The following is a 56,182-nucleotide window of genomic DNA, read 5'->3' as shown; positions in this document are numbered from 1 at the left end:
ATGCCTCAGTGACCAAACGCCGCGCCCAGGGCCATAAACAAAAACCCCCTGGCACTTTCATGCCAGGGGGTTTTGGACTGAATCCAGAAGGGTTCAGTCGGGCATCTAAAATTACTGCGGGCGTGGCAGCTTGTCGATTGGACCGCAGCCGCCGATAACTTTAGAGATAGAAACCGAAGGGTGGAACAGGTAGTCGTAGGAGCAATTCTTTTGCTGGTTGTAGACCTGACCGGTGCAGCCCGACAGCAGTGCAACACCCGAAACGACTGCTACTGCAACGGTAGCTTTGAACAGCTTTTTCATACAAAGTCCTTTAAATAATGATACGCCAGCATACTGATGGCGCGCGGATCCTAACCCATTTCCATATACCGTTCAAACTATTGGATCCGATCCGCCATTATAAAAACACCCCGCCACCTGTAGGAGCGGGCTTGCCCGCGGTGAGGCCATCCCGGCGAAAACAACACCATTCCTACACCGCTTAATCAGAATTTCCCGATAGCTTGTAGTCCATTTCCCAAACAGACTCCGTGCGCCCTCAAGCCGTTGCCACTGCCGAGAACTGTCCCTAGTCTCAGCCGGTCGCTGCCAAATCAGCGACCGGCTTTGACAGGCCTAACAGATCTCGGAACACGTGCACCGTTTATGGCGGCTGTACGCGGGGCACCTTGTGTGCGCCGGGTTCTCTGGGATCCTCGGTCTGTCAACCCGTGTACAGCTGCCACCCTCTTGTTTGACAGCAGGTCTGTAGCAGCCCCACTGATCCCAGAGGTGCATATGCTAAAGATTGTCCCTGACCCACCGCTCTACTCAAGCGACTCCTCCCTCGAAGACATCCTTATTCAAACCTCCGAATACTTGCTCTGCGCACTAACCGTCGCTCAACAAACAGTGCTGCTGCACACCCTGCCAGCTGGCCAATTCATGACCCTTGCGGCGATACATGAAATCGAAAATGCCCGCAGCCTGGTGGAAGTTGCGTTGAGCCGCGTCAACTTGCGGCACTGACAGGATTATTCAAATCAAGGAGAGAGAGAATGACCAAGGATAAAGAACCCCTTGCAACCACGCATGGCATAGCGGGTTTCGGTGATAGCGGCGACATCAATAATCCAGAACCACTGTTTCGAGTGGTCGCCGGCCATGCCGTGAACTATGCGCTGGAACAATCAACAACGCTGATAAGTTGCGCGCACATGCTCAGCGATCTCGCTATCAATCAGGATCTGAAAAACGCGCCGACTTTGATGACAGCAGTGCATTATCTTTCGGGTATGGCCAAAGCCTTGTCGCAGGAAGTCTCGCTAGCGGCAGAACCATCGTCCGGCAACGCAGCTCGCTGAATGGACAAAAAAGCCCCTGACTTCATCGCTGAACTCAGGGGCTTTACATCGCTCGACGTTAGCCAACTTCGACAAACCGCCGTCGCCTGATGAACAACCCGACACCCAGGGACACAGCAAAGACTGACCACAACCCCAGGTCAGCCCCCATCACTTGGATCTGACCTGCAGTAATGCAGCCAATCGCACCAGCCACCAGTAACGTCACCCCTAGCCACTTGCGCAGTAAATAGGGCTTCAGAAACTGATCAAGCAGGAAGAACAGCACCAGGGCGATGACCAGTTGAGTAATGTCGGACATGTACGCCTCCCTCAAGCCTTGATAATCAGCGACGTGCCCGAGCGCTGTGGACCAATCCCGCCATTGACCTGCGCCTCAATGCTGACCAGTACGTCGCCAGCATGGTAGGTGGGCAGGATTTTATTGGCATAAAGACGTACTCCCGCCCCTAACGGAACACCCACATAGGGAGTGGCGACAGTACTGGTGGCGCTAGTGAACGCACTCGCTGCAATGTTGGCAACGGTGGTGCGCTGCGCGTTCAGCACGTCGCCCTGCTGCCGGGTCAGCGGCTTGGAAATGCCGATCATCATCAGGCACGGCAGGTTCTTGGCCTGCATCTTGTCGTAGACCTCAACGACCTTGCTGCTGACTTCGTAATGGGCGCTTTTCGCTTCGCCAAAATGCAGCTCGCGCAGGCGTGGGCGGTCGCTGTCGGAGAGAGTGATCTGCGAGACGTTGAAGACGATCCCGTGATTACCCATGTATTGAAAAGTCCCATCGAACTTCATTTGCACGCATCCCTTCGAGGCAAAGGAGGCGATTCTCTACAAGGCGCGGATGAGGTGCAATGATTGCAGCATGCCAGCACGCGACATCGATTGATCAGATGTTTTCACACGAGAAAAACGCCAGTGATAAGTCCCTGACCCCTCGTCGTGACGCGTTCCAGCAAGTGTACTTGAGGAGAACCTACATTCGTGGGGTATCGCTTTAAGGCGTTTAACAGTGGGCACCGCAAGGGATCGTTATCGCTTTTGACTCAAATAGCTTCGAACCTGTAATAGATAACGGCATAATGCCATCAGCGACTTGGAGTCGCCCAAACTAGGTATCGATTGATAAAGGACTCATATGCACGCTCGAATTAAGCTTTTCGCGGCCGCCGTTGGCTTTGCCATCCTCACCGGGTGCGCGTCTGTACCGATGGAGTCACCAGAGGCCGACGCAGCGCTAAAGACATTTGCCTCACCTCCCGCTGACCAAGCTGGGCTGTACATCTACCGTGACAGTTTTGCAGGCCAGGGCTTGAAGAAAACTGTCACGCTGGATGGCAAGACTATCGGTGAGACCGCGAACCGGGTGTACTTCCATCGCTTGATCACACCTGGCCTGCACAAGATCGGTACTGAATCAGAGTTCAGTGACAATGTGATCGATTTGGTAGCGGCTGCTGGCAAGAATTACTACGTGCGTCAGTCGATCAAGGTTGGCGTGTTTGTAGGTGGAGCAAAGCTTGAAATTGTTCCTGAGGACATCGGTCAAGCGCACCTGCAAAAGTGCACTCTAGCTGCATCCCAATAATTTCGTGACGTAATCCTGCGTACCTAACGCAATAAGTACGCAGGACGAGAAAAGAGCATGGGCCCTTAAGCCCATTACTGATGAGTACGTACTTTCACAAGATAAGGAGTGGGAAGCATCGATTGGAATGGAATCGAATTGTCTGAGTTTCTCCAATCGGCACCGACGTCGCCATTGTCCTTTTGGATCTCATGCTGATCCTGAGAAAAGACCTACCCCTAGTGGATTCATCCTAAAATCTCAACCGATCCCCTACTGCGTCCTGTGCTCTCTCCGAGCATGCCAGCAGAGGAAGTGATGTATAGCTTAAATCCAGAAACGAAAAAGCCCCGCAGACATTAATCTGCGGGGCTCCTCGATGTATGGCGGAGAGATAGGGATTTGAACCCTAGGTACTGTTGCCAGTACAACGGATTTCGAATCCGTCCCGTTCGACCACTCCGGCATCTCTCCAGTGGCGCGCATGATACCAGCGATTTCGCGAAAGGCAAACCTTTATTTGAAAAAAATTCGCGTGGTATCAAACGCTTGCGTCAATGCGGGCCTTACAGCGGCACGCCCAGGCGCTTGGCAACTTCTTCGTAGGCTTCGATCACGTCGCCCAGACCCTGGCGGAAGCGGTCCTTGTCCATCTTCTTGCGGGTTTCTTTGTCCCACAGGCGGCAGCCGTCAGGGCTGAACTCGTCGCCCAGGACGATCTGGCCGTGGAATACGCCGAACTCCAGCTTGAAGTCGACCAGCAGCAGGCCGGCGTCATCGAACAGCTTGTTCAGCACTTCGTTGACCTTCAGCGACAGCTTCTTCATCTCCACCAGTTGCTCGGCGGTGCCCCAGCCGAACGCAACCACGTGGGATTCGTTGATGAACGGGTCGCCCTTCTCGTCGTTCTTGAGGAACAGTTCGAAGGTCGAGGGCTCGAGCTTGAGGCCTTCCTCGACGCCCAGGCGCTTGACCAGGCTGCCGGCGGCGTAGTTACGCACGACGCATTCGACCGGGATCATGTCGAGCTTCTTCACCAGGCACTCGTTGTCGCCCAGCAGTTTGTCGAACTGGGTCGGCACGCCGGCTTCTTCAAGCTTTTGCATGATGAAGGCGTTGAACTTGTTGTTCACCATGCCTTTGCGATCGAGCTGTTCGATGCGCTTGCCGTCGAACGCCGAGGTGTCGTTACGGAACAGCAGGATCAAGCGGTCGGCGTCGTCGGTCTTGTAAACCGATTTGGCCTTGCCGCGGTAGAGTTCTTCGCGTTTTTCCATGATTGGGCTCCGCTTGCTTGAGTAGTTGGGCTAGGCGATTTCGCGCCAGTCGAGCCCGTGTTCCTGATTCGCCACCTGGAGCCAGTCCGGGTCGCACCCCAAGGTGTCGACGAAGCACTGACGGGCCAGTTGTGGCAGGTTGTTCTTGCTGCTCAGATGCGCCAGCACCAGGTGCTGCAGGTGCTGCCATCCCAGCTCGGCCACCAGGTTGGCGGCCTGGTGGTTGTTCAAATGTCCTTGGTTGCCACCGACCCGCAATTTCAAGAAATGCGGGTAATGGCCGCGGGCAAGCAGGTCGCGGCAGTGGTTGGCCTCGATCAACAGTGCATCCAGGCCCTGGTAGCGCTCCAGCAGGCGTGCATCGTAGCAGCCCAGGTCAGTCAGCATGCCGAAGCGCCGACGACCGTCGCTGATCACGTACTGCAACGGCTCGTAGGCATCATGCTCGACCCGCGCCGCGCTGACCTGCAAGGCGCCAATGCCGAGGGTGTCGCCACAACCGAGAAAACCGGCCACCTCCACCGGCTTGCGCAAACCGCGCAAGGTGCCCTGGCTGAGGTAGACCGGTACATTGTAGCGCCGTGACAGCAAGCCTACGCCATGCACATGATCGGCATGCTCGTGGGTGACCAATACCGCGCTCAGTTGCGCTGCCTTGACCCCGAGCAGCGCCAGGCGCCGCTCGGTTTCGCGCAGGGAGAACCCGCAATCGACCAGGATGAACGTGTCACCACTGGCGATCAGCGTGCCGTTTCCCTGGCTGCCGCTTCCCAGTACCGCGAAGCGCACTTAACCCAGGTGATCCTGAATGGCGCTCAGCACGCGGCGGGCGACATCGGCCGGGGCCACGGTGTTGATGTTCTTCTCGACGGTAACCTGCACGCTCTCGCCGACCTTGCTCAGGCGCACCTGATAACGCTCGGCGCGTTCTTCACGCTCTTCCTTGGTCGGCTCGCTGCCGAACAGGCGGCTGAAGAAGCCTGGCTGGTTCTGCTTGTCGTCAGGTTTTTCGGACAAGTTGATGTAGTACAGGCCCAGGCTGCGGTTGATGTCTTCGACGCGCCACTCACCCTGCTCCAGGGCGCGACCTACGCCAGACCAGGCGCGGTCGAGGTCAGAACCCAGGTACAGCACCGGGTTGCCGCTGCCGTCTTCGCTCAGGCTGACGCGGCTTGGTGCGTCGAAATCACGTGCGGCCAACAGCGAGACCGAACCACCCTTCTCGGCGCTGCGGTTCATGCTGGCGAGCATTTCGTCGACCAGCAGGGCATCGACAGCGGTGTTGGTGGAGCTGGACGGGAACTCGGTCTCGGCAGTGCTGCCGGCCGGGCGCTCGGCGCTGACCACATACACCTCGGAGGTGTTGCGCTGCACACCAGGCTCCATGCGTACCCGCACCCGTACTTCGCTGTCGCTGCTGCTGGCGGAGCTGGCCAGGCGCTGGCCAAGCGATGCCGAGAGCTCATCGAAACGCTGCCAGGTGGTGGTGAATTCGCCGGTCTGCGGGCGCTCTTCGGCGATACGGAAGCCGTTGTCCTCGAAGAACTGGTGAGTCACCGGCCAGACTTCGGCTGGCGAGCGCTGGGCCAGTACCCAACGGCTGCTGCCGCTGCGCTGCAGGCTGAAGTCGCTGATATCGGCACCGGACGTCAGCGGTTGCGGACGCGGTACTTCGTACTCGCCGGTGGCGGTGTCGTCAGCCACGTTACGCGGGATCGGCAACAGCGGATCGAGGCGCTTGACGTTGGCAGCGTCCGGCGGCAGCTGCATTGGCGCGGTCGGTTGCGCCTGCAGGTAATCGCTGCCGCGGTCGCGGAAATAACCCTCGTCGCCCCACAGCCACCCGCAACCGCTGGTGCTGGAAATGATCAGGGCAAGGGCGGAAAGACCAGCCAGTCGCTTCATGCGGTGTACTTCCTCGATTAAACCAGTACGCCGGACTGGCGCAAGGCAGTACGGACTTTTTCGTGACAACCTTCGCTCAGCCAGGTCAGCGGCAGGCGAATACCTTGTTGCATCAGGCCCATTTCCACGAGCGCGTACTTCACCGGAATCGGGTTGGCTTCGCAGAACAGGTCTTTGTGCAGCGGCATGAGTTTTTGGTTGATCGCGCGGGCCTTCTCGGCATTGCCCTCAAGGGCGGCCTCGCACAGATCGGCCATTTCGCGCGGGGCGACGTTGGCGGTAACGGAGATGTTGCCTTTGCCACCCAACAAGATCAGCTCGACCGCAGTCGGATCATCGCCGGACAGGACGATGAAGTCTTTGCTGACGCCATCGATGATGGCCTTGGCGCGGTCCAGGTCGCCAGTGGCTTCCTTGATACCGATGATGTTGGGCACGGTCGACAGGCGGATCACCGTCTCGGCCTGCATGTCGCAGGAGGTGCGGCCGGGTACGTTATAGAGGATCTGCGGAATGTCGACGGCTTCGGCGATGTGCTTGAAGTGCTGGTACAAGCCTTCCTGGGTCGGCTTGTTGTAGTACGGTACCACCAGCAGGCAGGCGTCGGCGCCAGCGTTCTTGGCGTTCTGGGTCAGGTGCACGGCTTCGGAGGTGGAGTTGGCCCCGGTACCGGCGATGACCGGGATGCGCTTAGCGACCCGCTTGACCACGAACTCGATGACCTGAATGTGCTCTTCGACACTCAGGGTCGCCGACTCACCGGTGGTGCCGACAGCGACGATTGCATGCGTGCCTTTTTCCAGGTGGAAGTCTACAAGTTTGCCGAGGCTGTCCCAATCAAGACGCCCTTGTGCATCCATGGGTGTGACCAATGCCACCATACTGCCCGCAATCATGTAACTGCTCCTGCCGGAAAAAGAGAGCGGTAATGGTACTGGCGCCATCGGCCTTGCACAAGCGAAGCTGGCGGGCGGAGCATTCCCCTCGGCGCTGCTTTTCGCTACCCTTGATCCTTTGATCGGTGCAGCGCGGCCCGTCGGGCCGTCGACAGTGCTCCCCACGTGCGTCCATGAGCGCCTTCACCGGCCTGGGACCCTGCGCAAAAGGAAGCTAGCCCCCGTCCTGCCCCGACCGCTCATCGCTTTAGGAATGCTGCATGTCCACCCCCACAGTCCGCGAACAATTCCTTGTCATCAGTGCCTTGGGCCCCAACCCGATGGAGCTGGCCAACGTCCTTAGCCGCGCCGCGTTCGACAATCGTTGCGCGGTGGTCACCTCGCGTCTGTCCCGTCATGGCGAGACCAGCGCGCTGGTGCTGCAGGTCGGCGGTAGCTGGGACGCCCTGGCGCGCCTTGAAGCCATTTTGCCGGGCCTGGGCAAGAAGCACGGCCTGACCCTGGATGTGGTGCGCAGCGCCGACCAGGAAGTGCGCCCGCAGGCCCTGCCTTATGTGGCCTATGTCAGCGCCGCCTATCGCCCGGACATCATCAATGAGCTGTGCCAGTTCTTCCTCGACCACCGCGTCGAGCTCGAAGCGATGACCTGCGACACCTACCTGGCGCCGCAGACTGGCAGCAACATGCTCAACGCCCAGTTCACCGTGATCCTGCCGGCCGGCACCCAGATCAGCTGGCTGCGCGATCAGTTCCTGGACTTTGCCGACGCCCTGAACCTGGATGCGCTGATCGAACCGTGGCGCCCACAGAACCCGATGTAAGGAAACTCCCATGGCCGTAGCACTCGACCAACCCGTTGCCGACTTCCAGGCCCAGGCCACCAGTGGCCAGACCGTCAGTCTTGCTGAGCTGAAAGGCAAGCAGGTGGTGTTGTACTTCTATCCCAAGGACAGCACCCCAGGCTGCACCACCGAGGGCCAGGGCTTTCGCGACCAGCACGCGGCGTTCCAGGCTGCCAACACGGTGGTGTTTGGCGTGTCGCGTGATGGCATCAAGTCGCACGAGAACTTCAAGGCCAAGCAGGGCTTCACCTTTGAACTGATCAGCGACAAGGACGAGGCGCTGTGCCAGCTGTTCGATGTGATCAAGCTGAAGAAGCTGTACGGCAAGGAATACCTGGGCGTGGATCGCAGCACCTTCCTGATCGACAAGGATGGCGTGTTGCGTCAGGAGTGGCGTGGAGTGAAGGTGCCGGGGCATGTAGATGCCGTGCTGGCCGCGGCTCAGAACCTGAACAAGGCTTGAGATCGACTGGGGCCGCAAAGCGGCCCCAATTCTTTACAGCAACGGCGCCACCGCTGGCTCCTGCCTGGGCCAGGCATCCAGCACCGCCTTGAACAAGGTCGCCAGCGGGATGGCAAAGAAGATCCCCCAGAACCCCCAAAGCCCGCCAAACAGCAACACCGCACAGATGATCGCCACCGGGTGCAAGCTCACCGCCTCGGAGAACAGCAGCGGCACCAGCACGTTGCCATCCAGCGCCTGGATAATTGCGTACACCGCCATCAGGTAGATGAACTGGTCGCCCCAGCCCCACTGGAACAGCGCGATCAAGGTCACCGGCACGGTCACCACCACCGCCCCTACGTACGGCACCACCACCGACAGCCCCACCAATAACGCCAGCAGCGCCGCATAGTTGAGCCCCAGGCTGATGAAGGCGATGTAGGTGGCAATCCCGCAGATCAGGATTTCGATGCCCTTGCCGCGAATATAGTTGGCGATCTGCCGGTTCATCTCATCGCCCACCCGGGTCAGCAGGGTGCGCTCACGCGGCAGATAGCCGCTGACCCAGCGCGCGATCAACTCGCGGTCCTTGAGGAAGAAGAACACCAGGATCGGCACCAGCACCAGGTAGATCATCGCGTTGACCAGCAGCGGCAGGCTCGACAGCGAGAAGGTCAGCGCCCATTGGCCGAACTTGCCGATCTCGTCCCGCACCGACTCGATGGCGCGCAGCACTTGCTCATCAGATACCAGGTGCGGATAGCGCTCCGGCAGCAGCAACAGCAACGACTGCCACTTGCCGAGCATGCCCGGCAACTCGTTGAACAGGGTGATCAACTGGTGCCAGAGCAGCGGCACCAGCACCAGCAGGAACACCCCAAGGGCACCCATGAACAAGGCGAAGACCAGCCCCACGGCATACCGACTAGGGACTTTCAGCCGCTCCAGGGCATTGACCAGCCCCTGCATCAGAAACGCCAGGACCAAACCCGCCAGCACCGGGGCGAGCATGCCGCCGAGGGTCAATACCGCCGTGAAGGCCAGGACCAGCAGGACCGCCAGCACCACCGCTTCTTCGTCGGAGAAGTAGCGCTGCATCCAGTCGCGAAGCACTTTGAACATTGACGATCCTTGGGAGAAAAACTCAGGCCTTGCGCAGCCAGTAGGTATAGATGCCGGACTCGGCTGTTTCATGCAGCAGGGTATGACCGGACAAGCGGGCAAAAGTGCTGAAGTCGCGCTGCGAACCGGCATCGGTGGCGATCACCTTGAGCACCGCGCCACTGGCCAGGCGATTGAGTTCCATCTTGGCCTTGAGCAGCGGCAATGGGCAGTTCAGACCACTGGCGTCGAGTTCGGCGTCGCAGGTCAGGCTATCGATCATTCGCGGGGCTCCTGGCGAGGGCAACAGTGCATGGCAGACAAGACTCGTAGGATACCGCCACTGGTCGCCAAGGTGTGAGCCAGCTACAGTACGGACTTTGATCCGACGCGAGCTTCGTGCATGAATCTACTGCGCCCCACCCTGCTGACGCTGGCCTGCCTGCTGGCCCTGCCCGGCCATGCTGACGACCTGCCGTCACTGGGCGATGCCAGTTCCGCGATCGTTTCCCCACAGCAGGAGCATGAGCTGGGCCGCGCCTGGCTCAGCTTGCTGCGCGGCAACGTCAGGCAGCTGAACGACCCGCAGCTCAAGGACTACGTCGAAACCAGCGTGTACAAGCTGGCCGAGACCAGCCAGCTGCAAGACCGGCGCCTGGAATTCATCCTGATCGACAGCCGTGAGCTCAACGCGTTTGCCGCCCCCGGCGGGATCGTCGGGGTCAACGGCGGGCTGTTCCTCAATGCCCAGAGCGAAGGTGAATACGCCTCGGTACTGGCGCACGAACTGGCGCACTTGTCGCAACGCCACTTCGCCCGTGGAGTCGAGGCGCAACAGCGCATGCAACTGCCGATGATGGCCGCGCTGCTGGCCGGTATCGTCCTGGCTGCGGGCGGTGGTGGTGACGCCGGCATTGGCTTGATCGCCGGCACCCAGGCGGCGGCAATCCAGGAGCAACGGCGCTTCTCCCGGCAGAACGAACAGGAAGCCGACCGCATCGGCATCCAGAACCTGGAAAAAGCCGGCTATGACCCGCGCACCATGCCGAGCATGTTCGAGCGCCTGGCCCGTCAGTATCGCTACGGTGCCAAGCCGCCGGAGTTCCTGCTGACTCACCCGGTGACCGAGTCGCGTATCGCCGACACCCGCAACCGTGCCGAGCAGATGCCCAAAGGCGGCGTTGAAGACAGCCTGCGCTACCAGTTGATCCGCGCCCGCGTCGCCTTGACCTATGAGGAAACACCGGGGCTGGCAGCCAAGCGCTTCCGTGACCAGCTCGACCAGAACCCTAACCTGGATGCTGCACGCTATGGCCTGGCCCTGGCGCAGATCAAGGGTGGGCGGCTCAACGAAGCGCGCGAGAACCTCAAGCCGTTGCTGGCAAAGGCGCCCAACGACATCACCTACAACCTGGCCCAGGTTGACCTGGACATCACCAACAATCGCCTGGCCGATGCGCAGCAGCGCATTGAAAAGTTGCGCGGGCTGTATCCGAACAACTATCCCCTGCAGCAGGCGCGGGCTGATTTGCTGATCAAGCAGAGCAAGCCGGCTGAAGCGGAGAAAGTGCTGGATGATCTGGTCAAGAAGCGTCCTGATGACCCGGATGTTTGGTACGAGGTGGCTGAGGTGCGTGGGCTGTCGGGCAATACCATTGGCTTGCATCGGGCACGCGCCGAGTACTTCACCTTGGTGGGCGACTTTGATCAGGCGGTGCAGCAGCTTGATTTCGCCAAGCGCCGGGCGGGGAGCAACTTCCCGCTGGCGTCACAGATCGATGCCCGGCAGCGGCAGATCCTGGAGCAGCAGCGGATGGTCAAGGACATGATGCGCTAAGGCTCTACACCCCATCGCGGGGCAAGCCCGCTCCCACGCCAACCCAGTATCGTAGGGTGAGCGTGGGAGCGGGCTTGCCCCGCGATTGCTTACTGAAGACCTCAGGCGTTACCCGATAGCTTCAACCGCGCTGCCTGGGTGAAATCGAGCATCCGGTTGAGCGGCTTGATCGCTCGCGGAATCAACGCCGGATCAACGAAGATCTCGTTAGTGCCCTTCTGCAGGCAATCAAGCGTACGCTCCAGGGTGTTCATCGCCATCCACGGACAATGTGCACAGCTACGGCACGCGGCACCATTGCCCGCCGTCGGCGCGGCAACGAACTCCTTGTCCGGGCACAGCTGCTGCATCTTGTAGAAGATGCCGCTGTCGGTCGCGACGATGAAGGTCTTGTTCGGCAAGGTCTGCGCGGCCTTGATCAGCTGGCTGGTGGAGCCCACCGCATCGGCCAGGTCGATCACCGACTCGGGCGACTCCGGGTGCACCAGGATCGCCGCATCGGGATACAGCGCCTTCATGTCGGCCAGCTGGCGCGACTTGAATTCTTCGTGAACGATGCACGCGCCATCCCACAGCAGCATGTCGGCGCCGGTTTTTTTCTGGATGTAGCGGCCCAGGTGCTGGTCCGGGCCCCAGATGATGGTTTCGCCGTTGTCCATCAAGGTCTCGACGATTTCCAGCGCGCAGCTGGAAGTCACGACCCAGTCGGCCCGCGCTTTGACCGCTGCCGAGGTGTTGGCATAGACCACCACGGTACGCTCGGGGTGCTTGTCGCAGAACGCCGAGAACTCCTCCACCGGGCAGCCCAGGTCGAGCGAGCAGGTCGCTTCGAGGGTTGGCATCAGGATGCGTTTTTCCGGGGTGAGGATCTTGGCGGTCTCGCCCATGAAGCGCACGCCGGCGACGATCACCGTGTCGGCGGGGTGATTCTTGCCGAAACGGGCCATTTCCAGGGAGTCGGACACACAGCCGCCGGTCTCTTCGGCCAGCGCCTGGATCACCGGATCACAGTAGAAATGGGCGACCAGAACGGCGTTCTGGGCCTTGAGTTCGGCGGCGATGGCCGCACGGTACTCGGCCTCCTGCGCGGGGGTCAGGGGGTTGGGCTGCTTGGCATCAAGGTGGGCTTGAACCAACAGGCGTTCGGAAATCTGGGTCATGATCGCTGGACCTGCGGGCGCGCGTGCGCGTCAGTCGAGTGTATCACCCGGCCCTGGCAGATCGGCTAGTGGTGCCGGACGGCAGGCACGCCGTCGCGGCCCTCTGCGGGCGCGGATTATTATCGCGCCGAAGGCTACAGACAATCAGGTCAATGCAAAAGCGATTTTTGTGACAGTCAATCGGCGTCCACTGGCAACGCGCTCTGCCAGCTGCTCTGGCCTCTTCGCGGGCAAGCCCGCTCCCACAGGGGCCGCGTCGACCGATCGGTCAACGCTATTGCTGTGGGAACAGGTTTACTCAGGCTTCAGCCTTGCGGCGACAGCGCGGCCAGATGCGCACCGAGGATCATCGCGAACTCCTCGACCGTCATCTTCTTACCGTTGAAGTCGACCATGCCATCGGCATAGTGCAGGCTGGACACCACATCATTGCCCTGCACAGTGGCCATGCCGCTTTGCAGCGCCATCATGCCGACCATCTCGCCTGCCTGGCTCGATTGCTGGGCAATCGCTTGGGCGTCGGTCTGCCCTTCGAGCAGCGCCTGCAGCGTTGCCAGGTCGCCGATCATCGGCTTGGACAACGACAGCTGACTCTTCAACTGGCTGACCAGCTGCTTGCCTAGTTGATCAGGCGGCAAGTCGAACGAGCTCGGGTTGGCGAAATCCAGCGCCAGGCTGAAACGGCTCTCGCCATTGGCCGTCTTGAACGACAGTTGTTCCAGCGCCAGCTTCGGCTTGGCGGCGAGGATCTTTTGCAAGTCGGCCTGCACCTTGACCTTCTCTTCTTCGGTCATGTCGAAGGTCGGGAATGGCTGGCCGGCCGCCTGGGCTTGCTGCATTTCTTGCACTTCAGGCAGCTTGGTCTGGTACCACTCGGCCAACGACTGGAATGCCGGAATGTCGAGCGACTTGACCGTTACCACCATCTGCCCACTGCCAACCGCACGGCCGGCATAGCTGATGTCGTTGACCTTGTACTCGATACGGCCACCCATGGTGTCCGGGCCTTCGGCGCTGTACAGGTTGTTTTGCTCCAGCCCCTTGAGCAGCAGCACGTCTTGCTTAGGCCCCAGGGTCGCCTGGGCTTGTGCCAGGGCCAGGTCAAGGTTACCGACATACACCAGGTCATGGCCGGTGCTCGCCAGGTCGCCACCGATCTTCAGGCCTTCGAACTTGAAGGTAGCGGGCGGATGATCATCACCGACCAGTTTCATTTCCAGGCGCTCGGCAGTGCCGTGGATCTTCACCGCCTTGCCTTGCTCATCGCCGCTGAGCTGCAACTGCATACCGGAGAAGTCCAGGGTGTTGCCGTTGTCTTCGTTGAGCTTGAGCGGCGCCAGGTGGATATCGCTGTCGATAGTACCGGTGTAGCCGAGGCTGACCTGGCCGGTCACTGGCGACTGGTCGCCGGCGGCGGCAAACCAGGCGGCGGTAAAATCGTCTTTTTCCAGGGTGCTGTTGCTGGTGGCCAGGACCGGCATCAACTTGAATGCCTTGACCCGCGACCAGGGAAACGGGCCGTGCTCGATCTGGTCGACGATACCCACGTCAAAACTCAGTGGCGCGCCCTCGCCCAGCCACACATCCTTGGCCTTGAGCCGGTAATGCGCAGTGCTGGTAAAGAAGTGCTGCTCCAACGAGGCCAGCTCAAGGGTCATGCTACCGCCTGTGCCGGCCACGGCCTTCTTCAGTTCTTGGTTAGCACGGCTGACGGAACTGTCCAACTGGGCAGGCAGTTGCTTGCCGGTGTACCAGGCGCCAGCGGTGACTGCGACGGCGATGGCGACCGCCAGGCCGGAAAGGATGCCTACTGATTTCTTCATGAATTGAACCGATTGCTGTCCATAGGGGGTAGTGAGCGACTCGCTTGACGAAAATCGCGCGCGCTAAGATTACACTGTAAGGCCGCGTCTGGCCGGACAATTTGGCCATGCAAATGGCGTCTGGGCATGACAGCATTCGCCCGCCATCACTGGGCAAAGGTGCGGTAACTATCTACCGCGTCCGGCTTGCCCACCCAGCACACGCTCAACGTCCCTAGTCGTTATTCAGGAAGACCGACGTGAGCTACCAGCCGACTTTTCCAGAGTACCCTGCACTGGGTGAGCCCTTCTCGCCCGAACCTGCTACCCAGCCCGACACCTCGTTCAGCCGCGGCCAACACGCTTTGCTATCGATTATTCCTGCCACGCCCGAACAGGATGAAGATGTGCTGCTGTCGATCAAGCAAGTATTCGACCGGGAACAGGTGAGTCTAGAGACACCCCAGGACTACGCCGACCAGCAGATTCGCAAATACCTTGAGCAGCAAGGCATAGACGATGATCCAGAAGATTTGATCCTGGCCACGCTTTACCTGCACTTGGTTAACATCACCCCAGGCCCATGGCAGGCACAGGTGGCCCATGCCATGACCCTGCCGCAAGCATTGATCGGCAACTGGCAGCAACGGGGTAGTGGCTCATGGTCAGATCACCTCGGCTACCCCATGACCTGGAGCAAGAACGGCTATGCGGTTAGCACACTGGTAAACCTCAGCGACGGCCAATTGGCCGATTCGCGCTCATACGATGGCGTGTACCGGCGTACCTCGCCGCAGGTTTACGACGCCTCGAACCAGGTAGACCTGGACCCAAGAGCGTTTCTCGAATTCGTTTGGAATGCACAGCTGCAAGCGCATTTTCTGACCCACCTCAACCGTTTTTGGACTGAGCACGAAAGCGACTATCACCTGATGCTCAAGGGCAATGTGGTCCACGCCGCGCTGCTGCAACGTGACGAGGGCTCGCTGAGCGCCGAGCATTCGGCACTGGTGCTCAAGAGCATGATGCTTCACCCCGATACCAGCTGGGAAAACACCTCCTATCGCTATTTTGCCGAAAATCCGATTTCAATTAATCATACGATCGCTGAACTACGCATCTATGGCTATGCCGCGTCAGACATCATGGTATTCGGTGACAAGCGCAAAGCCGATGTGGTGCTGTACATCCCCGGTAATTCCTCGCCCCTGCAGGGTTTCACCAATACCCATGAGCTGCGCATATGGCTGCAGCAGCAATGCCGTGACCCCCACAAGCGCGCTTCGCTGGCCAGCCACTTCAGCTCTGCGGATAGGCTCGATGGCGCGTTTCTCAGCGGTGTGGATACTGCTCTTCGAGGCGTGGCTGCCTATCCGCGCATACTCGACCAGGCCACTGGGCTGTGGGTGCCGGACAAAATCATCAGCGTTGGCCCAGCCCTGTATCCGTATCCCTTCACCTCTATGCGCAGGCAGATCAAGCAACGTTTCTACGCCGATGCCAGACACGACATCGCCACTCAAAGCGAGTACTACCGCAAGCAGCTGGCGCAAGGCCTGGAGGTGACGGTCAATGTCATCGGCGCGATTGCCCTGGCGCTGCCGGAGCTGGCACCGGTAGTCGCGGTACTCGGCACTGGCCTGCTGGCGGTGGGCGTGGGCGAGATCAGCGCAGCCAAGAATGAGCAGGAAACGGTCGAAGGCATCGGTCGAGTGGCGTTCGGACTGCTCAATGCGCTGCCGCTGATCGGTGAAGCGTCACAGCTTGCCAGGTCCAAGGTACTGCTCAGCGAAGAACAGCTGGCTGCGACAGAGGCCGTAGAGCGCGCCCAGCAGCGTCAGGCCGAAAGCGCACAGCAGGTAGCTCCTGAAGCTGCACCGCTCGCTAATTGGCCTTTGATCGACGAGCTAAAAGTGCTGCGCCCCCAACTCGACAGCCTGCAACCGGAACTGCGCAACCGACTCACCCAGCTCAAAGCGTCCTCCACGATACGCGTCACAGGCGGCGGCAAAGGCACCTTCCTGGACAACGGCAAACTGTATGTCAACATCCGCCATGATGTGTATCGGGTCGAGTGGCTGGAGCACGAGCAGCAGCTGCGGATTCGCTCGGCAGACGATCCACGCGAGTGGGGGCCGTTCCTGAAGGCGACCGAAGACGGCTACTGGGACATCGAGTTGCGCTTCGGGCTGCGCGGCGGCAACACCTCTTTCACCACGATCAGCAGCCCGCCCCTGCCTACGCGGGTCGTTGAGGGCATACAACGTCAGCCTCTGATACCGAGAGTGGAGGTCACGGTGCCGTTGGATGACATCATCGAGGAGCACACTCGTTTTTACGTGCGCATGAAAATCCAGTTACCCGGCGAAGCGGACATCATTGAGGATGAGGTCCCAGTCTACTACGACGCCGATGCTGCTACCTGGCGCACCTTTAAAGGTGATTACGCATGGCGAGAAGAGCCGTTGTTGCAAACGAAGGTCCGCTGGAAAACGGGAACGGCTAGAGACTTCGAGCGCGTGCGCCACCGGCTCCCGGTAGAAAACCACTTCATCGAGTACCGATTCCCTGACCTGCCTCAGCTACCGCAGCAAACCACGCCGGTTAAGAACGAGATACACATGATCTGGGTCGGTGAAAACAAGCTTCCCGACAAATTGAGCTGGAACATCAAGGAGAACGCCGATAACGCAAACTATCGTTTCATTCTCCATGTAGACGGCGGCGCACCTACGCTTGCCGCTATACGCCAGTCCCTCGAAGCAACCAGCGTTGAAGTCCGCAGCCTGCACGATCAAGCGTTCTTCACGCAGTTCATCAACAGCTCCGAAGGCGACGGTTTCAACTACTTCCGCAGTCCTGACAGCCCGGCAGGTAACCTGGCGGCGGCCGCGGACTTCCTGCGCTATAGGCTGATTTACGAATATGGCGGGATCTATATGGATGTCGATGACAAGCTTGTCTCGGTCATTGCCAAAGAGCTGCCGGCGGCGCCGCACGATGTATTGCTGGGTAATCGTTTTCGAATGCCCTGGAACGGAAATAAGCTGATTGGCAACGCCCATTTCGCCAGCCACGCAAACAACCCGGTACTGAAAAAAATCCTGGAGACTGCGAATCATCGGTTCCGTCTATTATCCGAGGCATTCAAGACAACCCCCCGCATCAAGACAGCTGAAGCGCTTCTCCAGTCTATGAGCACGATTTCTGAAGTGTGTGGCCCAAGAGTGCTGAATGACGTGCTACTTGCACACCGGCCTGACTATGCGAGGCTGATGGAGTACATCAAGGCCGATGCCCGGATAATCTCCAGAGAATATGAACGCTGGTGCGACGCCGCCTTGGACCACTACTTCCCCTTCAGGCTTGACGGCCCTGTGCCGATTAAGGCCGGCAACGCACACACCTGGGAAAACAGCTGACACCTAGAGCGTATGTGAGTCGCCTGGCTGCGCAGATGCTAGGCGACCCGCGTGAACGTTTTTCTTTACACAAAATACCAACTCACCCCAAAAATTTCGTTAAAAATGGTCAAAAAGACCCTTTTATATCGATATCAATCTGCTTCAGAAGTCGGTCGTCATGTTTAACTTGACACCTCCTGCCCCCCCGTTGATTATTTTTACCGCCTCGCAATACCCGCCTCCCATCACAGGAGGCGTCACGCCGCTCCAACATAAAAGGTGAACAATATGGAGCTCATCCGCTTGACCTTGCCGTGCCCGCACGCCGCGTCCGCTGTCCATGCCCAGGAGCCCCGCCAGCATGCAGCATGACCAGAGCGCCTCGGCAAACAGCCAGTTTCGCAAGTCCCTGCGCCTTTGGCAGGTCGTGATCATTGGCCTGGCGTACCTCACGCCAATGACCGTATTCGACACCTTCGGCATCGTCTCCGGGATCACCGCCGGGCACGTGCCCAGTGCCTATATTCTGGCGCTGCTCGGCGTGCTGTTCACCGCCGTGAGTTACGGCACCCTGGTGCGGCGCTTCCCACAGTCTGGTTCGGCTTACACCTACACCCAGCGGGCGATCAATCCACACGTGGGTTTTCTGGTGGGTTGGTCGTCTTTGCTCGACTACCTGCTGCTGCCGATGGTCAATGCGCTGCTGGCCAAGCTCTACCTCTCGGCGATGTTCCCCGAAGTCCCGCAATGGATCTGGGTGGCCGGCTTCGTCACCCTGATCAGCCTGATCAATATGCGCAGCATCAACCTGGTGGCGCACTTCAACGCCCTGTTCGTGGCGGTGCAAGTGGTGATCATCGCGGTGTTCATCTACCTCTGCGTGCGCGGCCTGGACCACGGCGAGGGCATGGGCACCGCCTGGAGCCTGGCGCCGTTCGCGGATGCGCAGACCCAGTTCAGCGCACTGGCTGCCGGGGCGACGATCTTGTGCTTCTCGTTCCTGGGCTTCGATGCGGTGACCTGCCTGTCTGAAGAAACCCGCGACCCGTGCAAGACCATCCCACGGGCGATCTTCCTCACCGCACTGATTGGCGGTGCGGTGTTTATCCTGGTGTCGTACTTCATCCAGGCGTACTTCCCGACCATGCAGCGCTTCCACGACCAGCAAGCGGCCCTGCCGGAGATCGCCCTGTACGTGGGCGGCAAGCTGTTCCAGTCGGTGTTCATCGCCTGCACGGTAATCAATACCATCGCCTCGGGGCTGGCCTCGCAGACCAGCGTGTCGCGCCTGCTGTATGTGATGGGTCGCGACAAAGTGATCCCCAGCGGGGTGTTCGCCCGCCTCCATTCGCGCTACCAGACCCCGGTACTGAACATTGCGGTGGTCGGCTTGATCGCGCTGTCGGCGATCTTCTTCGACCTGGTGACCGCCACCTCGGTGATCAACTTTGGCGCGTTGGTGGCCTTCAGCTTCGTCAACCTGTCGGTGATCAACCATTGTTACCTGCGCGAGAAACGCAACAAGGGCCTGGCCAACCACCTCAAGTACCTGGTCCTGCCGACCATAGGTTTTTGCATCATCGTCTCGCTGTGGCTGGACCTCAACGAACACTCGTTACTGTTCGGTGGCGCCTGGGCGCTGGCCGGGTTGATCTACCTCGGCTGGCTGACCAAAGCCTTCCGGGTAGCACCGCCAAACTGCATCGCTGAATGACCACCCTGCGACGCCCGCCTGATCGCGGGCGTTGCCCTTTTCTCGACAAGGAATGCTGCCATGCTGCTGCGCCGCCTCTCCATCCAGTGGAAGATCACCCTGCTCGCCGGCCTGTGCCTGCTGGTGATCGTCGCCCTGCTGGTGGCCACTTCGCTGACCCAGGCCCGACGCGGCGCGGCGCAGGTCTTCACGGCCAACACCGAATTGCTCGATCACAGCGCGCGCCTGCGCCTGCAAGCCCACGCTGAAACCCAAGCGCTGCGCATCCAGCGCTACTTCATGGATGCTTATCAATACGGCAATGGCTTTGCCCGCCTGGTGCAGGTGCTCAAGCAGCGTGGTGACGCCGATCTGCGCGCCGAGCTGACCACTCAGGCCCGCGCCGCCTTGGCCGGCAACCCAGACCTGATCGGTCTGTACCTGGTATTCGCGCCCAATGCGCTCGACCAGCGCGACGCCAGCTTCGTCAATCACGATGCCCAGGGCAGCAACGACAGCGGCCGCTTCTCGCTGTACTGGTCGCAGCCACGCCCCGGCACCCTGGAGTCAGAGGCCATGCCCGAATCGATGCTGGCCGACACCAGCGTCGGCGCCAATGGCTCGCCCTACAACCGCTGGCTGACCTGCCCGCAGGAAACCGCCAAGGCCTGCGTGCTCGATCCGTATTTCGATGAGGTCAATGGCCGCCAGGTACTGATGACCAGCATTGCCCTGCCCTTGCTGGAAAACGGCAAGGTGGTCGGCGTGGTTGGCCTGGATATCGGCTTGGACAACTTGCAGCAACTGAGCCTGGCGGGACGTCAGGAATTGTTCGACGGCCAGGGCCAGGTCAGCATCGTCAGCCCGGTCGGGTTGCTCGCCGGACACAGCCGCGACAGTGCCCAGCTGAGCAAGACCCTGGAACAGACCTTTGGCCCGCAGGCGCACGAATTGCTCGCCAGCATGCGCGCAGGCCAACCAGTACAGCGCCTGGATGAGGGCCAGATGCGCATCTCCCACCCGTTCGCTCCGATCCCCGGCGCTGCGCCCTGGCAGGTGCTGCTGGAGCTGCCCGAAGCGGTGTTGCAAGCCCCGGCGATTGCCCTCAACCAACGCCTGGACGCACGCAACCAAGCCGCCAATGTCACCAGCCTGGTGATAGGTCTGGTGGCTGCGGTGCTAGGCCTGCTGCTGGTCTGGCTGACCGCCTGCGGCGTGACCCGGCCGATTCTCGCCGTGGCCGAGCGCCTGCGCGACATCGCCAGTGGCGAAGGCGACCTGACCCGCCGCCTGGACTATGCCCGCCAGGACGAGCTGGGCCAATTGACCGGTTGGTTCAACCGCTTCCTGGACAAGCTGCAACCGGTGATTGCCCAGGTCAAAGGCTCGCTACACGAAGCACGCGATACTGCCGATCAGTCCGCAGCCATCGCCAGTCAGACCAGCAACGGCATGCAGCAACAGCAACGCGAGATCGAACAGGTGGCCACCGCCGCCAACGAGATGAGCGCCACCGCCCAGGACGTCGCCCACAACGCAGCGCAGGCCGCGCAAGCGGCGCGCGGCGCTGATCAGGCCAGCCGTGAAGGCTTGCAGCGGATCTCCGGCACCCGCCAAACCATCGTCCGTCTGGCCAGCGATATGGACGCCGCCATGGACGAGGCGCGCGCACTGGAGAGCCGCAGCGAGCAGATCGGCTCAGTGCTTGAGGTGATTCGCGCGATAGCCGAACAGACCAACCTGTTGGCCCTGAACGCCGCCATCGAAGCCGCCCGCGCCGGCGAAGCTGGACGCGGCTTTGCCGTGGTGGCCGATGAAGTACGCAACCTGGCCCAGCGCACCCAAGTGTCGGTGGAAGAGATTCGCCAGGTGATCGAAGGCCTGCAACAGGGTACTCGCGATGTGGTCGGGGCCATGCACGAGGGCCAGCGCCAGGCTCAGGACAGTGCCAGCCAGATGGAACAGGCCTTGCCTGCACTGCAGCGAATCGGTGAGGCTGTGGCGGTGATCACCGACATGAACCTGCAGATTGCCTCGGCTGCCGAGGAGCAGAGCGCAGTGGCGGAAGAGGTCAACCGCAACGTGGCGGGGATTCGTGATGTCACCGAGTCGCTGTCGGGCCAAGCCGATGAGTCGGCGCGGATCAGCCAGGCGTTGAACCGGCTGGCCAATCAGCAGCAAGCATTGATGGAACAGTTCCGCGTCTAGTCAGTGGCGGCCCGATCGCGGGGCAAGCCCGCTCCCACGCTCCCCCTGCCAAGGGGCTGCCATGCCTTGGCATCGTGGGAGCGGGCTTGCCCCGCGATCGGGCTGCCACTGACATCCACAGCATTAGCGCCTTAAAAGAGTTTTAGTTATGGAAACACCAAGCAAACCGGCATTCTTCGACATCACCAGCGAGCAAGGCCTGCTGCGCACCTCGATTGCCGTCACCCTGTTCATCGCCACCATCGGCATCGCCTTCGGCCTGGCCTCGGGTTCGTTCTCGATCGTCTTCGATGGCGTCTACTCGCTGGTCGACGCCAGCATGAGCGGCTTGTCGCTGGTGGTGGTCAAGCTGATCACCGCCCACGTCACCAGCAAACAAATGTCGCGCAAGCTGCGCGAGCGCTTCACCATGGGCTTCTGGCACCTGGAACCGATGGTACTGGCGCTCAATGGCATCCTGCTCAGTGGCGTTGCGGTCTATGCACTGATCAACGCCGTGAGCAGCCTGCTCGAAGGCGGGCGCCATCTGGAGTTCGGTATTGCCTTGATCTACGCAGTGCTGACGGTGATCGCCTGTATCACCATCGCCGTGGTCGAAGCGCGGGCCAACCGCACACTCAACTCAGACTTCGTGCGCATGGACGTCAAGGGCTGGGTGATGTCGGCCAGCATCACTGCCGCGCTGTTGATCGCCTTCTGCGTCGGCTTCGCCATCCAGGGCACTGAGTGGCAATGGATTTCGCCCTACATCGACCCGGCCGTGCTGGCCCTGGTGTGCCTGGTGATCATCCCGTTGCCGCTATCGGTGGTGCGCCAGGCCATGGCCGAGATCTTCCTGGTGACGCCAAGCGATCTGAAGCAACACGTCGACAACGTGGCCCAGGCGTTCGTCGCCAAGCACGGCTTGCAGTCGTACCGCGCCTATGTGGCCAAGGTCGGACGCTCGCGGGAGATCGAGCTGTACTTCATCGTGCCCACGACAATGGCCGCCAGAACCATCAGCGAGTGGGATGCCCTGCGCAACGAGATCGGCGATGCGGTCGGCGGCGAAGGGCCGGATCGCTGGATCACGGTCGTGTTCACTGGCGATCCGGAATGGGCCGAATAGCCGTGCTCATTGCTGGCCCAGTTGACCAAGGTCGGCCGCCAGTTGCAGCCGGGCGGTGTACCAGTCGACCACCGCGGCAACCCGCCGCTGCTGCGCCGAGGCCAGATCGTTCTGGGCGTTGAGTAGCTCGATGATACTGCCGACCCCGGCCTTGTAGCGCCCCAGCGCAACCTGATGCGACTGGCTGGCGCTGCCGACCAGGCGGCGACTGATGGCCAGCGCGCGGGTTCGTGCATCGAGGGTCTGCCGGCTTCTCCATACACTTAAGGCAATCGCGCGCTCAGCCTGCTGCAAGTCCTGCTCGCGAGCGCCTGCTTCGTACTCGGCGGCGCGCGCCCGGCGCCGGGCGAGAAAGCCATCGAAGATCGGCACCGTTACTTGCAAGCCGACACTCCAGGTCTCGATCTGCTGGCGCGAGGCCACCTGCTCGACGGGCGTGTCGTCATGTCGGTAGCTGCTGTACAGGGCGATCCGCGGGCGGCCCTCGGCCCTTTCCGCTTCTGCCCTGGCCAAGGTTGAAGACCATTCAGCGCGCGCCCTTTCAACCGACGGGTGAGTCAGGCGGGCCTGCTCCATCAAGGCATCGACACTGAGCATGAACGCCTCCTCCTGCCCTTCAGGGTCGTTGAGCACCTCCAGCCGCAGCGGCGCTGAGGGCGACAGGTTCAGGGCACTGGCCAGCGCGCCCTGGGCGGCCGCCAGATCACCCTCGGCCAATACCCGCTCCAGCTGCGCCTGCTCGAAGGTGGTCTGCGCCTGCAAGCGGTCGGCCTGCTCGCCTGCGCCGGCCTGGTGCTTGGCAGTGGTGACCTTGAGGCTATCGGCAGCCAGCGATTCGATGCTGCGACGTGCCTCCAGCAGCGCGCCAGTGGCCTGCACTTGATAGAACGCCTTGCTGGTGTTGAGCACCACCTCCTGGATTTTCTCTACGCGGCTGCTGCTGGCGGCGTTGAGCAACTGGCGGGCGCTTTCGACCTTGGCCTTGCGCAGGCCGAAGTCATACAGCACCCAGCTCAGGTCCAGGCCATAGCTGCTGGTGCGGGCATCGAGGGTCGAATTGGCCTCGGAAAAGCCGTCGTAGCGGGTCTTGCGGTTGGCCCGGCCGCTACGGGCTACACCTTGCACCGTCGGCCAGTACGCCGAACGCTCGGCATCCATGCTGGCCTGGCTGCTCAGCTGCGTGCGCCAGGCCGCGTCCACCTCGGGGTCGGCGCACAAGGCCATGGCCACTGCCTGCGACAGGGCCAGCGCCTGCCCAGCGCGCAGCGGCTCGGGGCAGGCCTGCACCGCCGCCGCTGCAGCCCCTGACACACTCAGCAAGGCCAGCACGCCCAGTAGCGCCCAGCGCCGATTCATGGGCTGCTGTCGGGCATCGGCCCGACGTGAGCAATGCGCCCGTTGTGCAACGCCAGCACCCGTTGCGCCGAGCGAATGGTCTCGGGCCGGTGGGCGACGATCACCCGGGTGATGTTCAGCGACTGCAAAGCCTGGTTGACTGCCGCCTCGCGGTGAATATCGAGGTGGCTGGTGGCCTCGTCGAGAAACAGCAGCTTCGGCCGCCGATACAGTGCGCGAGCCAGCAGGATGCGCTGCTTCTGCCCGCCAGAAAGCACCGTGCCCATATCACCGACCAGGGTGTTGTAGGCCATTGGCATGCGGGCGATGTCATCGTGTACTGCCGCCAGGCGTGCGCACTGCTCGACCCAGGCCTGGTCAGTATCGCTGGCGAAGAAACTGATGTTGTCGCCAACGGAGCCGGCAAACAGCACATCGTCCTGCAGCACCGTGCTGCTGATCTGGCGCAGGCGCTCGAGGTTGTTGGCGTCGATCGGCTCGTCGTCGAGCAACACCTGGCCTTCGACCGGTGGCAGGATGCCAAGCATGACGTTGAGCAAGGTGGTCTTGCCGCATCCCGACGGGCCGACAATCGCCACTGACTCACCAGGTTCGATCGTCAGCGAGACGTCGTCGAGCACCCAGGGTTCATAGTCGGAATAGCGAAACCTGAGCTTGCGCACTTGCAGGCGCGGCACGCGCGCGCAGGCCGCGCTATCGGCGGGCAGCGGCGTTGGCCTGCGCTCGGCGCTTTGCAATACGATATCGGCCAGCCGCTCGCCATGCAGACGCAGCATCAGCACATCGACCAGCTTGTCGATCAGGCCCGCCACGCGGCCATTGAACTGGTCCTTGTAAGCGTTGAAGGCGATCAGCATACCGGCGCTGAATGCGCCGTCGATCACCTGCTTGGCGCCCAGCCAGATCACCAGCAGGGTCACACTGCCGAACAGCAAACCGTTGAACGCGCGGTACAACAGCTGGAGTTTCTGCGGGCGCAATCCGGCGTTGATCTCGTCGACCAGCAAGCCGCCCCAGACCGTGGCACGCTGCTCTTGATGGGCGAACAGCTTGATCGTGCGCACCCCGCGCAAGGTCTCGAGAAAGTAGCTCTGCTGCTTGGCAGCGCGCACCAGCTCATCTTCACTGGCGCGGCGCAGCGGGCCGAACCAGGCCCAGCGCGCCAGTGCGTAGAGCAGCATGGCGGTGACGGCGATCAGCGCCAATGGCGGGCTGTAGAGAAACATCAGCACCAGCGTGACCACGGTCATCACGCCGTCGAGCAGCGCCTCGATGAACGAGGTGGTGAGGGTGCGCTGGATGGCCTTGAGCGAGCCGAAGCGGGAGATGATATCGCCCAGGTGACGGCGCTCGAAAAACGCCACGGGCAGGCGCACCAGGTGGCTGAACACATTGATCTGCCATTGCGCGCCGAGCAAGGTGCCCAGGTACATCAGTGCCCAGGAGCGTGCTAGCGACAGCGCCTGCTGGGCCACCAGCAACAGGCCAAAGCCGATGGCCAGTACCGCCAGCAGGTCCAGGTCGGCACTGACCAGCACCTTGTCGATCACCGTCTGCAAGAAAAACGGCGCGAGGATCATGCACAGCTCCAGCGCCGCCCCAAGCAGCAGGATGTGCCCGAGCACGCCACCAAAACCTTGCACCCGCCCAAGCAGACGGCGCAGTGGCAGCGGGGTTTTCGCCTGGCCTGGCTGGAAATCGGTTTCCGGCCATAGTTCCAAGGCGATACCCGTGAACGCCTCGGACACTTCCTGGCGGGTCAATCGACACAGGCCGCGGGCTGGGTCGTGAAGGGTCACGCCACGCGGGCCGACCTCCTTGAGCACCACGAAGTGATTGAAGTTCCAGTGCAGGATGCAGGGCAGCTTGAGTTGATCGAGCGCATCGAGTTCCAGGCGTAGCGGCCGAGTGGCCATCCCCAGCTGGCCGGCCATGGCCATCAGCTGCTTGAGGGTGGCGCCCTTCATCGAGGGCGAGAGCTTTTGCCGCAGGGAATACAGGTCGTGGACCTGGCCATGGTAGGCGGCGATCATCGCCAGGCAGGCCTGGCCGCATTCCGCCGCCTCGACCTGCAGAATCACCGGCAGCTTGCGACCCACGCCAAAGGTCAGGGATTGGGCAATGCTCACAGTCGTTTTCCTATGCCGCGCAGCGGTTCGAGCAGCCATTCATAGAGCGGCAGGTTTTCCAGCATGATGTCTGCGTCCAGCTGCATCCCTGAGCGCAGGCGCTCTTCCCGCCCGCGAGCAAACAGGCTTTGTCGCTCCAAGGTGACCCTGACCCGATACAGCGGTCCCTGCTCGCGCAGCTCGTCGGACACGGCGCCGACGGTCATGATCTCCTCGGCTGGCAGTGCGCTGCGCGACACCGAGGCGACCGTGCCGCGGGCCAGGCCAAAATGCTGATAGGGGTAGGCCTGGTAACGCAGCATCACTGAATGACCTGGCCGCACGAACCCCGCCGAGCGGCTTGGCACATAGAGTTCGGCATACAGTTGGCTGTGCTGTGGCACCAGGCTGAACAATGGCCGACTGACATCGGCGCGGGCGCCATTGACCACGCCGATGGCGGTAACCTCGCCGGCGGCCGGTGCGGTAATGACGATCTGCCGCTTGACCTCACTCTCCAACAGGCTGCTTTCGCTTTCCAGCAGACGCCGCTCGAGGTCGGCCAATTGCTTGGTCTGGTTGAACGGCAGCTCGGCCAGTTCAGCGCGCAAGGCGGCACTGTCGTTGCGCAAGGCCAGCAAGGAACGGTTGAGCTCTTCTGCGCGCAGGCGTACTTCCAATACCGCGTCCTGCTTGGCCTGGAGCAAGTCACGGGACACGAAGTCCTGGCGTTGCAGCTCGGCATAGCGCTCGGCGATGCCTTGCGCCAGGGTCAGGCGCTGGCCGGTCAGGGCGATTTGTGCGCTGACCTTGTCCTGCTCGCTCTGCAGCATCGCCAGACGTCGCTGCTTGCCCTCGCGCTCCTGCTGATGGAGCACACGGGTCTCGGCGATTTCATCGGTCAGGCTGCGGGTGCGCCGCTGGATCAGCCGACTGATGGCGACCTGATTGGCACCGGCCTCGCCGTTGTGGGTGTCACTGATCAGCGCCAGCAATGCGGCGCCCGCTTCCACCTGCTGGCCCTCGACCACCGCCAGGTCCTGGACCACGCCAACCTGCGGCGCGAACACCTTGATCAGCCCGGCCTCCGGCACCAACACCCCAGTAACCGCTTCGCGCCGGGTGTAGCTGGCAAAGCTGATGAACAAGGCCAAGACGATGCAGAACAGCAGCGCACACACCCCTGCCATGCGCAACGAGGGCGGCGAGACCAGCATGACGCTGCCCAGATCCTTGTCCCTGCCTGCTTGCAGAGCTTCCTTTCGAAATAGCATTCCCTGACCACGATCCTGGCGAACCCAAAAGTCGACCTCGCGACAAGACGCAACTACGAGGCCCTGCCAGCCTAAACAAGGCGGCGCCAGTCGACACTAGTACAGGTGGGCTATTGCCGGGGGACTCAAAGCAGGTGCAAGCCATCGCAGAACACGGTGTGGCGCTGTGACATTAGGTCACCCGGGCTATTGCTGCACAGGCACTCGCCAGACACATTATTTCAGCAAGTCCTGGTGCAACAGGACTTCCATCAGACGGAACAACATGATCGAGAACGAGGAAGCTCTCAGATGAATACTGCACAGACTGAAATGCGTACGTTGGATGTCGAGGAACTGGATCAGGTCAGCGGGGGGCTGTCGGCCTTCGGTTACTACGTCAATGCCGACGTGGTGAACTACGGTGATGGCGACAAGTTGCACGTGAGTTGGGGCAAGGAGGGCGGCAGTTACAACTTCAAAGAATTCGATCTGAACTGCCAGTAAGGCGCGACAACGAAAAAGCCCGCTTCCGTAACCGGAAGCGGGCTCTTTCTTACTGCATATGGTGGGTCGTGTAGGATTCGAACCTACGACCAATTGGTTAAAAGCCAACTGCTCTACCAACTGAGCTAACGACCCGTTGGATGGCGCGTATAATACTGATTTCTAACGAGAAATCAACACCCCATCACATGTTTTTTCAAAAATACGGGGTTGGATCCTCGACACCAGCAGCCTTGAAGCCATCAGCCCGCAGGCGGCAGCTGTCGCACTTGCGGCACGCGCGGCCCTGGTCATCAGCCTGGTAGCAAGAAACCGTCAGGCTGTAGTCGACACCACGCGCGACGCCAGCCTGGATGATCTGCGCCTTGCTCATGTTCTGCAGCGGCGCCTGGATGCGGAAGCCCTGCCCTTCTACCCCGGCCTTGGTCGCCAGGTTAGCCATGCGCTCGAACGCTTCGACGAACTCAGGACGGCAATCGGGATAACCGGAATAGTCCACCGCATTGACGCCGATGAAGATGTCGCGCGCCTCGAGCACTTCCGCCCAGCCCAGCGCCAGGGACAGGAACACGGTGTTACGCGCTGGCACGTAGGTCACCGGGATGCCCTCACCTGGCGTCTCAGGCACATCGATGCTGCTGTCGGTCAGGGCCGAACCACCAATACCGTTGAGGTTCAGGCCGATCACCTTGTGCTCCACCACTCCCAGGTCACGGGCGACACGCGCCGCTGCATCGAGCTCGGCGCGGTGACGTTGGCCATAGTCAAAGCTCATGGTGTAGCAGCTGTAGCCCTCGGCCTTGGCCATGGCCACTACCGTGGCCGAGTCCAGGCCACCGGACAGCAGGATTACCGCGCGTTTGTCAGTCATGTATTTTCCTCTCAGCGTCCGGGTTCGTCGTTCCACAGCAACTTGTGCAGTTGCAACTGGAAACGTACGGGCAGGTTATCGGCAACGATCCAGTCGGCCAGGTCGCTGGCGTTGACCTGGTGGTGGCTAGGCGAGAACAACACCTCGCCGGCACGTTCTGCCAAGTTGTACTGAATCAACTTGGACACTGCCCAGTCGTAGTCCTCACGCGAACAGATGACGAACTTGACCTGATCGTTGTTGGTCAGCAGTTCCATGTTCTGGTAAAGGTTGCGGTGCGACTCTTCCGAGCCTGGAGTCTTGAGGTCGACCACCCGGCTGACTCGCGGATCGACCCGGGAGATGTCCAGGGCACCGCTGGTTTCCAGCGAAACCTCGTAGCCGGCGTCGCACAAGCGTTCTAGCAGGGGCAGTGCGTTAGGTTGGGCCAGCGGCTCGCCACCGGTGACGCAGATATAGCGGGGACGAAAGCCGGCCACCTGCTCGAGGATCGAATCGAGGCTGCGGATAGTGCCGCCGGTGAAAGCATAGGCGCTGTCGCAGTACTGGCAGCGCAGGGGACAACCGGTCAGGCGCACGAAAACCGTGGGCAGCCCAGCCGTTCGCGTTTCACCCTGCAACGAGTAAAAGACTTCGGTGATGCGTAATGTATCTTGCATGATCGCCACGGGCGTGACAGCTAAACAGGCTGTCCGCCTCCGTCAGGCACTGTCGCGGACTCGACAAAGCGTTATCCGCGGCAGCGTATTTTGATAAAAGGGCCAAGATTCTAACGAAAAAACCCGCGACAAGCGCGGGTTTCTTTCAAGCGGTATCACTCAGAGCTTTTGCAGGTCGCGTTGCGCCAGTTGCGCGGCAGAAGTGCCGGGGTACTGGGTGACTACCTGCTGCAGGATGCCCTTGACCTTATCGGTGTGGCCCAGACGACGTTCGACGTCGGCCAGCTTGTACAACGAGTCAGGCACCTTGCTGTGCTTGGGGTAAGACTGGCTGACCTTGGCGAAGGCTTGGCCGGCACCTTGCAGGTCGCCTTTGGCCAGGTTCACTTCACCCAACCAGTACTGCGCGTTGCCGGCGTACTGGCTGTTGGGGTACTTGCGCAGGAAGGCGTTGAACGCCTGGCTGGCCTTGTCGAAGTCTTTCTGTTTGATCAGGTCGAAAGCGGCATCGTAATAGAGCTTCTCTTTCGCCGGATCACCCGGCTCGCTGCTCGTGGCAGGCGGCTGGGCAGCAGCGCCGCCATCGGTGGCAGGCGCACCAGTAGCGGGAGCGCTACCAGCGGGGGAATTCTCGGGGGTCGCGGCAGGCGCGGCACCACTGTTGATGCGACGGTCCAGATCCTGATAACGCTCCAGGTTTTCCTGCTTCATGCGCGACACATCGTTTTGCAGCTCTTCGATGATGCCTTGCTGGCGGGAAATCTGATCCTGCATCTGTTGCAGCTGCATGAACAGCTGGCCCTGTGCAGAAGCAGGGGTTGAAGCCCCTGCTCCGGCATAGGCGCCGCTCGTGCCATAACCCGCGGGCGGATAACTGCTCGCGTTGTCATCTACTACAGGAACCGCAGCCCACGCCGTGAGGGGCAGGCTGAGTACGAGGACGGTCAAAGCACGGCGGCACGTACGCATAGGACTTACTTACGCAGTTCTACGCGACGGTTTTGAGCCCAGGATTGCTCGTCGTTGCCGGTAGCAACTGGACGCTCTTCACCGTAGGAAACCAGCTCCAGCTGAGCAGGGGAAACGCCCTGCAGAACCAGGTAACGCTGGACGGCCTTGGCGCGACGCTCACCCAGAGCCATGTTGTACTCGCGGGTGCCGCGCTCGTCGGTGTTGCCTTCCAGAACAACGCGGTTGCCGTTGGACTTCAGGTCCTTGGCGTGAACGTCCAGAGCGCGCATGGCTTCTGGCTTCAGGTCCGAGCTGTCGTATTCGAAGTAGAAGGTGGTGATTGCGCGCAGGGCGGCTTCTTCGCTCAGGCTGCCATCAACAGCGCCAGTGTTGGCACCGTAACCAGCGTTAGGATCTACAGCGCCTTCACCGGCGTTGTCGCCACCTTTCGAAGAGCAACCTACAGCTACAGCCATGGCCAGAGCCAGCGCAGCGAATTTACCAAACTTCAGCATTTCCATCGTGAAACTCCTAATGAAACCCCAGTGTGTTAAGCAAAACGTATTACGCCGCAATCAGTTCAGGTAAGGGGACCAGGACGGTTCTCTGACTTCGCCTTGCGCGGTAGGAAGCGGGAGCCTCACGCGTCCGTTGAGAGAGACGAGCATCAAGACTCCCCGGCCCTGCTGGCGGGTGGCGTAGATTAGCATGGTGCCGTTTGGCGCAACAGTGGGAGACTCATCAAGACTTGTATCAGAGAGAATCTTTACACTTCCACGTTGCAGGTCCTGGGCCGCCACTTTGAAGTTGGTGAAACCTTGTTGGCGATGGATCATCACCAGGGTCTTTTCATCCGCCGACAGTTTCGGGTTGGCGTTGTAGTTACCCACGAAAGTTACACGCTCGGCGCCACCACCACTGACCGAGGTCTTGTAGATCTGCGGCTTGCCGCCACGGTCGGAGGTGAAGTACAGGGTATTACCGTCTTTACCCCAGAACGGCTCGGTGTTGATGCCGGGGCCTGCAGTCACGCGGCTGATCTGACGCGAACCCATGTTCATCACGTAGATGTCCGGGTTGCCGTCCTTGGACAGCACGAAGGCCAGGCGCGAACCATCCGGCGACCAGGCCGGAGCACCGTTGAGGCCTTCGAAGTTGGTCACCTGCTCGCGGCGGCCGGTATCGATGTGCTGGACGAAGATGCGCGGACGGCGCTGTTCGAACGAGACATAGGCGATACGCTTGCCATCCGGTGCAAAGCGCGGCGACAGGATCGGCTCACGCGATTGCAGCAGGGTCACCGCACGCGCGCCATCGTAGTCCGAGCGCTGCAGGGTGTAGCGGGTGTTGTTGGTCGAGAAGCGCTCGGCAGTCACGTACAGCATGCGGGTGGAAAACGCACCCTTGATGCCAGTGAGCTTTTCGAACGACTGGTCGGCGATGTAGTGCGACATGTCACGCAGCTGGTCGACAGTACCCGCGACGCTGCCGGTCAGCACTTGCTGCTCGGTGGCGACGTTGAACAGGGCGTACTGCACCTGCAGGCGACCACCGGATGGCACGATGCTGCCGACCATCACGTATTGCGCGCCCAGGGCCTTCCAGTCACGGAAGATGACTTCGCTGGCCTGGGTCGGCTGGCTGATCATGTTCTGGCGTGGAATGGGCGAGTAGTAGCCAGAGTTGCGCAGGTCATTGCCGATGATATCGGCCATGTCTTCTGGCAACACGCTGCCACCCTGCAGACCGAACGGCACTACCGCGATGGGCGTGGCCCGGTCGCTACCGCTGGTGACCAGGATGTTCTTTTCCTCTGCTACGGCCATACCTGCCACGCAGCAGAGCATGACCAGCAGTCCTCGAAGGAGTTTAATCACAACGCTAGATCCTCAGGTGTAAATGTCATCTTGAATGAACGATACGGATTGAACTCGTTCGGCTTCAAGCCCTGCATTTCGGTCAATCGACCAATGTTCTTCACTGCTGCCACCGCCGAGCTGTCGAACGGACCGTCTCCACTGGAGCGGGATACGCCGACGCTGGTGATGGTACCGTCCGGCAGCATGTTGATCTGCAGAACTACCGTCATGCCCTTGCGTGCGGAAGGCGGACGCGCCCAACCTTCGGCTGCGCGCATGCGGATCAGGTCGTCGAAGTCGCCGGCCACCTGGTCACCCTGCTCGTCAGCCAGCGCCTGCTGCCGCTCGGTGGTGTCAGACAACAGCTCGGCCAGGGCCTGGGCTTTCTTGTCTTCTGCCGCCTTGCGGGCCGCTTCCTGTGCTTTCTTCTTCTGGGCGTCTGCCGCGGCCTTTTTCTTGGCCTCTTCAGCTGCCTTCTTCTTCGCGTCCTCGGCCGCCGCTTTCTTCTTGGCGTCCTCGGCTGCTTTTTTCTTGGCGTCTTCGGCGGCTTTTTTCTTCGCCTCCTCAGCTGCCGCTTTCTTGGCTTCTTCCTCGGCCTTTTTCTTGGCTTCGTCTTCGGCTTTTTTCTTGGCGATGTCGGCCTGCTGCTTTTCAGCGGCCTTCTTGGCTTCTTCGGCTTTCTTGGCCTCGGCGGCCTTCTTGGCTTCGGCGGTCTTGGCCGCTTCCTCGGCTTTCTTCGCTTCGGCGGCTTCGCGAGCCTCCTCGGCCTTTTGAGCCGCATCGGCTTTCTTTTGTTCCGCGGCCTTCACGGCCTCCTGCTCGACCTTCTTCTGCTCAAGCTGCTCGACTTCGGTCTGGCGCGAGGCGGTTTTCTTCGCCTCCCCGGCAATCTTCTGATTGGTCTGGGTGGTCGCCTGGCTCTTGGACTTGAGCTGATACAGGGTAGCCTGGACGATCGGCTTGGACGGTGGCAGCTCCGGAGTCATGGCGAAGCTGACGAACAGCAGCGCGAACACCAGCACGTGCAGGCCGATGGCCCAGACGCTGGGCCAGAAGTAGCTTTCCGAGGCGGATGGCTCTCGCTGCTGCATCAGGGCGCCTCGGTAATCAGGCCAACGTTACCGACACCGGCCTTCTGCAACCCGCCCATGGCACCCATGACCGCGCCGTAGTCGACAGCCTTGTCGCCACGAATGAAGACCTGGGTCTGCTTGCCCTGGTCACGACCGGCGGCGATGATCTTGGTCACGGCGCTGGTCATGTCCGGCAGGGTCATGGCCTTGTCCATCTGCTTGTCGGTGTCGACCTCGCTGCCAAGGTTCCAGTAGTAGGTCTTGTCGGCTTTGATCGAGATAGTGAGGATCTGGACGTTGTTGTCCTGCGGCAGGGCTTCGCTGGAAACCTTGGGCAGGTCGACCTTCACCCCCTGGTTGAGCATGGGGGCCGTCACCATGAAGATGACCAGCAGCACCAGCATCACGTCGATGTAAGGCACCACGTTCATCTCGGCGACCGGCTTGCGTTTGTGGCGAACTCGGGCCATGGGTTTCTACCTGATTACTCTTCGCTGGTGTGCACTTTGCGGTGCAGGATCGCCTGGAACTCGTCGGCGAAGGTGTAGTAACGACCGATCAGCACTTCGCTGCGCGCGGCGAAACGGTTGTAGGCGATGACCGCCGGGATCGCGGCGAACAGGCCGATCGCGGTGGCGATCAGGGCCTCGGCGATACCTGGCGCTACGGTGGCCAGGGTTGCCTGTTGCGCCGAAGCCAGGCCGCGGAAGGAGTTCATGATGCCCCAGACGGTACCGAACAGGCCGATGTACGGGCTGGTCGAACCGACGGTGGCGAGGAACGGCAGGCTTTGCTCAAGCTTCTCTTCCTCACGCGAGATCGCCACGCGCATGGCCCGGCCAACGCCTTCCATGACTGCATCCGGATCGACACCCGGCTGCTGGCGCAGGCGCGAGAACTCTTTGAAACCGGCCCGGAAGACCTGCTCGACACCCGAATCCGGGTCTGGGTTGCTGCCCGCCTGGCGGTACAGCTTGGACAGATCGATGCCCGACCAGAAACGCTCCTCGAAGGCATCCAGCGCACGACGACCGGCGCGCAGCATGGTGCTGCGCTGGAAGATCATGATCCATGAGGTGACCGAGGCGGCCACCAGGGTCAGCATTACCAGCTGTACTACCACGCTGGCATTGCTGACCAGACTCCACATGGAGGTATGGTCGACGACGTTAGCTTCCACGCTTATTCTCCTGCAATCGATTGAGTACCCGTACCGTCCGCCAGGAAAGCGTCGCGCAGCTCTGGGGGGATGGCCCGGGGTTTGAAAGTGTCGGCGCGCACGGCGGCCACCAGGAACTGCCCCTCACAGAGCAGCGTTGCATCTCTTTCTCGCCAGACCTGCTGCACGAAACGCAGGCTGGCGCGATTCAATTCAGTTACTTGCGCGGTGACTCGCAGTTCATCGTCCAGACGTGCCGGCGCGTGATAGCGCGCCTCGCTGGAATGCACCACGAACAACAGGTTCTGCCCGGCCAGTTGATGCTGGGAAAAGCCCAGGTGTCGCAGCCGCTCGGTGCGCGCACGCTCCATGAATTTCAGGTAGTTGACGTAATACACCACGCCACCTGCGTCGGTATCTTCGTAATAGACGCGACAGCGGTGTGCGAACGATTCCAGCTGATTTTGCGCGCGCATACTCTAGTGCTTACTCCTCAGCTTGCCAATCCGCCCCGGCAACTGTTTTTTCATCGATAATGTCGTATTGCCAGCGCGCCATCGGCATGCCAGCGATGAGACCACAAAAAGCCCGGTTCGATCTGTCATTCATCGGCAGAATCAGAAAAGTCAGCACCCTCACCCAAACGCCCGGGAATGTTCAGGCCAAAGTGCAGGTAGGCATGCCGGGTGACCACCCGCCCACGCGGAGTGCGCATGATGTAGCCCTGCTGGATCAGGTAGGGTTCGAGCACGTCTTCGATGGTGTGCCGCTCTTCGCTGATCGCTGCTGCCAGGTTGTCGACCCCTACCGGACCGCCGTCGAACTTCTCGATCATGGTCAGCAGCAGGCGCCGGTCGGAATGATCGAAGCCGCGCTCGTCGACATCGAGAAGATTCAACGCCAGATCCGCCACGGCCTTGGTAATCTCGCCCTTGCCACGCACTTCGGCATAGTCGCGCACGCGGCGCAGCAGGCGGTTGGCGATCCGTGGCGTGCCACGGGCACGGCGGGCGATTTCAAAGGCGCCCTGGGCATCGATCACCAGGCCAAGGATGCCCGCCGAGCGGCTGACGATGGTGGCCAGGTCTTTGTCGCTGTAGAACTCCAGGCGCTGAACGATGCCGAAGCGGTCGCGCAAGGGGTTGGTGAGCATGCCGGCACGGGTGGTCGCGCCAACCAGGGTGAATGGCGGCAAGTCGAGCTTGATCGAGCGCGCCGCCGGACCTTCGCCGATCATGATGTCGAGCTGGAAGTCTTCCATGGCCGGGTACAGCACTTCCTCGACGATCGGCGACAGCCGGTGGATCTCGTCGATGAACAGCACATCATGTGGCTCAAGATTGGTCAGCATCGCTGCCAAGTCACCCGGACGCTCAAGAATCGGCCCCGAAGTGCTTTTCACCGATACGCCCATTTCCTGGGCGATGATGTTGGCCAGGGTGGTCTTGCCCAGGCCCGGCGGGCCGAAGATCAAGGTATGGTCCAGCGACTCGCTACGACCGCGCGCGGCCTGGATGAACAGTGCCATCTGCTCGCGCACCACCGGCTGGCCGATGTACTCATCCAGGCTCAGCGGGCGAATCGCGCGGTCCTGGACTTCTTCGCGGTCGCGTCCGGAGGCGGCGATCAGGCGGTCGGTTTCGATCACTTGCTAATCATCCCTTTAAGGCTGCTGCGGATCAGGTCTTCGCTGCTCATGCCGGCCTTGTCCTTGATTGCCGACACTGCCTTGCTCGCTTCCTGAGGCTTGTAACCCAGCGAAACCAGGGCGCTGACCGCATCGGCCTCGGCAGTGGAGGCGCTGCCGACCGGAGCTGGGCCATCGGACACCAGGGTAAACATGGCGGGGGAGGTTTCCCAGGCCTTGAAGCGGTCCTTGAGCTCGACCAGCAGACGCTCGGCGGTCTTCTTGCCGACCCCCGGCACACGCACCAACGCCGAAGCGTCCTGGGCCTGTACGCAGCGGATCAGATCGTTTACTTCAAGACCGGACATCAGCGCCAGCGCAAGCTTGGGGCCGACGCCGTTAAGGCGGATCAACTCACGAAACAGCTCGCGCTCACGGCGTTCGGCGAAGCCATAGAGCAGGTGCGCGTCCTCACGCACCACCAGATGGGTGTGCAAGGTCACCGGCTCGCCGACCTTGGGCAAGCGGTACAAGGTGGTCATTGGCACTTCAAGCTCATAGCCCAGGCCATTGACGTCAATAATCAGGTGCGGCGGTTGTTTTTCCGCCAGGGTGCCACGCAAACGTCCAATCACGTTCCGATCCTTCCTCTGGGGTGCCGGTCAGCGACCGGTCAACCCTATCAGCAAATGCGCCGGGTGAACGTCTCACCCGGACAAAATGTGTATCAGCGCATGAAGCGGCTACAGACGCAAGCGCCCGCCGCGTCGCCGCGCGGTCGTCAAGCCGTGGGGGATCAGGCTGGAACGGGTGTGGGCATGGCACAAGGCGATGGCCAGGGCGTCGGAGGCGTCGACCTGCGGTTTTTGCGTCAGTTTGAGCAGGTGCATAACCATCAGCATGACCTGCTCTTTATTCGCCCCGCCGGTCCCGGCCACTGCCTGCTTGACCTGGGTCGCACTGTATTCGGCGATCTCCAGGCCCGCCTCGACCGCCGCGACGATTGCCGCGCCCCGGGCCTGGCCAAGCTTGAGCGCCGAGTCGGGGTTGCGCGCCATGAACACCCGTTCGATGCCCATTGTTACCGGGCCATGCTGCTGGATGATCTCGCTGACACCGCGAAATACGATCTGCAGACGCTCAGGCAACTCGCCAGCACCGGTACGGATACAGCCCGATGCCACGTACTCGCAACCACGCGCGGTCTGGCGTACCACGCCGAAACCGGTGATGCGCGAGCCGGGGTCGATACCTAAAATCAGAGTCATAACGCCTGCATGGATTGGGCGCGAAAGCGCCACTTGAAGAGTGAAGCGCGGCCTGTGCCGCCCTCATCGCGGGGCAAGCCCGCTCCCACGCTGGCGCGATGTGCAAACGTAGGAGCGGGCTTGCCCCGCGATGAGGGCGGCACAGGCGCCTGAAGCGTTACCTGCGCACTACCTTAACCCAGCTGCTCCATGATCTCGTCAGAGATCTGCGCATTGGAGTAGACGTTCTGCACGTCATCCAGGTCTTCAAGCATGTCGATCAGCTTGAGTACCTTCTGTGCGCCATCCAGGTCCAACTCGGCACTGGTGGTCGGCTGCATGACGATCTCGGCGTCGGCGGCCTTGAAGCCGGCTTCTTCCAGGGCATTACGCACCGCATAGAAGCTGTTGAAGGAGGTAAACACGTCGAACGAACCATCGTCGTTGCTGACTACGTCATCGGCATCGGCTTCCATGGCCGCTTCCATCAACGCATCCTCATCCACGCTGGCGTCGAAGCTGATCTGCCCCTTGCGCTCGAACAGATAGGCGACCGAGCCGTCAGTGCCGAGGTTGCCGCCGCACTTGGTGAAGGCATGGCGCACGGCTGCGGCGGTGCGGTTGCGGTTGTCGGTCATGGCTTCGACCATGATTGCCACGCCACCCGGGCCGTAACCTTCGTAGCTGAGCTCTTCGACGTTATCGCTTTCGTTGGTGCCCGCCCCGCGCGCAACCGCGCGATCGATGATGTCGCGACTCATGTTGGCGCCAAGCGCCTTGTCCAGGGCCAGGCGCAGACGTGGGTTGGACGCAGGATCTGGACCGCCCTGCTTGGCGGCGACGGTCAGCTCGCGGATCCACTTGGTGAAAACCTTGCCTCTCTTGGCATCCTGGCGCTCTTTGCGGTGCTTGATGTTCGCCCACTTGGAATGACCAGCCATAACGACTCCAAATCCTTGAAACAGAAACAGGTTCCGCCCCGAAGGGCGGAACGCGAAGAAATCTGCGCCGTAGCGCGGGGATGCACCCTTGCAGATGCACCCCGGTCGCGCTTACTCGACCTTGGTCTGCTCGCGCAGACGGATGTGCAGCTCGCGCAGGGCCTTGGCATCGACCATGCCTGGGGCCTGGGTCATGACGCACGCGGCGCTCTGGGTTTTCGGGAACGCGATCACTTCACGGATCGACTGGGCGCCAGTCATCAGCATGACCAAGCGGTCCAGACCGAAGGCCAGGCCGCCGTGTGGCGGTGCGCCGAACTTCAGGGCGTCGAGCAGGAAGCCGAACTTCTCTTCCTGCTCCGCCGCTTCGATACCCAGCAGACGGAATACTGCCTGCTGCATCTCTTTACGGTGGATACGGATCGAACCGCCACCCAGCTCAGTGCCGTTGAGCACCATGTCGTAGGCACGCGACAGCGCGGTGGCCGGGTTGGCCTCCAGCTCTTGCGGCGAGCATTTCGGCGCGGTGAACGGATGGTGCAGAGCGGTGAAGCTGCCGTCTTCGTTCTCTTCGAACATCGGGAAGTCGACTACCCACATCGGCGCCCACTCGCAGGTGTGCAGGTTGAAGTCGTTGCCGACCTTGATGCGCAGGGCGCCCAAGGCCTCGCTGACGATCTTGAACTTGTCGGCACCGAAGAACACGATGTCGCCGTCGACCGCGCCAACGCGATCGAGGATCACGTTGAGGTTGGCCTCAGGGATGTTCTTGACGATCGGCGACTGCAGGCCTTCAACGCCTTTGGCGCGCTCGTTGACCTTGATGTACGCCAGGCCCTTGGCACCGTAGATGCCGACGAACTTGGTGTATTCGTCGATCTTGCTGCGCGGCATGCTGGCGCCGCCTGGCAGGCGCAGGGCGGTAACCCGGCACTTGGGGTCGTTGGCAGGACCGGCGAAGACCTTGAAGTCGACATCCTTGAGCTGGTCGGCAACGTCAACCAATTCCAGCGGGTTACGCAGGTCCGGCTTGTCGGAACCATAACGACGCATGGCCTCTTCGAAGGTCATGTGCGGGAACTCACCGAATTCCAGGTCCAGCACTTCCTTGAACAGCTTGCGGATCATGCTCTCGGTCAGGCCCATGATCTCGGACTCGTCGAGGAAGCTGGTCTCGATGTCGATCTGGGTGAATTCCGGCTGGCGGTCTGCACGCAGGTCTTCGTCGCGGAAGCACTTGGCGATCTGGTAGTAGCGATCGAAGCCGGCCACCATCAACAGCTGTTTGAACAGCTGTGGCGATTGCGGCAGGGCGAAGAAACTACCGGCGTGGGTACGGCTAGGCACCAGATAGTCGCGCGCGCCTTCTGGGGTGGCACGGGTCAGGATCGGCGTCTCGACGTCGAGGAAGCCGTTCTCGTCGAGGAAGCGACGGATGCTGCTGGTGATACGCGAACGCAGACGCAGCTTGTCGGCCATTTCTGGGCGACGCAGGTCGATGAAGCGATAGCGCAGGCGGGTTTCTTCGCCCACGTCGGAGTATTCGTTCAGCGGGAACGGCGGAGTCTCGGCTTCGTTGAGCACGGTCAGCTCATAGCCCAGCACTTCGATACCGCCGGACGCCATGTTGGCGTTGACCGCACCTTCAGGACGCTTGCGCACCTTGCCGGTGATCTGCACCACGTACTCGCTGCGCACGCGGTCAGCGGCGGCGAAGGTCTCGGCGCGATCCGGATCGAACACGACCTGGGCCATGCCTTCGCGATCACGGATGTCGAGGAAGATCACCCCGCCGTGGTCGCGGCGACGATGGACCCAGCCGCAAAGGGTGACTTCCTGGCCGTCCAGGCTCTCGTTCAGTTGGCCGCAATAATGGCTGCGCATCATGATGGTGGTTCGCTTCTCGTGATTCGTGTATTCAAGGAGGCCTTGGCCGCCCAAAGGGCTTAGGGCTTGTACGAAAAAAACCAGATCGGTGATTTTTCGTGCAAACCCTTATAGTGCAAGACCCGGACGTTGCAATTCAACTCAGTCGGCCTTGTCGCCGCCGGCCAGATTCTTTTTCGCCCCGGTCTTGAAGTCGGTTTCATACCAACCCGTGCCGCTCAGGCGAAAGCCGGGTACCGACAGCAGCTTTTTCAATGCCGGCGCCTGACAGGCCGGGCAATCGGTCAGCGGCGCGGCGCTGATCTTCTGCAGCGCTTCGAACTGGTGTTCACAGGCTGCACATTGATAGTCATAAAGTGGCATGGGTGTCTCTCGTCAACCACAACGCTGGCTGCCAGGGCAGCAAAAACCGCGATTATATATGGTTAGAGAGTGCTGTGCAGCCCGCCCGGCGATCAATGCGTGGTTGGTGGATCAAGCAGCCAGGCTACACAAATCACCCGGATCAGACCACTGAAGTTCCTCACCCCACCCTGGCGCAAGTGCACCTCGCGGTCCACGTAGGACAATATCGCACTGACCGAGCAACCATTGGCTTCGGCGATTCGTTGCAGAATTCGCCAGTAGACCTGCTCCAGGCGCAAGCAGGTAGCAAAGCCGTTGAGCCGCACCGAGCGCGATACCGGCCGCACCTGGGCCATGTCGAAGTCTGCGCCAAAAGGGTCTATGCACTGCTTACCCAGACACCCACCCTGGCTAGCATTGCGCTTGCCACGCTGCCCACTGATTTCCATTTCCATTGTTTCCACTCCATCGCCAAAAGAACTGCCCATGCACCAGAGCACGTGGGCATGGCGTCCAATGAAGCGCTGCAACGGAGTTGAAAAGCAGCGGCAAAGCTTTCCTTAAGGAAACAAAAAGCCCGGCAACACGAAGCGCAGCCGGGCCTGGTTCAGCGGATCAGATTGTCATTTACCCTCGAGCAGCACTCGCAGCATCCAAGCGGTTTTTTCATGCACCTGCATGCGCTGGGTCAGAAGGTCTGCGGTCGGCTCGTCACTGACCTTGTCAACGACCGGGAAAATACTGCGCGCGGTACGCGTGACCGCCTCTTGCCCTTCGACCAGCTGGCGGATCATCTCATCGGCAGGGGGTACGCCTTCCTCCTCCTTGATCGAGGAGTGACGTGCGTAGAATGCGTAGGAGCCAGGCGCTGGGAAGCCCAGTGCACGAATTCGCTCGGCGATTGAGTCCACAGCCAGGGCCAGTTCGTTGTACTGCTCTTCGAACATCAGGTGCAGGGTACGAAACGATGGGCCGGTCACGTTCCAATGAAAGTTATGGGTTTTCAGATACAGCACATAGGTATCCGACAACAGGCGGGATAGCCCATCTACGATGGACTTGCGATCTTCTTCACTGATACCGATATCGATTGCCATGAAGTTCCCCTTTCCATAAGGCTTGATGAGTCAAGCGGGCGATCCACACTGTAACAAGACTTGCCCCAGCGTGCATGTGACCTACGGCAACTCATCAGCTCGCCTACCCCTCGGTTTGAGAAGCCTGCGCCTTTGCTGTTAAATAGGCAGCGTGCCACCCGTGCGGACTGTAAATGCCGGGTGCATAGGCTGGCCAGCCGCGTGACCGCGCTTTCTATCTCCTGCGCACCGCGCTGACAGCTCTTCCTGTGATCGGCCTTATCAATGTGAGCCTAACCAAATGTTCAAGATCGTCCATCTGGTGACGGGCGTTGCAGCTTTGCTGCTGTCGCTCATACCCAGCCTGAAAACCGAAGCTATACCTTTCCTGCAGCAACCGCAGGCCATCTACCTGGCCTTGCTCGGCCTGCTTAACCTGCTTCTGGCACCGGTGGTGCCGTTGTACTACAGAGGCGCGCGCCAGCAGCTGCAACACCTGGCCAGCGCCCTGCTGGTGGTCGCGGTGATCCTGCAGACCGTGACCCTGCTGGCACGACCGGAACTGGGCGATCTACCCGCCCTGCTCTGCGCCGCCCTGGCCATCGCCCTGCACCTGGGCGCAGGCTTTGCCCACAGCCCCAAGAAAGCTCGCGCCAGCGCCAGCAGCACGCAAGATGCAGGCAAGCGCGATACCGGCACCGTCAAGTGGTTCAACACGTCCAAGGGGTTTGGTTTTATTTCCCGCGACTCCGGTGACGATATCTTCGTGCACTTTCGCGCCATTCGTGGCGAGGGCCACCGGGTCCTGGTCGAAGGCCAGCGCGTGGAGTTCTCGGTCATGCACCGCGACAAAGGCCTGCAGGCCGAAGATGTGATCGCGGTTTCTCGCCGCTGATTGGGTCTACCTTGCGGGAGCCTCGCTCCCGCAAGTCCCGCAGTCTCAATAATGAGGCGGCGGCGCTTCCTCTCCCTCGCTGCCGTACTGCCCCACCATTTCCTCGTAGCGCTTGATCAGCTCGGCGATCTGCAACTGCAGGCGATCGATCACCCGCCCCTGCTCGACCACCACGTCATTGAGCGCCTGAATGGTGTCGTCCTGAAACGCCATGCGGGTTTCCAGGTCGATGATTTGCGATTCCAGCGACATACCTTCAAGCCTCCTTGTAGCTGGCATTCAACACCGAACGCAGGCGCTGACGGATGTCATCCAACTGCTCCTGACGGTATTCGAGCGCAGCCACCTTGCCCCACACCGGCGCCGGCCATGCGGCATCGTCGTGGCGGCGCACGATCACATGCATGTGCAGTTGGCTGACCACATTACCCAGGGTGGCAACGTTCATCTTGTCAGCCTTGAACGCCGACTTGAGCGCACCGGCCAGGTAGTTGGTTTCCTGCCAGAGCAACTGCTGGTCGGCTTCACTCAGGTCGAACAGCTCGCTGATCCCGGCTTGGCGTGGGACCAGAATGAACCATGGGTAGTTGGCATCCTTGCTGAGCAACAGCTGGCACAGCGGAAAATTCCCCAGGACCAGGGAATCCTGCTGCAGACGCGAATCCAGGACGAACACGGCAACGCTCCTTCTTTAATAACGCAGCCCGTAGATCACGGGCATTGATGGGCGAAGGATACCCTGCTTCGCGTGCGCCAGCATGAAATGCCGCCCACAGGGGCGCTGGAGCACGGTTTTGGTTCACGCCACACGATTGCGAGCCCCAAGCCGGTAACACAGCGCTACTTTTCGCACCAAAATGAAACAAAAAAATCCAGTAAACAGGACTCATTCACACTAAAACTACTCAGCGTGAGCAGTTAGCGGTAACACATTGAGTTAGTTAGCAACCTTACAGTTTCACTTCGCCAGTATTACTGGCACACCATCAGACAGCCACGCCCCCGTGTTTCCGGCAGTTCTCTCCTGCCACCACGGGCGAATGTGAAAATTTCATCAAGGCTGTGTGAAATTGTGCACGCTTGTTGCATTCCCTTTCGGCCATGTCGGCACGACACCTGCATTGGGCGGGTGGACGCGACAAATAACAACAGCGGCATTGGAAAACCAGGGAGTTTCAAAGCTTGATTGTGTTCTTTACACATTCGTGACGGCGATTGAAGCAACGCTGGGGTGGACGTCCCTGATTCGGGACGTGATTTGCGACAAGGAATTAACCAAAAGCGACAAGTTATAAAGTTTCTGAAAAGTTGCTTTTTACATATCGCCAAGATCAGTCAGCGTGATATACATTTTCGCCGACATAACAAGAAAGAGCTGCCCCATATAACTAAAACTCTTGGGCGCAGCGGTACTCTTCCTAAAAACCAAAGGAGCAAATCACGATGCGCGTGATGAAGTGGAGCATGATCGCCCTGGCCGTTGCGGCAGGGACCTCGCAGATGGCCATCGCCTCTTCGCAAGATGAATCCAAAGGCTTTGTCGAAGACAGCCAACTGGGTGTAAAACTGCGTAACCTGTACTTCAGCCGTGACTTCCGTAACAACGACGACGACAAGAGCCGTAGCGCCGAATGGGGCCAAGGCTTCATCGGTACGTTCGAGTCCGGCTTCACCCAAGGCACTGTCGGCGTAGGCTTTGATGCTATCGGCCTGCTGGGCCTGAAATTGGATGGCGGCAAGGGCACCTCGGGCACCGGCCTGTTCCCAACTGGCTCCGACGGTCGTTCGCAAGATGACTACTCCGAAGCGCACGGTGCAGTAAAACTGCGTATTTCCGACACCACTCTCAAGTACGGTGGCCAGTTCACCGCACTGCCAGTCTTCGCTACCGACGATAGCCGCTTGCTGCCAGAAGTTGCCGAAGGCTTCTTGCTGACCAGCAAGGAAATCAAAGGCCTTGAGCTGAACGCGGGTCACTTCACTCGCCTGAACGCCCAAGCCCAATCCTATAAGGACAGCATCGGCGGCAAGAACCGCACTACTGGCATCAAGAACCCAGGCCTGACCGAAGCCAACGTCTTCGGTGGCACCTATGCCGTGACTGACGGCCTGAGCACCAGCCTTTACTACTCGCGCGTGGAAGATCACTTCCGCAAGTGGTACGGCAACATCAACTGGGCGCTGCCAATCAGCGACAATCAGGGCCTGGTGTTCGACTTCAACATCTATGACACCAAATCGATCGGCGACAACCGTACCGGCGCCGCAGTCGCCAAGTCCGATGGCAGCCGTGATCTGGACAACATCGCAGCAAGCTTGTCCGCTGCCTACAACATCGGCGCCCACACCTTCACCCTGGCCTACCAGAAAGTCAGCGGCGATGGTGACTACGCCTACGGCATCGACGGCGGCGGCACCGTGTTCCTGGCCAACTCCATCGCGCGTTCCGACTTCAACGCCGAAGACGAGAAATCCTGGCAGGCTCGCTACGACCTGAACTTCGCCGAGTTCGGCATCCCTGGCCTGACCTTCATGACCCGCTACGCCCGTGGTACCGGTGCAACCACCGAGACCACCAACAACGGCAAGGAATGGGAACGCGACATCGACGTGAAATACGTCCTGCAGGAAGGCCCTGCCAAGGACCTGAGCTTCCGCGTCCGTCAAGCCACCTACCGCTCCAGCGATGGCGTCTACTACGGTTCGAGCTCGATCGACGAACTGCGTCTGATCGTCGAGTACCCGCTGAGCATCCTGTAAGCCTGGCTTGCAGTGCCCAGCACTTGAAAAAGCCCGGCGATCACGCCGGGCTTTTTCTTGGCTGACAAGCGCCCCGCTCTGGGGCATCCTGTACGCTTTCGTTTCGCCCCCGTAGAATGCGGGGTCATTTCAACGTCTTAGGCAATCGACACGGCTCCCCATGCGCACCAGTCAATATTTGCTCGCCACCCAGAAAGAAACCCCTGCAGATGCAGTGGTCATCAGCCACCAGCTCATGCTGCGTGCCGGCATGATCCGCAAGCTGGCCTCCGGCCTGTACACCTGGCTGCCGATGGGCCTGCGGGTAATGCGCAAGGTCGAAGCCGTGGTGCGCGAAGAAATGAACGCTGCTGGCGCCCTGGAAGTGCTGATGCCGAGCATCCAGCCTGCCGAACTGTGGCAGGAATCGGGCCGCTGGGAGCAATACGGCCCTGAGCTGCTGCGCCTCAAGGACCGTCACGGCCGTGAGTTCTGCGTCGGCCCGACCCACGAAGAGGTCATCACTGACCTGGCCCGCAACGAGCTGTCCAGCTATAAACAGCTGCCGCTGAACATGTACCAGATCCAGACCAAGTTCCGTGACGAAATCCGTCCACGCTTTGGCCTGATGCGCGGCCGCGAATTCATCATGAAGGACGCCTACTCGTTCCATGCCGACCAGGCTTCCCTGCAGGAAACCTACGACCGCATGCACCAGGCGTACTGCAACATCTTCACCCGCCTGGGCCTGGATTTCCGTCCGGTGCAGGCCGACACCGGCTCCATCGGTGGCAGCTACTCGCACGAATTCCACGTTCTGGCCTCCTCCGGCGAAGACGACGTGATCTTCAGCGACACCTCCGACTACGCCGCCAACATCGAGAAGGCCGAGGCCATCCCGCGTGAAACCGTGCGTCCAGCCCCTACCGAGGAGCTGCGCCTGGTCGACACCCCGGACGCCAAGACCATCGCCCAGTTGGTCGAGAACTACAACCTGGCGATCGAGAAGACCGTCAAGACCCTGATCGTGCGCGGCGCCGAAGAAGGCAAGCTGATCGCCTTGGTGGTACGTGGCGACCACGAGCTCAACGAAATCAAGGCCGCCAAGCTTGAGCAGGTCGCAGATCCGCTGGTCATGGCTACCGACGCCGAACTGCGTGACGCCATTGGCGCTGGCGCAGGCTCACTGGGCCCGCTGAACCTGCCGCTGGAATGCATCATCGACCGTTCGGTCGCCCTGATGAGCGACTTTGGCATCGGCGCCAACATCGACGACAAGCACTACTTCGGCGTCAACTGGGAGCGTGACCTGCCCGTTCCACAAGTGGCCGACCTGCGCAACGTGGTTGCCGGCGACCCAAGCCCAGATGGCCAGGGCACCCTGGTAATCAAGCGCGGCATCGAAGTGGGCCACATCTTCCAGCTTGGCACCAAGTACAGCGAGGCGCTGAAGTGCCAGGTACTGGGTGAAAACGGCAAGCCAGTCGTGTTGTCGATGGGCTGCTACGGCATTGGCGTGTCGCGCGTGGTCGCCGCTGCCATCGAGCAGAACTTCGATGATAAAGGCATCATCTGGAGCGACACCTTGGCGCCCTTCCAGATTGCCCTGGTACCGCTGCGCTACGAGACCGAGCAGGTTCGCGAGGCAACCGACAAGCTGTACGCCGAACTGACCGCTGCAGGTTTCGAAGTACTGCTCGACGACCGTGACAAGAAGACCAGCCCGGGCATCAAGTTCGCCGACATGGAATTGATCGGCATTCCACACCGGATCGTGGTCAGCGACCGCGGCCTGGCCGAGGGCAACCTGGAGTACAAGCACCGCACTGAGCAAGAAGCCCAGCCTCTGCCGCTCAATGACGTGCTGACCTTCCTGCAAGCCCGCATCCGTCGCTGATAGCCCAATGCGCGAGTGATCATGTACAAGCGAAGTACCATTACCCTGGGGGGCGCCGCACTGTGCGGCGCCCTGTTCGTCAGCGGCTGCGCCAACCAGATGTCCCAGCGCAGCGAGCATGAGGAACGCGTCGAGCGCAAGCTGCTCGAACACAGTCTGCAGATCGACGTCGGCGAGCCCAAGGTGATGGAGCTGCCCCAGCGACGAGTGCGCGTCCACGAGCAGCAGCGCTTCGAAGTCACCGAGTTCGAAGTGACCCGCCGTTACGACCGCTATACCCCCTACCAGCCTTGGCGGGAGATCTACGAGATCCCGCTGGGTGCGGTGGCGGTAGTTGCAGGTGTAGGCGCCAACGTGGTCAATGTGTTCGCCCTGGGCAACCTGCCGGACAGCGTCACCCATGACTGGCTGAGCTACGGCGTGGCCGGGCTCAACCCGTTCATGAACGTGCAGTCCAATGGCCGTGCGCAACAGAACCTGGCGGGTATCAGCGAGGTGGAGAAAGCCAAGCGCGAAGAGTCCACCAGCCTGCCCTGGAGCGAACGCCTGGTCGAGGTCAAGGCTGGCAAAGCCAGCCATGAGCTGACGACCGACCGCAACGGCGTACTGCGCCTGAACCTGTTGGATTCGCCATTCTCCGAGCAGAATCTCAGCCGCGTTGGCACCTTGCACTTGCAAGTGGTCGATGAGGACAACGGGATTCGCGGCGACGCCAGCCTGCTGGTCAGCGGCAATCTGCGCAGCAAGCTGCTGGAGGCCCACCACCTGATCTTCGATGACCTTGAGGACGATGAAGTCGGCCAATGGGTGCACCGGGTCAAGCGTCTGTCTGAGCTGGGCCTGGAAGAGGAAGCCAGTGAACTGGAGCAGAGCTTGATCGAGCTGACGCGCAACGATCCGGAGCTGCAGCAGGAGTTTTTACAGGCGCTGACCAAGCAGACCGGCCGGCTTGTGGCGGACCCTGGGGTCCAGTAAAGATCCAAAATCCTGGGGCCGCTTTGCGGCCCCAGTGCTGCTGATTTCAACAGCCAGGGAAGAGCTCCAACTGCTCATGCGCCCCACGCAAATCCCTTAACCGAACCCCCACCCCCAGCAACCTCACCGGCTTGCCACCGCGAGCGAATGCCTGGCTGAGCAACTGCCGATAACTTTCCAGATCGCGCCCCGCCCCGGCCTGCTCCAGGGTCGTCTGGCTGAAATCGTGAAACTTGACCTTCACGAAGGGTTTGTCCGCCTTGTAGCTACTGTCCATGCGCGCCACCCGCTCATTGAGACTCTCCAGCAGCGCCGGCAGCTTCTCCAGGCAAGTGTTCAAGTCCGGAAGGTCGGTATCGTAGGTGTTCTCGACGCTGACCGACTGCCGGCGGCTGTCGTTGTGCACCACGCGCTCATCTATACCCCGCGCCAGCCCCCACAACCGCTCGCCAAAACTGCCAAATTCGCGCACCAGGGCCAGCTTTGACCAGTCGCGCATGTCCATGCAGGTATCGATGCCCAAGCGCGTCAGCTTATCGGCAGTGACCTTGCCCACCCCATGCAACCGTGCAACCGGCAAGGCCGCCACAAAAGCCTCTACTTCACCCGGGGTGATGACAAACAGGCCATTGGGTTTGCGCCAGTCACTGGCAATCTTGGCCAAGAACTTGTTCGGCGCAACGCCCGCCGAGACAGTGATGTGCAAGGTCTTGGCCACCCGTCGACGAATATCTTCGGCGATCCGCGTGGCACTGCCGGCAAACCATTGGCTATCACTGACATCCAGATAGGCCTCATCCAGCGACAGAGGTTCGATCAGCTCAGTGTAATCGCGGAAAATCGCATGAATTTCGCGTGAGGCCTCGCGGTAGGCCTCAAAGCGCGGCTTGACGATCAGCAGATCCGGGCACAGCTTGAGCGCATGACGCGACGACATGGCAGAGCGCACGCCATAGGCCCGCGCCTCGTAGTTGCAAGTGGCGATCACCCCGCGATGATCTGCCGAGCCACCCACCGCCATTGGCCGACCGGCCAGAGTGGGGTCGTCACGCATCTCGATGGCTGCGTAAAAGCAGTCGCAGTCGATGTGGATGATCTTGCGCAGGGACATGGATGACCGTTAGCACTGTAAATTCATACAGATATTACCGTAAGCGCCCCTCAGTGAAATAGTCACGCCGTGACACTCTCGACAATCGGCCTGCAAGCCCCGCCGTTACTGCCCCGCAGGGCCAATCGAGGCGCTAACAGATTGAACGGAAAAGAAATTTCCCCAGAAATAACTTGACTCTGCGGCGCAAAACCGTAGAATTCATCTCAACAGGCGCGGGATGGAGCAGCCTGGTAGCTCGTCGGGCTCATAACCCGAAGGTCGTCGGTTCAAATCCGGCTCCCGCAACCAGATTCAGAAAAAGGCCACTGTCTAGACAGTGGCCTTTTTCATTGTCCGTAAATAACTTTACCTGAAATAAATCTAGAGAAATCAAAGGTTAACGTTTGACTCTGCGGCAGATGTCCGTATAGTGCACCCCACTGACGCGGGATGGAGCAGCTTGGTAGCTCGTCGGGCTCATAACCCGAAGGTCGTTGGTTCAAATCCAGCTCCCGCAACCAGATTCAAGAAAAGGCCACTGTTGATACAGTGGCCTTTTTTATTGACTACGAAATGGCCTGACAGAAATTTACCGCAAATCAAAGATTAACCTTGACGCCGCGGTGGATATCCGTAGAATGCGCCCCACTGACGCGGGATGGAGCAGCCTGGTAGCTCGTCGGGCTCATAACCCGAAGGTCGTCGGTTCAAATCCGGCTCCCGCAACCATATTCGTCAGAACAAACCCCGCCTGCTTTCAGCAGTGCGGGGTTTGTTGTTTTCAGGGTTTGTATCCCCGCCGGTCAAGCCCCTCCTCCGCCCCTCCCCTCTGGCAGGCACCCCGCCTGGATGAACTATCTTTAACCGTGCCAAACGGCTGAAAGCGACTCCGTCAGGAGTAACATCTGGATACGTTTTCCAAAGGGACTTCCACTTGGCCGCACCTTCCCCCTACCTCGCGCTGTCCACCCGAGGTACTGCATGACCGCCCACAACTGCGAACCTCAAACGCCTCTGGCTGCGGCACTGCCGGTTGCTGCCCAACGCCTGCCCTGGGTTGAACGGCTGAGCCGCTACCGCCAACCGATTGGCCTGGCATTGACCCTGCTGTTGTTCGGCATGGCCTTGGTTGCTTGTCGCCATCTGCTCAGCGAGCTGGACATCTACGCGCTGCATGACGCCATGCTCAGCGTGCCTAGCCAATCGCTGTTCGGCGCCCTGCTGGCGACCGTGCTGGGCTTCGTCATTCTGCTCGGCTACGAATGGTCGGCCAGCCGCTATGCCGGCGTGCAGTTGCCTGCCCGCACCCTGGTGCTGGGTGGCTTCAGCGCTTTCGCCATCGGCAATGCGATTGGTCTGTCGATGCTTTCCGGGGGGTCGGTGCGCTATCGTCTGTATGCCCGCCAAGGCCTGGGGGCTGCTGAGGTTGCGCGGATGACGGTTTTCGCCAGCCTTTCGCTGGGCTGTGCACTGCCACCGCTGGCCGCATTAGCGACGTTGAGCAATCTACCCGCAGCCTCCACTGCCCTGCGCATGCCGGTAGGTTGGCTGGCCGGCATTGCAATTGCGGTGCTGACCCTGACCGCCTTGCTGGTAGCTGGCCTGTATCGCCGCCGCCTGGCCGAGCAACCCTTGCGCGACAGCCTGCTGGTGCAGCTCGGCCGACGCTCCTTGCGCCTGCCTAGTGGTCGCCTTGCGGCACTGCAATTGTTGATCACTGCGCTAGATGTCGCCGCCGCGGCCACGGTGTTGTACCTGCTGTTGCCCGAGGCACCGCCCTTCGCCGCTTTTGTGCTGGTCTACCTGCTGGCCTTGGCCGCTGGGGTACTCAGCCATGTGCCGGGGGGTGTCGGTGTGTTCGAGGCCATCCTGCTGGCGGCCTTCGCCGATCAACTGGGAGCTGCGCCACTGGCTGCTGCCCTGCTGCTGTATCGCTTGATCTATGTAGTGCTACCGCTGCTGCTGGCCTGCGTGCTGCTGCTGGCCAACGAGGCGCGACGCTTGCTACTGGCCCAGCAGGCGATCAAGGCCGCCTCAGGGCTGGCCGCGCCGGTATTGGCCATCCTGGTGTTCCTGTCTGGCGTGGTGCTGCTGTTCTCTGGTGCCACTCCAGAGATCGACACACGCCTGGAGCACTTGGGGTTCCTGGTGCCGCACCGGCTGATCGATGCCTCGCACTTTGGCGCCAGCCTGATTGGCGTACTGTGCCTGCTGCTGGCACAAGGACTGCGCCGACGCCTGTCCGCTGCCTGGCTGCTGACTACGGTTCTGCTGCTGGTCGGCGCGCTGCTGTCGCTGCTCAAGGGCTTTGACTGGGAAGAAGCCTGCGTGCTGACCTTTACCGCAGCGCTGCTGGCGTTGTTCCGGCGCTCGTTCTATCGACCCAGCCGCTTGCTGGAGCTGCCTTTCTCGCCAGTCTACCTGGTTGCCAGCGCCTGCGTCGTGGGCGCGTCGGTATGGCTGCTGCTGTTTGCCTATCAAGATGTTCCCTACAGCCATCAGTTATGGTGGCAATTCACCCTGGATGCCGACGCCCCACGCGGCCTGCGCGCAGCCATGGGCAGCGCGGTACTGCTGGTGTTCGTGGTCCTGACTTGGCTGCTACGTACTGCCAGGCCGGTGATCCACCTACCCAATGAACACGAGCTACAGCGCGCCAAGCAGATCCTGCTGAGCTCCGATCAGCCCGACGGTGGCCTGGCCCTGACCGGCGACAAGGCGCTGTTGTTCCACCCCAACGACAACGCTTTCATCATGTATGCCCGTCGTGGGCGCAGCTTGGTGGCCCTGTACGACCCGATCGGCCCGGCCCAGGAGCGTGCCGAGATGATCTGGCAGTTCCGCGACCTGTGCGACCTGCACCACGCCCGCCCGGTGTTCTACCAGGTGCGCGCAGAGAACCTGCCGTTCTACATGGACATCGGCCTGACCGCGCTCAAGCTCGGCGAAGAAGCGCGGGTCGACCTGCGCCGCTTCGACCTGGAGGCCAAGGGCAAGGAGATGAAAGACCTGCGCTACACCTGGAACCGCGGCGGCCGTGATGGCTTGACCCTTGAGCTACACGAACCCGGCCAAGCGCCACTTGAAGCACTCAAGCAGATCTCCGACGCCTGGCTGCAAGGCAAGAACGTACGCGAGAAAGGCTTCTCGCTCGGGCGCTTCAGCCCCGACTATCTGCAGCACTTTCGGATCGCCCTGATTCGCTTCCAAGGCCGCCCGGTAGCGTTTGCCAACCTGCTGGAAACGCACAGCAACGAGCTGGCCAGCCTCGATCTGATGCGGGCGCACCCGGAGGCGCCGAAGCTGACCATGGAATTCATGATGATCGGCCTGATCCTGCATTACAAAAGCCATGATTACGGGCGCTTCAGCCTCGGCATGGTGCCGCTTTCCGGTCTGCAGCCACGGCGTGGCGCCCCCTTGACCCAACGCCTGGGTTCGATGGTGTTCCAGCGCGGCGAGCAGCTTTACAACTTCCAGGGCCTGCGGCGCTTCAAGGACAAGTTCCAGCCGGACTGGGAACCTCGTTACATGGCTGTGCCAGCCGGGCTCGACCCGCTGGTGGCGCTGGCCGACACTGCCGCCCTGATCGCGGGCGGCCTGACTGGATTGGTGAAACGTTGATGATCCGACGCTATTGGCAGTACGTATTGATTGCCTTGCTGGTGGCCCTGGCGGCTGCGGCAGTAGGGTTCTGGCTGTGGACCCGCCCAGCGCCGGAGGCGCACATTGAGCACCTGGCGCTGAGCGATGGCAGCAGCCTGGTTCGTGCCACCCCCGGTGTGCACGCCAAAGCCCGCGTGGCCATCGGCGTACCTGAAGATCAAGTACTGAGCGATAAGCAGTTGCTCGACCTGAGCCAGGCCGGTGAGGCGCAACTGGTGCAAGTGATCCTGCCACCCAATGACTGCGCCAAGCAGCAACAGGCCCTGGACCAGGCCATCAGCCATTTGTCCGCTGCGCCCACCCTGGTGGCAGGCATCGGCCCTGGCGGTGCCCAGGCCTGGCGTTGGCTGGCCAGCCAACGCGACGACAAGGCGCGCGCCATCTCGGTTGACTTCAACCTCGAACAACCCGGCTGCCCGGCACTGCCCAAGGCTGCTGCCCACGGCCATTGGAACGTGGCCTGGAACGACAACCCGGACGACGCCAGCGCTGCCTTCGTGCGTGACCAGGCCAACGCCGAGACCAGCATCAGTGACTACGACATCCACCTGCCACAAGTGCTCAAGAGCCAGCTGACCCAAGCCCTGGTCGGCCATGACGGCAATGCCTTGAGTATCCCAGTGGTAGAAGTGCCGGCGGGCCAAACCACCGATACCGTGACCCTGTTCCTCTCCGGTGACGGCGGCTGGCGTGACCTCGATCGCGATGTCGCCGGCGAGATGGCCAAGCTCGGCTACCCCGTGGTGGGTATCGATACCCTGCGCTACTACTGGCAGCACAAGACGCCCGAGCAAAGCGCTGCCGACCTGTCCGAGTTGATGCAGCACTATCGGCAGAAATGGGGTACCAAGCGCTTCGTGCTCACCGGCTACTCGTTCGGCGCCGATGTGTTGCCAGCGATCTACAACCGCTTGCCAGCCGAAGACCAGCAACGGGTCGACGCGGTGATCCTGCTGGCCTTCGCCCGCAGTGGCAGTTTTGAGATCGAAGTCGAGGGCTGGTTGGGCAAGGAAGGCCAGGAAGCGCCGACCGGGCCGGAAATGGCCCGCATGCCGGCGGCCAAGGTGGTGTGCATCTATGGTGTCGAAGAAAGCGACGAGAGTGGCTGTACCGATCACACCGCCGTCGGCGAGCGCCTGAAGCTACCGGGCGGGCATCATTTCGATGAGAACTACCCGGCGCTGGCCAAGCGCTTGATCGGCGAGATCGAGACACGTCAGGGCAAATCGAGCGTCGCTGAGCAGAACTGATCGAAAGCAGAAAAAAACAGTGCTGCTGTGTCAGTTCAGGACTCTTCGCGGGCAAGCCCGCCCATACAGGGAATCTTGTGGGAGCTGGCTTGCCCGCGAAGAGGCCTGAACTGACACAACCCACGCAGCGTTCAAATCTCGACCTGGGTCCCCAGCTCGATCACCCGGTTCAACGGCAAATTGAAGAAGCGCAGATTACCGTTGGCATTCTTCAACAAGAAGGCGAACAACGTGCCGCGCCAGCGCGCCATCCCCTCCAACCGCGAGGCGATCACCGTCTCTCGGCTGAGGAAGTAGGTCGTGCGCATGGGGCTGAAGTCCAGCTCCTCCAGATGGCACAGCTTGAGTGCCTGGGGCACATCCGGCTCATCCATGAAACCAAAGTGCAGCAACACTCGGAAGAAGCCATCGCCGTAGGCCTCCACTTCGAAGCGCTCCTGTTCCGGCACCCGCGGGCGGTCCTCACTGACCACCGTCAGCAGCACCACCTGGCTATGCAGTACCTGGTTGTGCAGCATGTTGTGCAACAGCGCGTGGGGCACTGCATCCGGCCGCGCGGTCAGAAACACCGCAGTGCCTTCGACCCGATGCGGCGGCTGCACACGAATGCTGCTGATAAATACCGGCAACGGCAGCGCCGCTTCATCGATGCGCTCCACCAAAATTTGCTTGCCGCGCTTCCAAGTGGTCATCAGCAAGAACAGCACGCTGCCGGCGAGCACCGGGAAAGCGCCCCCCTGCACGACCTTGGGCAGGTTGGCGGTGAAAAACAGCGCGTCGACCAACAAGAACCCCAACAGGATCGGCACCGCCAGCAGCGGTGGCCACTTCCACAACAGCAGCATCACCGTCGAGACCAATAGCGTGGTCATCAGCATGGTGCCGGTGACTGCCACACCATAGGCTGCCGCCAGCGCGCCGGACGACTCGAAGCCGATCACCAGCAGCACGACCGCCACCATCAGTGCCCAGTTGACTGCGCCGATATAGATCTGCCCCTGCTCATCGCTGGAGGTGTGCTGGATCTGCATCCGCGGGATGTAGCCCAGCTGAATCGCCTGGCGGGTGAGCGAGAAGGCCCCGGAAATGACCGCTTGAGAAGCGATTACCGTGGACAGGGTGGCCAGCCCGATCAAAGGCAGCAGCGCCCAGGACGGCGCCAATAGGTAGAACGGGTTACGTGCTGCCTCAGGATCGTGCAGCAACAGCGCGCCCTGACCGAAGTAGTTCAGCACCAGTGCCGGCAGCACCAGGATGAACCAAGCCCGAGCAATCGGCTTGCGGCCAAAATGGCCCATATCGGCATACAGCGCCTCGGCACCGGTCAGCGCCAGCACCACCGCGCCAAGGATCGCCACGCCCATGCCCGGATGAACGATAAAGAAGCGCACCGCCCAGGCCGGATTGAAGGCTCTGAGCACTTCCGGGCTATGGGAAATCCCATGCAGGCCTAACGCCGCCAGGACCAGGAACCAGGTCACCATCACCGGGCCGAACAGAATGCCGATCTTCGCCGTCCCGTGCTTTTGCACCAGAAACAGCGCCACCAGCACCACCACGGCAATCGGCACCACCCAATGGTCAATGCCATCGAAGGCCAGCCCCATCCCCTCTACCGCCGACAACACCGACACCGCCGGGGTGATCATGCTGTCGCCATAGAACAATGAGGCGCCGATAAGGCCGCAGCCGACCATCAGCATGCGCAACTTCGGATACGGCGCCGAAGCCCGCCGGGCCAAGGCGGTCAGGGCCATGATGCCACCTTCGCCCTGGTTGTCGGCACGTAGGATGAAGGTCACGTACTTGACCGACACCACCCAGATCAACGACCAGAGGATCAACGACAGGATGCCTAGCACCCCATCATGGTTGACCGGCACCCCGTAACCGCCGGAGAAGACTTCCTTGAGGGTGTACAGCGGGCTGGTGCCGATATCGCCATAGACCACCCCAACAGCTGCCACCAGCAGGCTCAGCGGCCGTGCCGCGCCCTGCCCGCCTTCGGCGTGACTGCTTGCCTGAACCATCGACAACTCCCGCAGACGGCCTCGTCGGACCGATAGAATTGGCACGCCTGCCAAGGCATCGCAGATACGTCGCAGATACCGGCAGGCAATGGCGCCAAGCTTAGCGCAGCGTTCGTCGCTTTTCTGCTGG

52 protein-coding genes, 5 tRNA genes and 1 pseudogene are annotated in these 56,182 nt (G+C 61.0%); 21 read left to right on the top strand and 37 right to left on the bottom strand.

Annotated elements, in window-relative coordinates:
- Positions 1-111 precede the first annotated feature (111 nt).
- Positions 112-303 carry a DUF4223 family protein gene (locus ACI2JX_RS08535; protein WP_186555326.1) on the bottom strand — a complete coding sequence of 64 codons (192 nt, stop codon included), beginning with the start codon at positions 301-303 and terminating at the stop codon, positions 112-114.
- A 477-nt stretch (positions 304-780) separates the two neighbouring features.
- Here ACI2JX_RS08535 and ACI2JX_RS08530 point away from each other — a divergent pair, with 477 nt between their 5' ends.
- Together ACI2JX_RS08530 and ACI2JX_RS08525 are read left to right on the top strand one after the other, a co-directional pair.
- A complete protein-coding gene (locus tag ACI2JX_RS08530; RefSeq protein ID WP_404689880.1) occupies positions 781-1,011 on the top strand; it encodes a hypothetical protein in 231 nt (76 codons plus the stop codon).
- 29 nt (positions 1,012-1,040) lie between these two features.
- Positions 1,041-1,346 (top strand): DUF3077 domain-containing protein, encoded by a 306-nt coding sequence (locus ACI2JX_RS08525; RefSeq protein ID WP_404689879.1) that lies wholly within the window; start codon positions 1,041-1,043, stop codon positions 1,344-1,346.
- 58 nt (positions 1,347-1,404) lie between these two features.
- Here ACI2JX_RS08525 and ACI2JX_RS08520 read toward each other — a convergent pair whose 3' ends face one another.
- Positions 1,405-1,647, bottom strand: a complete 243-nt coding sequence (locus tag ACI2JX_RS08520) for a hypothetical protein (protein WP_404689878.1) — start codon at positions 1,645-1,647, stop codon at positions 1,405-1,407.
- Positions 1,648-1,658: 11 nt separating this feature from the next.
- A complete protein-coding gene (locus ACI2JX_RS08515) occupies positions 1,659-2,138 on the bottom strand; it encodes a hypothetical protein (protein ID WP_404689877.1) in 480 nt (159 codons plus the stop codon).
- Positions 2,139-2,481: 343 nt separating this feature from the next.
- Between ACI2JX_RS08515 and ACI2JX_RS08510 the strand changes: the two genes are divergently transcribed.
- Complete coding sequence (locus ACI2JX_RS08510) at positions 2,482-2,931, top strand: DUF2846 domain-containing protein (RefSeq protein WP_404689876.1); 450 nt, start codon at positions 2,482-2,484, stop codon at positions 2,929-2,931.
- Between the two features lie 363 nt (positions 2,932-3,294).
- On the opposite strand, the gene ACI2JX_RS08505 is transcribed toward ACI2JX_RS08510, so the two are convergent.
- From ACI2JX_RS08505 to dapA, 5 genes are all read right to left on the bottom strand, one after another.
- Positions 3,295-3,384, bottom strand: a tRNA-Ser gene (locus ACI2JX_RS08505).
- Positions 3,385-3,476: 92 nt separating this feature from the next.
- Positions 3,477-4,187, bottom strand: a complete 711-nt coding sequence (purC, locus tag ACI2JX_RS08500) for a phosphoribosylaminoimidazolesuccinocarboxamide synthase (RefSeq protein ID WP_368973084.1) — start codon at positions 4,185-4,187, stop codon at positions 3,477-3,479.
- A gap of 30 nt (positions 4,188-4,217) precedes the next feature.
- Entirely contained in the window at positions 4,218-4,976 is a 759-nt protein-coding gene (locus tag ACI2JX_RS08495) for an MBL fold metallo-hydrolase (RefSeq protein WP_368973083.1), read from the bottom strand.
- Positions 4,977-6,092 (bottom strand): outer membrane protein assembly factor BamC, encoded by a 1,116-nt coding sequence (gene bamC / locus ACI2JX_RS08490; protein ID WP_264236167.1) that lies wholly within the window; start codon positions 6,090-6,092, stop codon positions 4,977-4,979.
- A gap of 17 nt (positions 6,093-6,109) precedes the next feature.
- The gene (gene dapA, locus ACI2JX_RS08485) at positions 6,110-6,988 is read right to left on the bottom strand and encodes a 4-hydroxy-tetrahydrodipicolinate synthase (protein ID WP_404689875.1); all 879 of its coding nucleotides are present in this window, start codon (positions 6,986-6,988) and stop codon (positions 6,110-6,112) included.
- Positions 6,989-7,248: 260 nt separating this feature from the next.
- On the opposite strand from dapA, the gene ACI2JX_RS08480 reads away from it, so the two are divergent.
- On the top strand, positions 7,249-7,809 hold the full coding sequence (locus tag ACI2JX_RS08480; protein WP_404689874.1) for a glycine cleavage system protein R: 561 nt from the start codon (positions 7,249-7,251) through the stop codon (positions 7,807-7,809).
- A gap of 10 nt (positions 7,810-7,819) precedes the next feature.
- On the top strand, positions 7,820-8,293 hold the full coding sequence (locus ACI2JX_RS08475) for a peroxiredoxin (RefSeq protein WP_404689873.1): 474 nt from the start codon (positions 7,820-7,822) through the stop codon (positions 8,291-8,293).
- A 33-nt stretch (positions 8,294-8,326) separates the two neighbouring features.
- Here the strand turns inward: ACI2JX_RS08475 and ACI2JX_RS08470 are convergent, their stop codons facing one another.
- Positions 8,327-9,397, bottom strand: coding sequence for an AI-2E family transporter (locus tag ACI2JX_RS08470; protein WP_264236165.1), 1,071 nt, complete (start codon positions 9,395-9,397; stop codon positions 8,327-8,329).
- 22 nt (positions 9,398-9,419) lie between these two features.
- Positions 9,420-9,659, bottom strand: a complete 240-nt coding sequence (locus tag ACI2JX_RS08465; RefSeq protein ID WP_186555338.1) for a sulfurtransferase TusA family protein — start codon at positions 9,657-9,659, stop codon at positions 9,420-9,422.
- 120 nt (positions 9,660-9,779) lie between these two features.
- On the opposite strand from ACI2JX_RS08465, the gene ACI2JX_RS08460 reads away from it, so the two are divergent.
- Positions 9,780-11,213, top strand: coding sequence for a M48 family metalloprotease (locus ACI2JX_RS08460; RefSeq protein WP_368973081.1), 1,434 nt, complete (start codon positions 9,780-9,782; stop codon positions 11,211-11,213).
- A gap of 101 nt (positions 11,214-11,314) precedes the next feature.
- On the opposite strand, the gene nadA is transcribed toward ACI2JX_RS08460, so the two are convergent.
- The gene (gene nadA, locus ACI2JX_RS08455) at positions 11,315-12,373 is read right to left on the bottom strand and encodes a quinolinate synthase NadA (RefSeq protein ID WP_186555340.1); all 1,059 of its coding nucleotides are present in this window, start codon (positions 12,371-12,373) and stop codon (positions 11,315-11,317) included.
- Positions 12,374-12,678: 305 nt separating this feature from the next.
- Entirely contained in the window at positions 12,679-14,196 is a 1,518-nt protein-coding gene (locus ACI2JX_RS08450; protein ID WP_404689872.1) for a YdgA family protein, read from the bottom strand.
- Positions 14,197-14,435: 239 nt separating this feature from the next.
- Here ACI2JX_RS08450 and ACI2JX_RS08445 point away from each other — a divergent pair, with 239 nt between their 5' ends.
- The 5 genes and pseudogenes from ACI2JX_RS08445 to ACI2JX_RS08425 all read left to right on the top strand — a co-directional run bounded on the left by ACI2JX_RS08445 (position 14,436) and on the right by ACI2JX_RS08425 (position 22,588).
- Entirely contained in the window at positions 14,436-17,597 is a 3,162-nt protein-coding gene (locus ACI2JX_RS08445; protein ID WP_404689871.1) for a glycosyltransferase family 32 protein, read from the top strand.
- Positions 17,598-17,940: 343 nt separating this feature from the next.
- Positions 17,941-19,293 carry an APC family permease gene (locus ACI2JX_RS08440; RefSeq protein ID WP_404689870.1) on the top strand — a complete coding sequence of 451 codons (1,353 nt, stop codon included), beginning with the start codon at positions 17,941-17,943 and terminating at the stop codon, positions 19,291-19,293.
- 60 nt (positions 19,294-19,353) lie between these two features.
- Positions 19,354-20,622, top strand: a pseudogene (locus ACI2JX_RS08435) (HAMP domain-containing protein); the annotation flags it as partial.
- A 102-nt stretch (positions 20,623-20,724) separates the two neighbouring features.
- On the top strand, positions 20,725-21,480 hold the full coding sequence (locus ACI2JX_RS08430; RefSeq protein WP_372353331.1) for a methyl-accepting chemotaxis protein: 756 nt from the start codon (positions 20,725-20,727) through the stop codon (positions 21,478-21,480).
- A gap of 148 nt (positions 21,481-21,628) precedes the next feature.
- Positions 21,629-22,588, top strand: a complete 960-nt coding sequence (locus ACI2JX_RS08425; RefSeq protein WP_404689869.1) for a cation diffusion facilitator family transporter — start codon at positions 21,629-21,631, stop codon at positions 22,586-22,588.
- Between the two features lie 6 nt (positions 22,589-22,594).
- Here ACI2JX_RS08425 and ACI2JX_RS08420 read toward each other — a convergent pair whose 3' ends face one another.
- Genes ACI2JX_RS08420 through ACI2JX_RS08410 form a run of 3 tightly spaced genes read right to left on the bottom strand, consistent with a single transcriptional unit; the run spans position 22,595 to position 27,326 of the window.
- Positions 22,595-23,944: a TolC family protein gene (locus ACI2JX_RS08420; protein ID WP_404689868.1), complete on the bottom strand. Its 1,350-nt coding sequence runs from the start codon at positions 23,942-23,944 to the stop codon at positions 22,595-22,597.
- The gene (locus ACI2JX_RS08415; RefSeq protein WP_404689867.1) at positions 23,941-26,112 is read right to left on the bottom strand and encodes a peptidase domain-containing ABC transporter; all 2,172 of its coding nucleotides are present in this window, start codon (positions 26,110-26,112) and stop codon (positions 23,941-23,943) included. Before ACI2JX_RS08415 ends, ACI2JX_RS08420 begins: the two co-directional genes overlap by 4 nt.
- A complete protein-coding gene (locus ACI2JX_RS08410) occupies positions 26,070-27,326 on the bottom strand; it encodes an HlyD family secretion protein (protein ID WP_186555348.1) in 1,257 nt (418 codons plus the stop codon). The genes ACI2JX_RS08415 and ACI2JX_RS08410 overlap by 43 nt, the downstream gene beginning before the upstream one ends.
- A 291-nt stretch (positions 27,327-27,617) precedes the next feature.
- On the opposite strand from ACI2JX_RS08410, the gene ACI2JX_RS08405 reads away from it, so the two are divergent.
- Positions 27,618-27,812: a hypothetical protein gene (locus tag ACI2JX_RS08405; RefSeq protein ID WP_264236156.1), complete on the top strand. Its 195-nt coding sequence runs from the start codon at positions 27,618-27,620 to the stop codon at positions 27,810-27,812.
- Positions 27,813-27,871: 59 nt separating this feature from the next.
- Here the strand turns inward: ACI2JX_RS08405 and ACI2JX_RS08400 are convergent.
- From ACI2JX_RS08400 to ACI2JX_RS08315, 18 genes are all read right to left on the bottom strand, one after another.
- Positions 27,872-27,947 (bottom strand) — tRNA-Lys (locus tag ACI2JX_RS08400).
- Positions 27,948-28,008: 61 nt separating this feature from the next.
- Positions 28,009-28,683 carry a 7-cyano-7-deazaguanine synthase QueC gene (gene queC, locus ACI2JX_RS08395; protein WP_264236155.1) on the bottom strand — a complete coding sequence of 225 codons (675 nt, stop codon included), beginning with the start codon at positions 28,681-28,683 and terminating at the stop codon, positions 28,009-28,011.
- 11 nt (positions 28,684-28,694) lie between these two features.
- A complete protein-coding gene (gene queE / locus ACI2JX_RS08390) occupies positions 28,695-29,342 on the bottom strand; it encodes a 7-carboxy-7-deazaguanine synthase QueE (protein WP_186555351.1) in 648 nt (215 codons plus the stop codon).
- Between the two features lie 159 nt (positions 29,343-29,501).
- Positions 29,502-30,311 carry a tol-pal system protein YbgF gene (gene ybgF, locus ACI2JX_RS08385; RefSeq protein ID WP_186555352.1) on the bottom strand — a complete coding sequence of 270 codons (810 nt, stop codon included), beginning with the start codon at positions 30,309-30,311 and terminating at the stop codon, positions 29,502-29,504.
- Positions 30,312-30,316: 5 nt separating this feature from the next.
- Positions 30,317-30,814 carry a peptidoglycan-associated lipoprotein Pal gene (gene pal, locus ACI2JX_RS08380; RefSeq protein WP_008090230.1) on the bottom strand — a complete coding sequence of 166 codons (498 nt, stop codon included), beginning with the start codon at positions 30,812-30,814 and terminating at the stop codon, positions 30,317-30,319.
- Positions 30,815-30,868: 54 nt separating this feature from the next.
- The gene (gene tolB / locus ACI2JX_RS08375; protein WP_189661848.1) at positions 30,869-32,140 is read right to left on the bottom strand and encodes a Tol-Pal system beta propeller repeat protein TolB; all 1,272 of its coding nucleotides are present in this window, start codon (positions 32,138-32,140) and stop codon (positions 30,869-30,871) included.
- A 26-nt stretch (positions 32,141-32,166) separates the two neighbouring features.
- A complete protein-coding gene (tolA, locus tag ACI2JX_RS08370; RefSeq protein ID WP_264236154.1) occupies positions 32,167-33,243 on the bottom strand; it encodes a cell envelope integrity protein TolA in 1,077 nt (358 codons plus the stop codon).
- A complete protein-coding gene (gene tolR / locus ACI2JX_RS08365; RefSeq protein WP_008090221.1) occupies positions 33,243-33,695 on the bottom strand; it encodes a protein TolR in 453 nt (150 codons plus the stop codon). The genes tolA and tolR overlap by 1 nt, the downstream gene beginning before the upstream one ends.
- A 14-nt stretch (positions 33,696-33,709) precedes the next feature.
- Positions 33,710-34,405, bottom strand: a complete 696-nt coding sequence (gene tolQ / locus ACI2JX_RS08360; protein WP_010952367.1) for a protein TolQ — start codon at positions 34,403-34,405, stop codon at positions 33,710-33,712.
- A 2-nt stretch (positions 34,406-34,407) separates the two neighbouring features.
- A complete protein-coding gene (gene ybgC, locus ACI2JX_RS08355; RefSeq protein ID WP_404689866.1) occupies positions 34,408-34,860 on the bottom strand; it encodes a tol-pal system-associated acyl-CoA thioesterase in 453 nt (150 codons plus the stop codon).
- A gap of 125 nt (positions 34,861-34,985) precedes the next feature.
- Complete coding sequence (gene ruvB / locus ACI2JX_RS08350) at positions 34,986-36,032, bottom strand: Holliday junction branch migration DNA helicase RuvB (RefSeq protein ID WP_186555356.1); 1,047 nt, start codon at positions 36,030-36,032, stop codon at positions 34,986-34,988.
- Positions 36,029-36,646: a Holliday junction branch migration protein RuvA gene (gene ruvA / locus ACI2JX_RS08345; RefSeq protein ID WP_186555357.1), complete on the bottom strand. Its 618-nt coding sequence runs from the start codon at positions 36,644-36,646 to the stop codon at positions 36,029-36,031. The genes ruvB and ruvA overlap by 4 nt, the downstream gene beginning before the upstream one ends.
- Positions 36,647-36,754: 108 nt before the next feature.
- Positions 36,755-37,279, bottom strand: a complete 525-nt coding sequence (gene ruvC / locus ACI2JX_RS08340; RefSeq protein WP_404689865.1) for a crossover junction endodeoxyribonuclease RuvC — start codon at positions 37,277-37,279, stop codon at positions 36,755-36,757.
- Between the two features lie 173 nt (positions 37,280-37,452).
- Positions 37,453-38,199, bottom strand: coding sequence for a YebC/PmpR family DNA-binding transcriptional regulator (locus ACI2JX_RS08335; protein WP_186555359.1), 747 nt, complete (start codon positions 38,197-38,199; stop codon positions 37,453-37,455).
- Positions 38,200-38,310: 111 nt separating this feature from the next.
- Positions 38,311-40,086 (bottom strand): aspartate--tRNA ligase, encoded by a 1,776-nt coding sequence (gene aspS, locus ACI2JX_RS08330; protein WP_264236153.1) that lies wholly within the window; start codon positions 40,084-40,086, stop codon positions 38,311-38,313.
- Between the two features lie 141 nt (positions 40,087-40,227).
- A complete protein-coding gene (locus ACI2JX_RS08325) occupies positions 40,228-40,449 on the bottom strand; it encodes an FmdB family zinc ribbon protein (RefSeq protein WP_186555361.1) in 222 nt (73 codons plus the stop codon).
- A gap of 92 nt (positions 40,450-40,541) precedes the next feature.
- Entirely contained in the window at positions 40,542-40,880 is a 339-nt protein-coding gene (locus ACI2JX_RS08320) for a ribbon-helix-helix domain-containing protein (RefSeq protein ID WP_264236232.1), read from the bottom strand.
- A 174-nt stretch (positions 40,881-41,054) separates the two neighbouring features.
- A complete protein-coding gene (locus ACI2JX_RS08315) occupies positions 41,055-41,528 on the bottom strand; it encodes a Dps family protein (protein WP_186555362.1) in 474 nt (157 codons plus the stop codon).
- Positions 41,529-41,808: 280 nt separating this feature from the next.
- Here ACI2JX_RS08315 and ACI2JX_RS08310 point away from each other — a divergent pair, with 280 nt between their 5' ends.
- Positions 41,809-42,402, top strand: a complete 594-nt coding sequence (locus ACI2JX_RS08310; RefSeq protein ID WP_404689864.1) for a cold shock domain-containing protein membrane protein — start codon at positions 41,809-41,811, stop codon at positions 42,400-42,402.
- Positions 42,403-42,447: 45 nt separating this feature from the next.
- Here the strand turns inward: ACI2JX_RS08310 and ACI2JX_RS08305 are convergent, their stop codons facing one another.
- Positions 42,448-42,654, bottom strand: coding sequence for a SlyX family protein (locus ACI2JX_RS08305; RefSeq protein WP_264236152.1), 207 nt, complete (start codon positions 42,652-42,654; stop codon positions 42,448-42,450).
- 4 nt (positions 42,655-42,658) lie between these two features.
- The gene (locus tag ACI2JX_RS08300; RefSeq protein ID WP_404689863.1) at positions 42,659-43,078 is read right to left on the bottom strand and encodes an HIT family protein; all 420 of its coding nucleotides are present in this window, start codon (positions 43,076-43,078) and stop codon (positions 42,659-42,661) included.
- A 767-nt stretch (positions 43,079-43,845) separates the two neighbouring features.
- On the opposite strand from ACI2JX_RS08300, the gene ACI2JX_RS08295 reads away from it, so the two are divergent.
- From ACI2JX_RS08295 to ACI2JX_RS08285, 3 genes are all read left to right on the top strand, one after another.
- A complete protein-coding gene (locus ACI2JX_RS08295; RefSeq protein WP_264236150.1) occupies positions 43,846-45,162 on the top strand; it encodes an OprD family porin in 1,317 nt (438 codons plus the stop codon).
- Between the two features lie 160 nt (positions 45,163-45,322).
- Positions 45,323-47,038 (top strand): proline--tRNA ligase, encoded by a 1,716-nt coding sequence (locus tag ACI2JX_RS08290; RefSeq protein ID WP_186555367.1) that lies wholly within the window; start codon positions 45,323-45,325, stop codon positions 47,036-47,038.
- 21 nt (positions 47,039-47,059) lie between these two features.
- Positions 47,060-48,013 carry a hypothetical protein gene (locus ACI2JX_RS08285; protein WP_368973266.1) on the top strand — a complete coding sequence of 318 codons (954 nt, stop codon included), beginning with the start codon at positions 47,060-47,062 and terminating at the stop codon, positions 48,011-48,013.
- A gap of 46 nt (positions 48,014-48,059) precedes the next feature.
- On the opposite strand, the gene dinB is transcribed toward ACI2JX_RS08285, so the two are convergent.
- On the bottom strand, positions 48,060-49,118 hold the full coding sequence (gene dinB, locus ACI2JX_RS08280) for a DNA polymerase IV (RefSeq protein ID WP_404690010.1): 1,059 nt from the start codon (positions 49,116-49,118) through the stop codon (positions 48,060-48,062).
- Between the two features lie 220 nt (positions 49,119-49,338).
- On the opposite strand from dinB, the gene ACI2JX_RS08275 reads away from it, so the two are divergent.
- The 5 genes from ACI2JX_RS08275 to ACI2JX_RS08255 all read left to right on the top strand — a co-directional run bounded on the left by ACI2JX_RS08275 (position 49,339) and on the right by ACI2JX_RS08255 (position 54,022).
- Positions 49,339-49,415: transfer RNA gene (locus ACI2JX_RS08275), tRNA-Met, on the top strand.
- A gap of 135 nt (positions 49,416-49,550) precedes the next feature.
- A tRNA-Met gene (locus ACI2JX_RS08270) sits at positions 49,551-49,627 on the top strand.
- Between the two features lie 131 nt (positions 49,628-49,758).
- Positions 49,759-49,835, top strand: a tRNA-Met gene (locus tag ACI2JX_RS08265).
- Positions 49,836-50,087: 252 nt separating this feature from the next.
- Entirely contained in the window at positions 50,088-52,730 is a 2,643-nt protein-coding gene (gene mprF, locus ACI2JX_RS08260; RefSeq protein WP_404689862.1) for a bifunctional lysylphosphatidylglycerol flippase/synthetase MprF, read from the top strand.
- Entirely contained in the window at positions 52,730-54,022 is a 1,293-nt protein-coding gene (locus tag ACI2JX_RS08255; RefSeq protein ID WP_404689861.1) for a virulence factor family protein, read from the top strand. Before mprF ends, ACI2JX_RS08255 begins: the two co-directional genes overlap by 1 nt.
- Positions 54,023-54,153: 131 nt before the next feature.
- Here the strand turns inward: ACI2JX_RS08255 and ACI2JX_RS08250 are convergent, their stop codons facing one another.
- On the bottom strand, positions 54,154-56,052 hold the full coding sequence (locus ACI2JX_RS08250; RefSeq protein ID WP_404689860.1) for a potassium transporter Kup: 1,899 nt from the start codon (positions 56,050-56,052) through the stop codon (positions 54,154-54,156).
- Positions 56,053-56,182 lie beyond the last annotated feature (130 nt).

This window comes from Pseudomonas sp. NPDC088890, assembly GCF_044900155.1.
GTDB classification, from domain to species: domain Bacteria; phylum Pseudomonadota; class Gammaproteobacteria; order Pseudomonadales; family Pseudomonadaceae; genus Aquipseudomonas; species Aquipseudomonas urmiensis.
This window is presented reverse-complemented; position numbering and strand designations above follow the sequence as displayed.

Excerpts from the sequence above, each read along its gene's own strand:
- ACI2JX_RS08535 (WP_186555326.1), bottom strand. The coding sequence starts at position 303 with ATGAAAAAGCTGTTCAAAGCTACCGTTGCAGTAGCAGTCGTTTCGGGT.
- ACI2JX_RS08530 (WP_404689880.1), top strand. The coding sequence starts at position 781 with ATGCTAAAGATTGTCCCTGACCCACCGCTCTACTCAAGCGACTCCTCC.
- ACI2JX_RS08525 (WP_404689879.1), top strand. The coding sequence starts at position 1,041 with ATGACCAAGGATAAAGAACCCCTTGCAACCACGCATGGCATAGCGGGT.
- ACI2JX_RS08520 (WP_404689878.1), bottom strand. The coding sequence starts at position 1,647 with ATGTCCGACATTACTCAACTGGTCATCGCCCTGGTGCTGTTCTTCCTG.
- ACI2JX_RS08515 (WP_404689877.1), bottom strand. The coding sequence starts at position 2,138 with ATGAAGTTCGATGGGACTTTTCAATACATGGGTAATCACGGGATCGTC.
- ACI2JX_RS08510 (WP_404689876.1), top strand. The coding sequence starts at position 2,482 with ATGCACGCTCGAATTAAGCTTTTCGCGGCCGCCGTTGGCTTTGCCATC.
- purC (WP_368973084.1), bottom strand. The coding sequence starts at position 4,187 with ATGGAAAAACGCGAAGAACTCTACCGCGGCAAGGCCAAATCGGTTTAC.
- bamC (WP_264236167.1), bottom strand. The coding sequence starts at position 6,092 with ATGAAGCGACTGGCTGGTCTTTCCGCCCTTGCCCTGATCATTTCCAGC.
- dapA (WP_404689875.1), bottom strand. The coding sequence starts at position 6,988 with ATGATTGCGGGCAGTATGGTGGCATTGGTCACACCCATGGATGCACAA.
- ACI2JX_RS08480 (WP_404689874.1), top strand. The coding sequence starts at position 7,249 with ATGTCCACCCCCACAGTCCGCGAACAATTCCTTGTCATCAGTGCCTTG.
- ACI2JX_RS08475 (WP_404689873.1), top strand. The coding sequence starts at position 7,820 with ATGGCCGTAGCACTCGACCAACCCGTTGCCGACTTCCAGGCCCAGGCC.
- ACI2JX_RS08470 (WP_264236165.1), bottom strand. The coding sequence starts at position 9,397 with ATGTTCAAAGTGCTTCGCGACTGGATGCAGCGCTACTTCTCCGACGAA.
- ACI2JX_RS08465 (WP_186555338.1), bottom strand. The coding sequence starts at position 9,659 with ATGATCGATAGCCTGACCTGCGACGCCGAACTCGACGCCAGTGGTCTG.
- ACI2JX_RS08460 (WP_368973081.1), top strand. The coding sequence starts at position 9,780 with ATGAATCTACTGCGCCCCACCCTGCTGACGCTGGCCTGCCTGCTGGCC.
- nadA (WP_186555340.1), bottom strand. The coding sequence starts at position 12,373 with ATGACCCAGATTTCCGAACGCCTGTTGGTTCAAGCCCACCTTGATGCC.
- ACI2JX_RS08450 (WP_404689872.1), bottom strand. The coding sequence starts at position 14,196 with ATGAAGAAATCAGTAGGCATCCTTTCCGGCCTGGCGGTCGCCATCGCC.
- ACI2JX_RS08440 (WP_404689870.1), top strand. The coding sequence starts at position 17,941 with ATGCAGCATGACCAGAGCGCCTCGGCAAACAGCCAGTTTCGCAAGTCC.
- ACI2JX_RS08430 (WP_372353331.1), top strand. The coding sequence starts at position 20,725 with ATGCAGCAACAGCAACGCGAGATCGAACAGGTGGCCACCGCCGCCAAC.
- ACI2JX_RS08425 (WP_404689869.1), top strand. The coding sequence starts at position 21,629 with ATGGAAACACCAAGCAAACCGGCATTCTTCGACATCACCAGCGAGCAA.
- ACI2JX_RS08420 (WP_404689868.1), bottom strand. The coding sequence starts at position 23,944 with ATGAATCGGCGCTGGGCGCTACTGGGCGTGCTGGCCTTGCTGAGTGTG.
- ACI2JX_RS08415 (WP_404689867.1), bottom strand. The coding sequence starts at position 26,112 with ATGGCTGCTCGAACCGCTGCGCGGCATAGGAAAACGACTGTGAGCATT.
- ACI2JX_RS08410 (WP_186555348.1), bottom strand. The coding sequence starts at position 27,326 with ATGCTATTTCGAAAGGAAGCTCTGCAAGCAGGCAGGGACAAGGATCTG.
- ACI2JX_RS08405 (WP_264236156.1), top strand. The coding sequence starts at position 27,618 with ATGAATACTGCACAGACTGAAATGCGTACGTTGGATGTCGAGGAACTG.
- queC (WP_264236155.1), bottom strand. The coding sequence starts at position 28,683 with ATGACTGACAAACGCGCGGTAATCCTGCTGTCCGGTGGCCTGGACTCG.
- queE (WP_186555351.1), bottom strand. The coding sequence starts at position 29,342 with ATGCAAGATACATTACGCATCACCGAAGTCTTTTACTCGTTGCAGGGT.
- ybgF (WP_186555352.1), bottom strand. The coding sequence starts at position 30,311 with ATGCGTACGTGCCGCCGTGCTTTGACCGTCCTCGTACTCAGCCTGCCC.
- pal (WP_008090230.1), bottom strand. The coding sequence starts at position 30,814 with ATGGAAATGCTGAAGTTTGGTAAATTCGCTGCGCTGGCTCTGGCCATG.
- tolB (WP_189661848.1), bottom strand. The coding sequence starts at position 32,140 with ATGCTCTGCTGCGTGGCAGGTATGGCCGTAGCAGAGGAAAAGAACATC.
- tolA (WP_264236154.1), bottom strand. The coding sequence starts at position 33,243 with ATGCAGCAGCGAGAGCCATCCGCCTCGGAAAGCTACTTCTGGCCCAGC.
- tolR (WP_008090221.1), bottom strand. The coding sequence starts at position 33,695 with ATGGCCCGAGTTCGCCACAAACGCAAGCCGGTCGCCGAGATGAACGTG.
- ybgC (WP_404689866.1), bottom strand. The coding sequence starts at position 34,860 with ATGCGCGCGCAAAATCAGCTGGAATCGTTCGCACACCGCTGTCGCGTC.
- ruvC (WP_404689865.1), bottom strand. The coding sequence starts at position 37,279 with ATGACTCTGATTTTAGGTATCGACCCCGGCTCGCGCATCACCGGTTTC.
- ACI2JX_RS08335 (WP_186555359.1), bottom strand. The coding sequence starts at position 38,199 with ATGGCTGGTCATTCCAAGTGGGCGAACATCAAGCACCGCAAAGAGCGC.
- aspS (WP_264236153.1), bottom strand. The coding sequence starts at position 40,086 with ATGATGCGCAGCCATTATTGCGGCCAACTGAACGAGAGCCTGGACGGC.
- ACI2JX_RS08325 (WP_186555361.1), bottom strand. The coding sequence starts at position 40,449 with ATGCCACTTTATGACTATCAATGTGCAGCCTGTGAACACCAGTTCGAA.
- ACI2JX_RS08320 (WP_264236232.1), bottom strand. The coding sequence starts at position 40,880 with ATGGAAATCAGTGGGCAGCGTGGCAAGCGCAATGCTAGCCAGGGTGGG.
- ACI2JX_RS08315 (WP_186555362.1), bottom strand. The coding sequence starts at position 41,528 with ATGGCAATCGATATCGGTATCAGTGAAGAAGATCGCAAGTCCATCGTA.
- ACI2JX_RS08310 (WP_404689864.1), top strand. The coding sequence starts at position 41,809 with ATGTTCAAGATCGTCCATCTGGTGACGGGCGTTGCAGCTTTGCTGCTG.
- ACI2JX_RS08305 (WP_264236152.1), bottom strand. The coding sequence starts at position 42,654 with ATGTCGCTGGAATCGCAAATCATCGACCTGGAAACCCGCATGGCGTTT.
- ACI2JX_RS08295 (WP_264236150.1), top strand. The coding sequence starts at position 43,846 with ATGCGCGTGATGAAGTGGAGCATGATCGCCCTGGCCGTTGCGGCAGGG.
- ACI2JX_RS08290 (WP_186555367.1), top strand. The coding sequence starts at position 45,323 with ATGCGCACCAGTCAATATTTGCTCGCCACCCAGAAAGAAACCCCTGCA.
- ACI2JX_RS08285 (WP_368973266.1), top strand. The coding sequence starts at position 47,060 with ATGTACAAGCGAAGTACCATTACCCTGGGGGGCGCCGCACTGTGCGGC.
- mprF (WP_404689862.1), top strand. The coding sequence starts at position 50,088 with ATGACCGCCCACAACTGCGAACCTCAAACGCCTCTGGCTGCGGCACTG.
- ACI2JX_RS08255 (WP_404689861.1), top strand. The coding sequence starts at position 52,730 with ATGATCCGACGCTATTGGCAGTACGTATTGATTGCCTTGCTGGTGGCC.
- ACI2JX_RS08250 (WP_404689860.1), bottom strand. The coding sequence starts at position 56,052 with ATGGTTCAGGCAAGCAGTCACGCCGAAGGCGGGCAGGGCGCGGCACGG.